Below are 56207 nucleotides of genomic sequence, written 5' to 3'. Positions count from 1 at the left end.
AAACATCGCGATTGCCGCGATTGTGGCGGCCGTATTTGCCGCTGGCGGCGGATACCTGGCCGGCAAGCGTAAAGTGGACGGCGGGGTCACCGCAAGCGCTCCTGCAAACGGACACACTGAGGCCGTCGTGAAGAAAGAGCGCAAGCTGCTGTACTACCGCAACCCAATGGGCCTGCCCGACACGTCCCCCGTGCCGAAGAAGGACCCGATGGGCATGGACTACATCCCTGTTTATGAAGGCGAGGAAGATGCCGACTCTTCTTCCGGCAACCAGATCAAGATCAGTACCGAAAAGGTGCAAAAGCTTGGAGTGCGGACCGAGAAGGCGGCGCAGCGCACCATCGACAAGGTCGTGCGCGCAGCCGGACGCATCGAACCGGATGAACGCCGCGTGTTCGTCATTTCGCCGAAATTCGAAGGCTACGTCGAACGCCTGCACGTGAATGCGACCGGACAGCTGGTCGGCAAAGGCCAGCCGCTTTTCGAGGTCTACAGCCCCGAGCTGGTCTCGGCGCAACGGGAATACGTGATTGCCGCGCAAGGTTTGCGGTCGCTCAAGGGCGCCGATAGCGATGCGCAGTCCGGAATGAGGCAGTTGGCCGACTCCAGTCTGCTGCGGCTGCGTAACTGGGACATTTCCGAAGAGCAGATCAAGGCACTGACGCAGTCCGGCGACGCAAAACGAACGATGACCTTCCGCTCGCCGGTTTCCGGCATCGTGACGGAAAAGAAGGCCGTGCAAGGCATGCGCTTCATGCCGGGAGAAATGCTGTACCAGATCTCTGATCTTTCCACCGTCTGGGTGTTCGCGGACGTGTTCGAGCAGGACATCAGCCTGGTCAAGCCTGGCACCAAAGCCAAGGTACGGATCAATGCGTACGCGGACAAGGAGTTCGACGGCAACGTTACCTACGTGTATCCGACCCTGAATGCCGCGACACGTACCGCCCAGGTTCGTGTCGAACTGGCCAATCCGGGCCAGTTGCTGAAGCCCGGCATGTTCGCGAACGTCGAACTGGCGGCCGCGCCGCGCAGCACCGCAGTGACCGTGCCGGTGTCGGCAGTGATCGACAGCGGTACGCGCCGTATCGTGCTGGTGCAGCGCAAGGAAGGCCGCTTCGAGCCGCGTGACGTCAAGCTGGGTGCGCGCAGCGACAACTACGTCGAGGTGCTGGAAGGCGTGCAGGACGGCGAGGATGTTGTCGTTGCGGCCAACTTCCTGATCGACGCCGAAAGCAACCTCAAGGCCGCTGTGGGCAGCTTTGGCGGCCAGGCTGCACAGGAAACCGGCGCCATGAAACCGGCCGGCGCGGGCCACAAGGCGGAAGGTACGATCGATGAGATCGATGTGAAATCGGGCACGGTCAGCGTCAACCATGGGCCGGTGGCCAGCCTGAAATGGCCGGCAATGACCATGGAATTCAAGGTCGCCAACAACGCGTTGCTCAAGAACATGAAACCGGGCGATCCGGTCACCTTCGAATTCGTTGAACGCCAGCCGGGCGAATGGGTGATTACCGGATTCCAGTCTGCCGCGGCGACGATCCGGAAGCCACCCGCGCCCGCCGCCGACCCGCACGCCGGCCATCGTTAACAGGACGCCATCATGCTGAACAAGATCATTGAATGGGCAGGCAGGAACGTCTTCCTGGTCCTGCTGGCCACACTGTTCGTGACGGCCGCCGGCGTCTATGCGGTGATCAAGACGCCGATCGACGCCCTGCCCGACCTGTCGGACGTGCAAGTTATCGTCTACACCGAGTATCCGGGCCAAGCCCCGCAGGTGGTCGAAGACCAGGTGACCTATCCGCTGACATCGGCGATGCTGTCGGTACCGAAATCGAAGGTCGTGCGCGGATTTTCGTTCTTCGGCGCCTCGTTTGTGTACGTCATCTTCGAAGATGGTACCGATATCTACTGGGCGCGTTCCCGGGTGCTGGAATACCTGAATTTTGCCGCGGGCCGCATGCCCAAGGGCGTGACGCCCCAGATCGGTCCCGATGCCACCGGTGTGGGCTGGGTCTACCAATACGCTGTCCTCGCCAAGGACAAGACCCTGGCGGAACTGCGCACGCTGCAGGACTGGTACCTGCGTTACCAGCTCGCCAAAGCGCCCGGAGTGGCCGAGGTCGCCTCGGTGGGTGGCTTCGTGCAGACCTACCAGGTCACCGTCGATCCGGTAAAACTGCGCGCGTACGGCATCCCCCTGATGAAAGTCACCCAGGTGATCCGCGAGTCCAACCGCGACGTCGGCGGACGCGTCGTCGAAATGGCCGAGACCGAGTACATGGTGCGCGGCAAGGGTTACTTGCGCGGCAGGGCCGACCTCGAGAGCCTGGTCGTGAAATCCGAGCGCGGCACCCCCGTGCTGGTACGCGACATCGCCCGCGTCGAACTGGCGCCGGACGAGCGGCGCGGGCTGACAGAGCTTAACGGCGAAGGCGAAGTCGTCTCTGGCATCGCGATGTCCCGCTATGGCCAAAATGCGCTCGAAGTCATCCATAACGTCAAAACGAAGATCACCGAAATCAGTGCCGGCCTGCCGGAAGGCGTCAGCATCGAAGCGGTGTACGACCGCTCGGAACTGATCCATCGCGCCATTGACACGCTGAAGCACACGCTGATCGAGGAAAGCATGATCGTCGCGCTGGTGTGCATCGTGTTCCTGCTGCATGTGCGCAGCGCGCTGGTCGCCATCCTGATGCTGCCGGTCGGCGTGCTGATGGCCTTTATCGCGATGCGCGCGCTGGGCATGAACTCGAACCTGATGAGTCTGGGTGGTATTGCGATCGCTATCGGTGCAATGGTCGACGCGGCGATTGTGATGATCGAGAATGCACACAAGCACCTGGAACGGCTGAAGGAAGGCGAATCACGCGTCGACGCGATGCTCGCTGCCTGCAAGGAAGTCGGCCCATCACTGTTCTTCTCGCTGCTGATCATTACCGTGTCCTTCCTTCCTGTGTTCACGCTCGAATCGCAGGAAGGCCGTCTGTTCTCGCCGCTGGCGTACACGAAGACCTTCGCGATGGCGGGCGCGGCACTGCTGTCGATCACGCTGGTGCCCGTGCTCATGATGCTGTTCATCCGCGGAAGGATCATGCCGGAAGCGAAGAACCCGGTGAATCGTTTCCTGATCTGGATTTACCGGCCGATCATCAAGGGCGTGATGCGCTGGAAGAAAACAACGGTCTTTCTTTCGCTCGTCGTCCTGTCCGTCACCTTCTATCCTGCATCCCGGATCGGTAGCGAGTTCATGCCCACATTGAACGAAGGCACCCTGCTCTACATGCCGTCCAGTCTGCCAGGGATGACGATGACCAAGGCGGCCGAACTGGTGCAGACGCAGAACAAGATCATCAAATCGTTTCCGGAGGTTGCGTCGGTCTATGGCAAGGCCGGGCGTGCCAACACGGCCACTGACCCGGCGCCGACCGAGATGTTCGAAACCGTCATCAACCTCAAGCCGCAATCCGACTGGCGTCCCGGCCTGACGATGGACGCGCTGATTGCCGAAATGGACAAGGCACTGCAGTTCCCAGGCGTATCCAACGCCTGGACCATGCCGATCAAGGCGCGCATCGACATGCTGTCCACCGGTATCCGTACACCGATCGGCATCAAGGTGTTCGGGAAGGACCTGGATGAAATGGAAAAGCTGGCGAAGCAGATTGAGGCTGTGGTCAAGACTGTTCCGGGTACAACGTCGGCCTTTGCGGAGCGGATCACCGGCGGCTTCTATCTCAACATCGAACCGGACCGGACGCAACTCGCGCGCTACGGCCTCACGATCGGTGAGGTTCAAGACATCATTGCTTCCGCACTTGGCGCTGAAATGGCAACGACAACGGTCGAGGGCCGGGAACGCTTCGCCGTCACTGTGCGCTATCCGCGCGAGATGCGCAGCGATCCGCAGCTGATCGCACGCGAAGTGCTGGTTCCGACGATGGACGGTCCGATGATCCCGCTCGGCCAGCTGGCGAAGATCGAGATCGCCAAGGGCACGCCTGGGATCCGCACCGAGAACGCACTGCTGTCCGCGTATATCTACGTCGACATCCGTGACCGCGATATCGGTGGTTATGTTGCCGATGCGCGCCAGGCAGTCAATGAGCAGGTCAAATTCCCTCCAGGTTATTACGCGACCTGGAGCGGGCAGTTCGAGGCGATGGAACGTGCGATCGAAAAGATGAAGATTGTCGTCCCCGTCACGCTTCTGATCATCTTCCTGCTGCTGTACCTCAATTTCAAGCGGCTGACCGAGACGATGATCGTGATGCTGTCCGTGCCGTTTTCTCTGGTCGGGGGCGTGTGGCTGATGTGGTGGTTGGGCTACAACATGTCGGTGGCGGTGGCCGTGGGCTTTATCGCACTCGCCGGCGTCGCCGCGGAAACCGGCGTCGTGATGCTGATCTACCTCGACCATGCATGGGAAGCGATCAAGAAACAGCGTCGTGCCGAAGGGGCAATGCCAACCGCGGGCGATCTGTACGAGGCCGTGATGGAGGGTGCGGTCGAACGGGTCCGTCCCAAAATGATGACCGTGGTTGCGATCATGGCCGGCCTGCTGCCGATCATGTGGAGCACGGGCACCGGGTCCGAGGTAATGAGCCGCATTGCCGCACCAATGGTGGGGGGCATGATCTCGTCAACGGTTCTGACACTCGGCGTTATTCCGGCACTCTACGCGCTGGTCAAACAATGGCGTTTGAAGCGGGGGCGAGAGTGATGTAAGCGGAAGACTTGGGCACCAGTACTGACATTGACAAAACTTCTGAGGAAACTTGCATGAAACAAATACGTCACCGAGCCGTCGCCGCAGTTGCGGCATTTCTCCTGCTGTCCATGGGTGCTGCGGCACAAGCGCAATCCATGAAAATCCCAAAACCGAGCGATGGCTTGATGCCCAATCCCGGGCGAGGAAAAGGTCTGTTCGCCACGCACTGTGCGTCCTGTCATGGTGCAGATTTGAAAGGCAGCGACAAGGGCCCGGCGATGTTGCACAAGGTCTACGAGCCATCCCATCACGGTGATGCTGCCTTCCAGATCGCAGCAGCGCGCGGCGTGCGCGCGCATCATTGGCAATTCGGCGACATGGCGCCTGTACCGGCGGTTACTCCTGACGATGTTGCACATATCACCGCATTCATCCGGGCGGAGCAGCGCAAGATCGGCATCCACTAGACCATCGGCGTCAAGTTTTTTCAGCGAACGCGGAAGCGTGGAGTTTCCGGCAGGGGGACGGCACAGACATGAGGACCAAGTGGCGTTGCAGCCAGTTCAGCCCGCAGTGTGAACAGTGGTTCTTATCGCGGCTGTCCCCCAGAGTTCACGAAATCGTCAATCCGCAAGCGCAGGATAATCAATATAGCCATGCGGTCCGACGCCACCGTACAACGGCGCATCCTCGAACAGATGATTGAGCGGCGCACCTTCTCGGAAGCGTCGCACGAGGTCCGGATTGCTGATGAATGGCCGGCCGAAGGAAACGATATCCGCGCGGCCGCTTGTAATCGCATCGATCGCCATTTCCTTGGTATAGCCGTTGTTCAGCATCCAGGTTCCCGAATACAGGCGATGCAAGGCTTCGTAATCGAACGGAGCATTGTCACGCGGGCCGCCGGTGTGACCTTCGACCACATGGATGTATATCGGGTGCAGCTTGTCCAGTTCACGCACCACATACTCGAACAACGGCTGCGGCGCGCTCTCCGACGAATCGTTGACCGGAGAAACTGGCGAGATGCGAATACCCGCCCGGTCGGCGCCCACTTCGTTAATGGCCGCTGTCATGACTTCGAGCAGGAAGCGGGCGCGGTTTTCGATACTCCCTCCGTAACGGTCGTTACGCTTGTTCGAGCCATCACGCAGAAACGCGTCAATCAGGTAGCCGTGCGCACCATGGATTTCGACGCCGTCAAATCCCGCCTTGATCGCATTGGCTGATGCGATACGGAAATCGTCGACAATCCCCGCGATTTCTTCGGTCCCGAGCTCGCGGGGCAAGGAAGTGTCTACGTAACCGGCACCCGGCACGTAGGTTTTCGCTTTTGCTGCGATCGCCGACGGTGCGACCGGAGATTGGGCATTGGGCTGGAATGCAGTGTGCGACATGCGGCCGGTGTGCCATAGCTGCACGAAAATGCGGCCGCCGCGATTGTGCACTTCGTCGGTAACTTTTTTCCAGCCGGCGATCTGCTCCGCCGTATGCAGGCCCGGCGTGCTCGCGTATCCCTGGGCGGTGTCGGAGACTTGCGTGGCCTCGGCGATGATGAGGCCGGCGGTGGCGCGCTGAGCATAGTATTCGACTGTCATCGCTCCCGGCACGTTACCGGCTTCTGCGCGGTTGCGTGTCAGTGGAGCCATTGCAATCCGGTTCTTGAGCTGCAGCTTGCCCAGGGCGACCGGTTGGAATAGTACATCTGCGAGGAATTGCTCAGTTTGCTTGCTCATATGCTCCCTACCTGTTGTCAGTTGAGGTGTTGGATCCGACCGCTCAAAGCGGCCGCAATAGGTGATTCAGTACCAGGTTCGTACTCTCGTGCAGCGGGAGAGTCGTCCGCTCGACTTTCATGCGCAAAATCGCGCCTTCCCACACGTCCCATACCAATGCCGCCGTTGCCGCCGCATCCATGTCGTTGCGCACCTCGCCAGCCGCCTGTGCCTCCCGGATCAACTTTGCCAAGGAGATGCGCCAGCCTTCCATGGCCGCTGCCAGCCGTTGCCGGCACAGTTCGCTGGACTCGGCCATCTCTGCGGCAAAATTACCGATGAGGCAGCCCTTCGAGCACATGTTGGATTCGTGGCGCGCGATCAACCGCGCAAATGCATACCGGATTGCCGCCAAGGGCTCGTTCGGCGCGGCACTCATCAATTCTTTCCAGTGCTCGCGAAGCTCCTCTGCGTACTGGTCGATAATCGTTGCCGCGAATACTTCCTTGCTGTTGAAGTGGTTGTAGAACGAGCCTTTAGGCACCCCGGCGAGATCGGTAATTTGCTGGATGCCGGTGGCGTTATACCCATGCGTCAGGAACAGCTCGCGACCGGCGTCGAGAAGCTGGTTGGGTGTATTGGTTTTGCCCGCGATACGTGCCATGCTGAATTATATGACCAGTCGTCTTACGAAGTAAACCTGTTGGCGACCATGTCGGACTTGCAACACTCATCATACTGTTGCCACTACGATAAACACTTGTGTGTATAGCGGGCTAATTCAAGTCTCCTTCATGCACCGTTCCGGCAACGATTCGCCATGCATCGCCGTTTCGGCGGAGTACGTAGTTCAACTCAAAGCGATGCAGTTCCTGCCCCTGGCGGCTGTACCGGATTTCTGTTCCGTTGATCAGGGCCATCCCGTCGTTCGATAGCCTGGCCTCGATCTGCCCGCCACTATAGCTATATCCAAGGATTCGAAGTCTCTCCGCTATTTGTCCGAAGACCCGGACAGCATCTTTTGCGGACGGCACTAGCACGAAACCCGATGCACCGAACAAGATGAACGGCAATTCGCAGCAAACCGCCATTGCCTCAGAGTCAAATGCGGATAGCGATTCGCGATAACGCGAGAATGCTTCCAGCACCCGTTCATTATTGTCGACCATCCGTCCGATCCCCTGCCGTTTTACGTACCGGAGGCTCGCGTGGATCGCGCAAGGACCTGGCCCGGCGGAATAATCCAGATGTCAGCAATCATCCGCCCTCCCTTGCGTTTCGGATCCTGCTTGACGGCGCTAGGTCCTGTTACCAATCTGATTGCCAGGCAACTGCTTGCGCTCGGCTCGGACGCCAAAGCCTTTCCATGACACGACAATAGAGAACACAGCGCCGGCGATAAGGCCCAAGAGCGCCGCGCCCAGCCCGAGGAACGACATCCCAGATACGGTCACGATGAAAGTAATCAAGGCAGGCTCGCGTTTCGTCTCGTCGGACAGAGGGCCGGCAAGGCTCGTCACCAACGTGCTCAGCAGTGCCAGCCCGGTAAGCGTCGCGGTCAGGCCATTCGGCAATAACGAAAACATGGCGAGCACGGACGCGCCGAGAAAGCCGACGCACAGGTAGCCGATTCCGCATACCACGCCCGCAATGTATCGGCGGTGCAGGTCGGGATGACATTCGGGCCCGGCACATATCGCGCCCACGATTGCGGCAGGATTAATTCCCGACGAGCCAAAGAGGGAAAGCGGAATTGACACAATGCCACTCGTACCGACGATTACCCTTGGCGAGAGATGATAACCGGCATTGTTAAGGATCCCGACACCGGTTGCATATTGCGTCAGCGCGAGCAGGAGCAACGGCAAGCCGAGGCCCACCAATGCATCCATGCTGAGGGTTGGAAGCGTCATTACTGGCTTGACGAATGAAAGCTCGGCGAATGGCGCCGGTACCGTCGAAGACGTAAAGGCAAGCAGCATTCCAACAATTAACGACCATGCGACCGCATAGCGTGGGACATACCGCCGGCTAATCAGATACACCAGAACGACGGGGACGACCACCGACGGGAACGCCTGCAATGAATGAAAGATTTTTGCGCAGTACTGGAACAGGACACCGGCGATCATTGCCGACAGCAGATGCGCAGGCAGATATGCCATGAGCCGCGAAAACAGACCGCTTAGCCCAAGGACGGCAATCACGATGGTCAGCACGACATAACATCCAATCACATCGCTGAACGCATACTGCGTCAATCCGGACATCAGGAGCGCGACGCCCGGCGTTGACCAGGCACCAATGACAGGCACTTTATAACGCAAACTGAGCCACAATCCCAGTACGGCACTCCCGACCGATAGCGCCCAGATCCAGGTCGACAGGAGTTCATAGGACAAATTGCCGGCCTTCGCGGCCTGAACGACAATAAGTACGGGGCCGCTGAAGGTCGCGACAAGCGCGATGATCCCCGCGACTGCGGCAGAAACTGAAAAATCCTGCCCTATCTTGCTGAACATGGCGACGCGCCCCTTATTTGAAAACTTGTTCAAGGCCAGAGAATTCCAGTAACGTCTCCGGCGAGATCGATTGTGAAATCTTCTCTGAAAAATAGTTTGCGGCAGATATCACGTCGTCCGGCGCCTTATCCTGAGAGAGCTTGAATCGCCCTTCGATCTCGTGCACCCGAATTCGTACACCCCTTATCGATCCGATCCAGCGCTGGACACGCTGGTCATCGCGCTCTACCCGGAACTTGCTCGGCGTGCTGCGCAAATGCCGCGCGGTTTCAGACAGGATTTCCAGATTCCGTGCGGGATCAGTTTCGACATTCAGGGTTGCACGTGCGTGCACCGCCAGGTAATTCCACGTTGGCAACTGCCGGGTTGCATAAGCCTCCGGGGGAATATACATATTCGGCCCTGAGAAAATCAGGTGAACCGGCAGGTCAACCACGTTGGAAAACTGCGCGTTTGCCGCATCCGCATGCCCCAGCAGTTCGCCATTGCTGTTAGGGCTGGCCCAGAACAACGGAATATGCGAACTCAGCCAATCTCCTCCTACGCATGACGTAATGATCGCAAGCGGAAATTGGTCAACGAATCTTCTGATGAGCTGGTCGTCTGTACTACGATACTGGGAGTAATGAAACATCGTCTTGGGAGTCTTCGTTGTTCGATTCAGTGGAGGGATGCATCGCGGATGCATTCGAAAAGTGCGCAAGAATGGCCTTCACGATGGCAGCAGCGCGCAAGGACAGCAGGCTGAATGAACCGGCGTCGCCCATGCCGTGAGACGACTCGCACAGCCCGTTGAGAAACAACGGGGCATGCCGGCACTCGCGTTCATTCTTGAGCTTCACACGATAATCGATATCAACCGTCATCGCCCCATGCTCCATGTGGAGGTGATCCGACAAATGGCCCAGCAGTTGCGGGTAAGGCTCTTGCTGGGGGCCGTCGCCCAAATCCCTGAACCCGGTCGCCAGTACAACAAGATCAAATGAGTGGTGTTCGACTGCCTTCGTGATGGCATGCTTCAACGTCAGGCATATACCTTCCTGCGTATTCGTCACGCTTGTCACCTGGGTCAGATGTTTCAGTTCGATCTGGCTCTGATTCTGGATTTTTTGTCGATACATCGTGACATACAACGCATCCAACACGTCCCTGTCGGACGCTGAATAGTTGGTAAAAGCCAGTTCCTTGCGCAATCGTGTCTTGTCCGCTTTGGACGCGTTGAAATACGTTTCCACAAAAGACGGAAAGTACACTTCATCGGAAAACGGGCTTGTGTCTTTCAAGCGGAATCCAAAATTCCGGTTGATCCCTGTGATCTTGCCGCCACCGATCCGGCCGCTCGCGTAGAGCAGCAATTCAACTGCCGACTGGCTCCCTCCCAGGATGGCGATCCGGGGCGCTGGTACTCTTTTTTGAACTTCATTGAAGGCGCCCAGAAAACGGGTGAGATGGACAACCCGCTGATCGTCGGCATTCTCGAATTCCGGCGGAATGTGGGGTGTTCTCCCCGGAGCCACAACCAACGAGCCGGCAAATATCTTCCTTCCACCGTTATAGACCACCTCGTATCCGGTTACCGATCCGTTATTCATTACCGGTTGAATCGCCTCGACCTCGCTGTCGTATTCAACCAAATGCGAAAAATGGCTCGCTACCCAGACCACGTATTGTCGGTACTCGATCCTGAGCGGGTGCTGGAGGGGAAGATTGAGGTGTTCAAACAGCCTGTTCTGCTCAAACAGGAAATTGACGAAGGTGTATTTGCTTCGTGGGTTCCTGGGAGTGACCAGGTCTCGTAGCGGATGATTCTGAATATCGGAGTCCGGAAGCATCATCTCGTCCTGCCACCCGGCCGCCGGATTCCGCTCCAGGAACTTGATCTTCAGACCCAATCCAAGCTCTTCTGCGGCGATGGCCAGCGCAATGTTTGCAGGACCGAATCCGATACCAACGACGTCGAACGTGTTCTCGTGAAGTGTGTTTGTCATGGGGATCCTTCAGGCGGCTTCCTGCAGTTGTACGGCTGCAGCGATCGCGGATCCAAGCCGTTCAACAATTTGATCGATTTCGGCGTCGGTGATGATGAGCGGCGGGAGGAAGCGCAACACGGCACCATGTCGCCCCCCTGTTTCTACGATCAATCCGTGCTTGAAGCAGTGCTGCTTGATGACCTTTGCCAGGTGGCCGTCGAGCTCACGCGCGCGGCCTGGCTTATCTGGCGCGGATGCGACGACAATCTCGGCCCCCACCATCAGTCCGCGTCCCCTGATCTCGCCAATACATGCAAAGTCTCGCTTCAGCTGTTCCAATCCGTTTTTCAGGCGTTCGCCCTTCTGGACTGCAGCAGCAGAAAGATTGTTTTCTCTGATGTACTGCATCGTTGCAGCGCCGGACACGAGTGCAATCTGGTTTCCGCGGAACGTGCCGGCATGGGCACCAGGCGCCCATTTGTCATACCGCTTGTGATAAGCAATGGCGGCCAACGGGAATCCGCCACCCAGTGCCTTCGACATGACGATCGCGTCCGGGACAATGCCCGATTCTTCATGTGCGAACATATGTCCGGTGCGTCCAAATCCGGTTTGCACCTCGTCGATCACCAGCGGGATATTGTGTGTCTCTGTGATTGCACGCAGCCGTCGCAACCATTCCGGCGACGCGGGGATGCATCCGCCCTCTCCCTGTATCGCCTCAAGGATAACCAGTGCCGGCTTCGTTATTCCGCTTTCCGGATCGCCAAGAACGTTCTCAAGATAGTTGAGGGAAATCTGTTCACCTTCCCGCCCTCCGATTCCGAAGGGGCAACGAGCGCTATGGGGGTACGCGAAGAAGTGTGTCTCGGATGTCAGGCCCGAGATGGACGCTTTGGGACCGAGGTTGCCCATCAGCGACAATGCGCCAAGCGTCATGCCGTGATAGGCGCCATGAAACGCGAACACGCTCCGCCGCCCCGTGACCGTCTTGAACAGCTTGATCACCGCCTCAACGGCATCGGATCCTGTCGGACCACAGAACTGGATGCGGGCGTTTTCGGCCAGGGCGGGCGGGAGCGCGAGCATCAGTTGCTCCATGAAATCATGCTTGGCAACCGTTGGAATGTCGAGCCCTTGCAAAATGTGCCCGGAGCCGAGGAAGGCCGCGACTTTCTCCATGACGAACGGATGATTATGTCCAAGCGGTAGCGCGCCGGCGCAAGCCAACGCATCGATATATTCACGCTGTTCGACATCCCAGATCTTTGAAAACATGCCACGGGCCATGACTTTGTTGAACGTCCTGGCATATGTGCGCGCGTTCGACTCCCTGCTTTCAATAAACCGAAGTGCGTCGGCGTGTGCTTCAGTGGAAAAAGGCCTCATAGGAATATTCTTGTAAGTGGTTATATTTCACGCTGCCGTGGCAACAGCCTGGCCGCCTGATATTTCGGCGCGTTTCTTCTCTCCGAGCGCTTTCACCCAGCGACGATAGGCGACGCCCAGACGGTCGCTGGTGACGTGCATCTCTTCCGAGATATCCAAAGGCATACTGAACGGCCGCTGGGCTTCGACGATCCAGCGATCCTGCTCGCCGAAGACGATCGCCTGTCGTTCATGAATCTTCTTTTCGTCAATGTCTTTGCCGTAGTTGAAGCTGACGACCAGCCAGAAGATGGCCCGATCTTCATCGACCGGCGTCAGTGCACACCAGGTGAACCAGTGATCGTTCGGCCCAGTCTGCTTGTCTGAATACGCTACAGTCGGCGACAGGCAGTAATAGTGGTAGCGGACGGAGAGTGGAATACCGCGCGCATCCGCGTAGGGCTGGACAACAGTGAACTCCGTCGTCTGCAACTCATCTTCTTTTTCGATGACCTTGTAATGGATCGTGGTGTCCGGCTCATCGCCACGGCCGTTGATCCCCGGATGGACATGTGGGAAGTGGGACGCGTCCATGAAGTTGTCGAGACAGCGAAGCGCGTTCGCGTTGTAGAAATAGGGTCCTGCGTGGACCTTTCGATATTCGTCGTCATCCCAGCGAGGGATGCGGGGCACATCGGATTGAGGCGTACCAATGGAGACCCATACGAAGCCATATTTTTCGACCGCCCGGTACTGTTGCACGACGCTTTTTGCTGGCGTTTCCTGGTCCGGGTGCGCGGGAACGTGAACGCATTTTCCGGCGTCGTTGAAGTGCCAACCGTGGTACGGGCATACGATTTTGCAGTTCTGCACCTTGCCGAGGGACAAAGGTGCGCCGCGATGTGCGCAGTAATCCTTCCATGCATTGACCTGTCCGCCTTCCGAACGCCAAAGCACGATTTTTTCGCCGAGCAGCGTGATCGGAACGGGTTTTCCTTCGGGCACCTCCTTTGATTCAATCACTACGTGCCATTGATCGACGAGTGCCAAATAGTCCAACGCATTCCGGTCCCATTTGCCGTCGTAGATTTTTGCAAACATTGGCATGACCATGCCGGGCCCCTTTCTGTAGTTGTATTTTTATCAATGCAAAACCTGCGAGATTGTAGGTGTCGCTTGCATGTTTGACAACGCGACAGTTGTGTTTTCACAAACGCCACAGAAAAGGCGCTGCGCAAGATAAAAATCAGCGCGCGGAGAAGTTGCACAGCGACCGTGACGGCGCGAAACGAAATGGATCGGAAAGCTGAGTCGGGTAGAGCGAAAGCCGTCACAACTGCATGCCGCGCAATGCCGGAGGCGTCGAAAAAGAGGGGAACTTTGGATAGCTGAAGGAGCAACATGATATTGCCGGCCGCAACGCGAACGGCAATATCATGCGATGAAGCAGGTGTACTTCGGTCGGGCTTACTGCGCCGTCTCCGCCCCGCCCGGATGCGCGATCAAATCACGATAGGCATGCCAGGTTGCGTGCCCGACCAGTGGCGCCGTCACCAGTAGAGGGATGAAGGACAACAGCAGGCTCGCGCCGACAAGCGCGACAATCAATGCTGCCCACAGATATAGCGGAATGGCGTTCTTCCACAAGGCGCGTACGCTCGTGAACAGCGCGATCATTGTGTCAGTATTCCTGTCCAGCATGAGGGGCACGGAAACGACTGATATCGCGAATGCGATGGAGGCGAAAATAAAGCCGACACCGAACCAGACGATGACAAACGGAATATTCGTCATCGAGAAGATCTGGAAAATGACGCCTTGCATCGTCGGGAAATCCCGGGTGGAGAACAGGGCGAAAATCACGACCGACACGCGCGCCCATATCACCATCAGGAAAGTCAGGATCGCCGCAAAGAAGCCAATGGAGGCCGGGTTTTCCTTCCAGCAGAACATGGAAGCGGTCAAGCCCGGCTTCTCCCCGAGTTCGCGCTGGCGGGACAGCCAGTAGATGCCGCAGAACAGGAATGGCCCGACAAGGAAGAATCCGGCCGTCAGTCCCATTGTCAGTTGCCAGCGGGTCTCATACATCCCCATGATTGCGAAGCCCATCAGCATGAACATCAGTCCGTAGAAAGAGGCGCGTAACCGCGTCGCCTTCATGTCTCCGAGACCGGCTGCAAGCCAGCGGAACGGAGCGTCCATGCCGATGGACCGGACTTCCGGCATCAACGAGGAGTCGGAAGTTTCCCCTGGAGCGGTTGGAGTGGACGGCGTGGTATGGGCAATGTCTGACATGGCGGCCTCCTTTGTGTCTGTCATTGTTTACAGATTCTCTCCATGGACTCTGAGAGCCAGACCGATAAATGTCAATTCGCAGCGCAAAAAAAGGCGCTGGCGATCACCTCACCGCATAGCGCCGTGGCTTGTACGCGTCAGGTCTGTTCAACGTGAGGAAACCACACGGATACCACGGTCCCCTGCCCGTCCGGAAGCGTGGACACCGACACATGGGCGCCATGCTGATCCGCGATCTCCCTGACGATTGCCAGGCCGAGGCCGGCGCCGAAACCTGATTTGCCCGGCAATCGATAGTAGGGCGCAAAGATGTTCTCGACTTCGCTTTGTGGGATCGGCGCGCCATTATTGGCGACCTCCAGGACCACGTGGCCATCCGAAGCGTAGACGGCGACATCGATCTCTCCCTCGGGGCTGCCGTGGCGGGAAGCATTGTCGATCAGATTTTGCAACAGGCGCTGCGATTTGGCGCGGTCCCCGAGGACCGAACAGTGCCCCTGCACAGACAAGCCGATCGACTGGCCTCGCTCCTCCAGCAGCGGTTCCTGCATGGCGACGACTTCCCGGCACATGTCGTCGAGTGACAAGTTTTCATGCGCCGTGGCGCTTGTTTCCGACGTGATGCGGCTGAAGGACAGCAACTGCTCGGCAAGGTTCGTAGTCCGCCGCAACGCAACCACCGCTTCCGCAAGACAGCCTTCGCGTTCCTGAATCGAGTCGGCCTTCAGTGCGTTCTGCACATGGAGCTGAAGCGCCGCCAACGGTGTTCGGATCTCATGCGCCGCGGCATCGATGAAACGTTGCTCGCGTTCGAAAGCGGCGTTTACCCGCGTCAGCAAGGCGTTGAGTTCGTCGACGATCGGAACCAGTTCCTTGGGCATTGTCGGCAGCTCAATCGGCGCCAGAGATCCCGGTTCGCGGCTCGCAATACGTGCGGCAAGGCTCTTGAGGGGCCGCATGTTATAGAGCAGGACAATGTTGACCGCTGCGACCAGGAGCACGGCCCCGATCAAGAGCGGCATGAGGATGGACATGCCCAGTTCCCGGATCATTTCCTGTCGTACCTCGTCCTTCTCGGCAGCGAGAATCCAAACCCGACCTGACTTCAGCACAAATACCTGCCAGACTTCTTCTCCGAGGCTGTATTTGCCAAATCCCGCCCGCAGCGGACTGACCGCGCGATCGGGCGCGGATGCCGAACGGGCGAGCAATACGCCCTGCTCGTCCCGGACCTGGAACGCGATTTTGTTCTCGTAAGGATGTCCACTGGCTTGCGCCTTCCCGCCGCGCGCATGTTCGAGCTCCGGTGGAAGCGTGATGATGATCGGACTTGGCGTGGTAGCGATGCCAAGTTGCCGCGCCACCAGCGCTTCCAGCACCCGGGCAGAGGTTGCAAGGCGCGCGCTGAAAATTTCGTCGGATTCATGCTTGGCCGCGAGATACGCTGCAATGCCCATTCCACCGAGGATGAGAACAAGGCAGGCAAGCGTCCAGCCTGCCAGTCGGCGCCGCATTGAATAGCGGCGTCGGTTCATGCGCCCGCCCTGCCGAACCGGTATCCGACACCGCGCACGGTCTTGATGACGTCCGGCGTGATCTTGCGACGCAAGTGGTGCACATAGACGTCGATCGCATTGCTTTCGATGCCCTCGCCCCAGCCATAGAGAGACTCTTCCAGCTGGGCGCGCGTGAACACCGTCTTCGGATTTTCAATCAGGCGCCGCAGCAGCATGAACTCGCGCGCGGGCAGATCAAGCTCCCTGCCCTGCCATTGCACGGTGAGCGTCCCGAGATCGAGCATGATCCCTCCCGCCTGCAACTGGTTGACGGTCTGGCCGCTTTGCCGTCGTTCCAGCACGCGTATCCGGGCAAGCAGTTCATCCAGCTCGAACGGCTTGACGACGTAGTCGTCCGCGCCGTGGTCCAGTCCTTCGACGCGGTGCCTGGTGCTGTCGCGCGCGGACAGGATCAGCACTGGCAAGGCGCCGCCGTTGCGTCTCAGTGCCTTGAGAACGTCAATGCCGTCCAGCCCCGGCAAACCGAGGTCGAGAATGACGAGATCGAAAGCGCGGTCGGCGCACGCCCGCGACGCGCCCCTGCCGTCGGCGACATGCTCGACAACGTAGTGCGCCTTTTCCAGCGCACGTTTGAGCCCGGAAGCCAGCGACGCATCATCTTCGACGAGCAGAATTCTCACATTCCTTCCTTCGGAAGATCGATCTGCCCATTATTTGCGCTTCTCCGCGATTTTTTCAAGCAGCTCCGCTGCCTCGCGCCGGCGCCCCTCATCCGCCACCCTTCGCCCGGGCCGTGGCGGCGCCGTCATTGCCTTTTTCAACGCACGTTCCGCGCCGTCAAGGTCACCCTTGCGGTAAAGAAAGTCGCCGTAGAAGTAGTTCGGATCAATGCCGTCCGGATTGATCGACAGACCCTTCCTGAGGTATTCGAAGGCTTTCTTGTCGTCGCCGAATCCCAGCGGCCATCCGGGAACCTGGTAGTACAGCGACCCAAGGCTGGTATAGGCCGAACCCGACAAGGCCTCCGGATTGATCTCAAGCGCCTGTTCAAAGTCCTGTTTCGCCGCCTTGACCAGCGACAGCGCGCCCAAGCCGCCCTTTGCTCCCGCGTGACTCGCAGCGACGATGCCGTGCCAGATCAGCACTTCCGCGCGGCGCGGATTCTGCACCACGAGCGATTCCGCCTCGGCCGACAGGCGAGCGAACTCGCGTTCCTGTTCCGGGGGCGGCGTCTGATATTTCACCCGTTCCCATTCCTGCTGCAGGCGGCTTACGTCGTCCATGACACCGGAAAACGCCATCGGTAAAGCGGAAAGCGCTGTGGCGAGAATGGCAATCGTTCCAAAGTGAGTACGCATGGTGACCTCGTTGAATGGGAATTATTTGGGCATATGCTTGCGAATGACCGGCAACTGGGCGCGAATGGCTCTGTCCGGCATCGCCGGTAGCAGGCTGTTGACGAATGCGAAGAATGTTTCCTTGGCGCCGATCTTGGTTTCCCAATGGCGTCCTGCGAGAAAGTGCTGGAATTGGGACGCAACCATTTCGGGCGAGTCTTCGACTGTCCGGAGGTCGCGATTGAGCGCAACCACGCGTTCACTGTTGATGCCGGTGCGGGTGGCGCGGGGAACGAAATGGCGGGCGTCCACACCGGTATCCGCGAGCTCGCGGCGCAGCGCCTGGGTGAACGCGCGCAGACCGGCCTTGCTCGCGCCGTAGGCGCTGAAGCCGGGATACCCGATGAACCCGAACAGGGATCCCACATTGATGATCTGAGATGGCGCGGCTGCTTGCAGGAGCGGAAGGACCGCCCTGCTAAGCAGCATTGGCGCCACCAAGTTCGTGTCGACCAGCGACCGGATGGCAACAGGATCCTGTGTCTCGAATGCATGAAAATCACAGACGCCGGCATTGTTGACCAGCAGATTGAGCCCACCAAGCGACCGTGCCAGCTGCACGATCGCATCCAGGGTCGCCGCCTGGGTCAGGTCCCCGGCGACGACATGCGTGTTCGCGCCGAGGGATCGTTGCAGCGCACGGAGCGCGTCTTCGTTGCGCCCGACAAGGATGAGCCACTGCGCATGCGCCGCCAGGCCGCGCGCGATTGCGCTGCCGATACCACCTGCCGATCCCGTAACAATCGCCCGGATGGCTCGTGTAGGGTCCGTACGATTCATGTCACGCCTCGGCACGAAGAAGCGCTGTCCTGTTCGGAAGGCTTCGGAAGATGTCGCCGTACAGCGTGTAGAAGACACGTGCGCACTGCACGACGGCGGCCTTGTCCTCGTCTGTCGAGAGCCGGTTGACCAGTCCTTCAAAGAAACGCACATGCTCCAGGTCAAGCGAGCCATGCGAGTTCAAGTAAGTAAACCCAGCTGCCGGGAGCCCGAGCGCGACCTGGAGGGTGTTTGCGGCGTTTGTCGCCAATGCCGTACTCGTTCCCTCGAGCACATGCACCATGCCGAGAAAGCCGACAGGGTTCCTGCGATCAACCTGGTGGTAGGCATAGGCCACCATCACGTCGGTGCTGATGTGTGGGCTGGACGCCCTTACCTTTTGCGGATCACCGCCACAGGCTTCAATATCGGACAGGATCCATTCCTCGTGCCCGATCTCCTCTTCGATATACTCCGCGATCGCGCGCCGCAGCCACTCATGGCCAGGGCCGAGGCGGCTGCCGCAGGCCATCAGGAGGGGGACGGTGTGCCGCACGTGATGATAGGCCTGCCCGAGGAAGGCGAGATATTGGGCGGTGACGATGTCGCCGCGGAGCGCATCCTGGATCACAGGGACGGAAAACAGGCGTTCCCGTTCGGGCCGCGTGGATTCGAGCAGGACTTCATAAAACCGCATGTCAGACTCCCTCTGGTGGGTAAAGATGTTCGATCTGCTGCGCAAAACGCCGTGCAATCGTGTCCCGCCTCGGCCGGCCGTTCGGCGTCATCAGGCCGTCGTGCGCAGTCAATGGCTCGGTACGGAACCAGCCCCGTACCTGCACGTAGTCCGGCAGAAGGCGGTTGACGCGCTCGACCGCTGCAGCCAGGGCGGAATCGGGAATATCGGGAGTGGCTGGCACGATCGCGGCAACGAGGTACGGCCTGGAGTCGCCGAATACGACCGCCTGTGCGATCGGCCCCGCCCCCGCCAATGCCGCCTCGGGCCATTCCGGACTCACGTTGCGGCCGTATGCGGTAATGAGGACATTCTTCTTGCGTCCGTCGACATGGAGGAAGCCGTCTTCGTCGAGTTTTCCGAGGTCGCCCGTCCGAATCCATTCGTCCGCCACGAAAGACGCGCCGAGGTAGTGCACGCCCCGCTTTGCCCTCACCTCGATTTCGCCATCGTCAGCGATTCGCACCTGCCGGTTGGCGAGCGGCTTGCCCGTGCTTCCGACACGGTCGTCGCGCGGCGTGTTCACCGTGACGACGGAACAGCACTCGGAAAGACCGTAGCCTTCGTACGCGGGAATGCCTTTGCTGCGTGCAGCAAGAATCAAGGCAGGCGGGACCCGGGCGCCGCCGACCGCGACGTATTTCAGGCTGCGTGTGCGGCGATCATTCATTGTGCAGGCGGCAGTCAATGCTGCCAGCATTTGCGGAAGAACGATAATGCTCTCGGCCCGATGGCGGGCAATGGCGTCAAGACAGGCCACCGGATCAAATGCCGACGATCCGGTCAGGCCAACGGCAGCGAGAGGGACGCATATGTTTGTCGCGGCCGATTGCATGGCCGTATAAACCCCAGCGACGTTCTCCAGGAGAACGGGCAACGGCAGCAGGTTGAGATGACGGCGAATCCCGAGCGGCTGCAGGGACTCGCGCAGGGCGCGCGCGACTTCCCACTGCTGTTCCATATCGAGGCAGACGCCTTTCGGGGTGGAGGTCGTTCCCGAGGTGAATGTCAGCTTGTTGACCGCATCCAGCGCGGCCCAGGGTTGCAACGTCGTGCTCTCGAAAAGCCCGAGTTTTCCATTGCACGGCGCCCTGGATGGAAAGCCGAGCGAATGGGCGAGGCCGGGATCCGAACAGAACAGTGCGTGTACAGAGGCGGTCTCCAGGACGTGCGCCAACTGGGCTCCGGAAAAGAATGTCGGGAGCGGCACGAACGGCACCTGCAGGTCGGCCGCGGCCATGTCGAGGGCAATCCAGTCGGGCGAATTGTCCGCCAGCACTGCTACCGGAGTTCCGGGAGCCGTCCGCGACAAGAGTGCGTGCCTGTACTGCGCGATCCGCTCCGCAAGCGCTCCACCGGACAGCGCCTCGCCTGCTCCGTTTGTCAGGCAAAAGGCTTTTGGGATTTCACTTGACCAGTTGATCATGCCCGCTCCGGATATCGCCGAACATCACCTGGGGTTTGGTGACGTAGTACGAGCCCCAGCTCGCTCCCTTGTCCGGCAGCCGCACGGGGTCTGCATCCACCAGGACGACCGGCACCAGACCGAGGCGATTGAAGGAATTCAGGAGACTTCGGGTCGCCGTGAAGGCGACCCAGGAAAGCCCTTGTTCGTGCAGGAAGCGTGTCATGCACGCGATCAGCGTTCTCGCCGCGCCAACATGTGTGGCGGCAAGGTTACCCACCTCCACGACCGAAGTGCGCGCCACCGGGAGGCCGGTTCTGCAGGCAATTTCCCGCTCGATCGGCGCGTCCAGGTAGTGTTCCAGGAAGGCGGACGCATCGTCGAGCAATGAGTAGCCCAATGCTGCCACCCAGCGCCCATGTTGATCCTTGCAGCCGACCAGTACCTGGCAAAAGTGTTTCAACTCCGCGCCGTACTGGCGCCTGAACGCATCGGCAACAAAAGTCTCGACTTCCCTCCGCTCGTGGTGCGAAACGGGAACCTGCAGCATGGTAAACGCCGGCAGCCCGTCCGCGCCGTCGCCAACACACGGCTTTTCTTCCAGGAATGAAAGTGGATGCGTCACGAATTGGCTTCCCGTTCATTTTTGACGAGAAACAGAGTAACGACGGAAGATTAACGCCGGATTAATCGGCGGGATGATTCGCGCAGGACATGCGGACACGGTATTGCGCAAGGCGACGCGATTTCGCCGCGCGTGTTGGAAGTGCCGACGAAAGTGAGATCGGGGGACGAACTTTCCGCCGCGGACTTCGTCAGTTTAATTATCGCAATGGCAGCGACATTTGCTGAGCAATGGACTTGCCGGATGTCATCGGTGTGCTAAAACGGAAGTTCAGGCGAGTGTTTCACGCCTGCCATCGTGTACCCGGCGGAACTTCGCCTCATACAAACCCGATTGATGGCCATGACACTTACCCAATACACACTTCTCGCCTCGTCCGGCGTCGGACTGATCGTCGCGTCCTTCCTGAGCCTGATTGTCGGCGCGCTTGTGCTCGCGGGCACGCTGTTCGCGACAGGGGCCCTCCTTGTCCTGGGTGCGGCCGTGGGGGCACTCTGGTTCAGCGGCCCCTGGCCCAAACCCGTCGGCCAGGACCGGGCGGTGGTCATACGGTTGCGCTAATACCTCTCCTCAGCGGAGCGAATGCGCCGGAGACACGGCACCAGCACCGTGTCTCCGCGTTTCTGACGCCTTATTTCACGACAGCGATCTGATCCCGCTTGCCGCCCTTGAAGGTGTACAGGGTCAAGGTCCCGTTTTTCATGTCGCCGTTGGCATCGAAGGCGATGTTGCCGATGACGCCCTTGTAGTTGATCTTCGCCAGTTCCGGCAAGTACTTTGCCGGCTCGACCGAATTGGCCTTCTTCATGGATTCGGCCAGGATCATCACGGCGTCATAGGTGTACGGCGAATAGATTTGCACATCGGCGTTGAACTTCTTCTTGAAGGCCGCGCGAAAATCCTCCATGCCCTTCTTCTGGGCCTCTTCCACGCCGCCCGCCTCGGCGCATACCACCTGGCCGTCGATCAATGCGTCTCCCGCCAGTTTGGGCAGGGTTTCAGAACAGATGCCGTCGCCGCCGATGAACTTGGCGTTGATGCCCAGCGTCTTCATCTGGCGCAGCATCGGGCCGGCTACCGCGTCGACGCCGCCGAAGAACACGGTGTCCGGCTTTTTGGCCTTGATGGCGGTCAGAATCGCGTTGAAGTCGGTGGCCTTGTCGTTGGTGTACTGCTGAGCAACGATCTCGACGCCCTTCGATTTCACGCTCTTCATGAATTCCTGAGCCAGGCCCTGGCCGTACGCCGTGCGGTCGTCAATGACGGCCACCTTCTTTGCCTTGAGCTGTTCGGCGGCATAACGTCCCAGTGCGCTGCCGAGCTGGCTGTCGTTGGCCACGACGCGGAAAGCGGTCTTGAAGCCTTGCTGCGTGTACTTCGGATTGGTCGCCGAGGGCGAAATCTGCGGGATGCCGGCGTCGTTGTAGATTCGCGAAGCCGGAATGGTGGTGCCGGAGTTCAAGTGGCCGACCACGCCGTTGACCTTGGCGTCGACCAGCTTCTGTGCAGCCGCAGTACCCTGCTTGGGATCGGCCGCGTCGTCTTCCGCCATCAGTTCGAACTTGACCTTCTTGCCGCCGATGGTCAGGCCCTTGGCGTTGAGTTCGTCGATCGCCATGCGGGCGCCGTTTTCATTGTCCTTCCCGAGGTGTGCGATTCCGCCGGAAATCGGGCCGACGTGGCCGATCTTGACCACTTCCTGCGCCGATGCGGAGACTGCAAAGGCAAGCGCGACCGCGCCCGTCAACGGGATCATTTTTGTCTTGAACTGCATGTTTCTAACTCCTGCTACTGAATTAACGTGAATTCCGGCTGTCGCGCCAATCGGGCGACAGCCACGGAATGTTTGAAAGATCGCTTACGCGCTCTGGAATTGCAGTGGAACGCATCCTCGCGTATCGAATGCCCGCTTCACCGTGCCTGCAATCATGTCGGCGGTGACGGCGGACAAGGTCCAGCCAAGATGGCCGTGACCGGTGTTGTAGAACACGTTTGCAGACCGGCCGCGACCGACGCGAGGCATCATGCTCGGCATCATCGGACGCAATCCCGCCCATGGCACCACCTGCCTTGTGTTCACATCCGGGAAGCACTGGTTGACCCAGTCGACAAGCGGGCGGATGCGGTCCGCGCGGATGTCCTTGTTGTAGCCGTTGAATTCGGCTGTACCGGCGACACGGAACCGGTCGATACCAAGCCGGCTCGTAACGAGCTTGGTTTCATCGTCAAGCAGGCTGACCGTGGGTGCGGCTTCCTGACTTTGCTTGTCCAGCAGGTTCACAGTAATGGAATAACCTTTGACGGGGTAGATGTTAACACGATCACCCAACTGTGCTGCAAATGCACGGCTGCTTACCCCCGCACAAACGACCAGTCCGTCGAACCGGTGGGTCTGCGATGTGCCCGATGTGCCGCCGCTGGTGGTGACGCTCGCGGTTTCGTCATCGCTTTGAAGGGCAAGCACATCCTGTCCGTAGAAACAGCGTACGCCGAGGCGCTCAATCGCATTGGCCAGGCCCACCGTAAATTTGTGGATGTCGCCGGTGGAATCGCTCTCTGTGTAGTACCCGCCATAATAGTTGCCTGCCAGCGTCGGTTCGATCGCGCGCATTTCAGCCGGGGTGACTGCACGGCGCGGGAGCCCACCGGCGGCCAGGAGCTTGGAGACTTCCCCGGCATGGTCGAAACCCTTCTTGTCGCGGTAGATGTGCAGGATGCCCTCTTTCTTGAGGTCGAAATCAACGCCTTCCGCGGCCGCCCAGGCAAAGAGATGCTCGCGCGCGGCAACTGCCATGCGTGCGGTTTCCACGGTGTTCTGGCGGTATTGCGGAATATTGGCGATGAACTCCGCGAACCATGACAGCTTGTGCCAGCTCGGCGTCGGATTGACCAGCAGCGGCGCGTCGCTTTTCAGCATCCACTTCAGGCCTTTGAGGATGGTGCTCCAGTGCGTCCAGACCTCCGCATTGGACGCGGAGAGTTGCCCGCCGTTGGCGAACGACGTCTCCATGGCGGCGTAGCGGTGTTTTTCGAACAGGCTGACGGTAAAGCCGCGCTTGGCGAGGGCGTAAGCGGTCGTGACGCCGGTGATGCCGCCGCCGATAACTGCGATGGATTTCATGAGTGCAAGCTCCAAACAGGTCATGGGGTTGAGGCACGTGCGCGGTATGCGCAACGTACGCCCCCTCTGTTTGGTACCTGAGAGATTCACGCCAGCGGAACGTGGCGCTTGCTCCTGCGGTGTGCCGGGTGACGACGTCCGGCAACTCTTCAGAGTGTATTGATTCGATCGGTCCTTTTGCCTGAGAGTTTCCGGGGCGGTTGCTCCTTCGGCGCCGCCGGATTGACTCTCCCGGCGTTCTCTCCCGATCGAAGTTCGGTGGTTAGCCGAATTCGTGTAACTGGATTTCCATAAAGACTACCATGTTTTAATCTCGTGCGAAACCGTCACGCCCCTCTTTGACTGATCTGCTCGGCAAGCCAGCCGCAAAAATCCTGCTGCATCTCATCCGTCAACAGGTGGCCGGCGGAATATTCCCGGTACTGCACACGCAGTCCCAGGCGTGAAACCAGCGATTGCGCGTCGCGGGCGTACTGAATACCGAGCTTGTCGTCATGGATGCCGTGCGAAATGAATGCCCGCACATGACGCAGCGAAGCGGGATTCGCCATCCGGGCAGCGATTTCCGGCAGCACGCGCCCGCTCATCACGGCGAAGCCGGCAACCCGTTCCGGCGCTGTCAGCGCCACGCTGGCGCTCATGATTCCTCCCTGGCTGAAACCGCCAATCCAAATGCGGCGCCGGTCGATACCGTAAGCGGCGGGCAGGCCGTCGATGAATGTGATCAGCGCCTCGCGCGCACGTTCTGCCTGTGCAGCATCGATCACAGGACCTCCCGGCGTGAAACGCACCGGAAACCAGCCGAAGCGCGCAGCGCCCATCTCGAGTGGCCCGCGCGCCACGAGGACGGTCAGGCGAGGATCCAGTTGCCGCGCAAGGTCGGTGAGATGCACTTCATTGGCGCCAACGCCGTGCAGGAGAATCAGGCACGGCGATCCGCTCTCGCTGGCAACGGAAGGCGTACGAACCCGGTGCGCCAGGCCAAGCGAGGATCCCGGCATCAAATCATCAAGTGTGTCCGTCATGAAGCAGCTGTCTCTTCTCAGTCGGCTTTGATGTTGCGCGACCGGATGACCTCGGTCCAACGCGGAATTTCCGATCCGAGATATTTCGCAAGCTCCTCGGGAGTGGAGCCCACAGGTTCTGCGCCGAGTTGTGAAAAGCGCTTGGCGACATCCGGATGCTTGATGGCTTTAACGATTTCCGCATTGAGTTTATCCACCACCGGACGCGGTGTCTTGGCGGGAACGAAGACGGCATACCAGCCGTTGAGCTCGTATCCCTTCAAACCCGCTTCGTTCAGCGTGGGAACATTGGGCAGGACGCTCGAGCGCTTCGTCGTCGTCACGGCGAGCGCCTTGAGTCGGCCGGAATCGATATGCGGCTTGGCCGACGACACGGAGTCGAACATCATATCCACCTGCCGGCCGAGAAGATCAGTCATCGCTGGCGCGCTGCCTTTGTACGGCACGTGCATGATGTCGACACCCGCCATCGCATTGAACAGCTCGGCGCCGAGATGGATTGTCGTGCCGTTCCCGGCCGAGGCATACGTCAGCTTTCCGGGTTGCGCCTTGGCGGTTGCGATAAGCTCGCTGACGTTGTTCGCCTTCACACCGGGTCCGACCACCAGCACATTGGGTACGATGGCCACGAGGCTCACCGGTTCGAAACTCTTGACCGGATCGTAGGACAGCTTGGGATAGAGCGCCGGATTCACCGCATGTCCGATCGAGACGATCATCATCGTATGGCCGTCCGGCTCGGATTTCGCCACCAATGCCGAGCCGATGGTGCCGCCCGCCCCCGGACGGTTCTCGATGACCACCGGCTGCCCGAGGTTCTGCGCAAGACGTTCGCCGATGGCACGCGCCATGCTGTCCATTGCCCCCCCTGGCGTAAATGGCACGACCCATTTGATTGGACGATTCGGGAAGTTGTCGTTGGCTGCGGCGCTGAATGCGGCGCACATCAGCACGCCGGTGGAAAAAATCTTGGCAAACGCTTTCATGCTATCTCCAGTAGGTAGAGGAATCTGCTCAGGCGATCGACGATGGATGTTTTGCCAGCGGCGTCACCTTGATTTTCATAAAGGGGAACAAGGGCAATCCGGACAAGACTGCGTGCAGCTCGTCATTGGACTCGACATCGAACACGCTGTAATTCGCATACTCCCCCACCACCCTGTACAGGTGGACCCACTTCCCGCTGCGCTGCAACTCCTGCGAGTACGCTTTCTCTCGCGCCTTGATATCGTCCACGGCATGCGGCGCGATGTCGCGCGGAATGTCTACATCCATCCGTACCAGAAACAACATGGTTTTCTCCTTAGTGCTTTCTGCTGTAATGCGACAGCTTGTCCTCGTCAAGGTCCAGGCCGAGGCCGGGCGATTCGGGCAAGGCAAGTTCGAAATTCACGATATCCGGGCGTTTGATCACGATGTCGTCCTTCAGCAGCAATGGGCCAAACAGCTCCGTGCCCCACTCCAGCGTTTCGCATGCAGCGAATGCATGAGCCGAGGCGATGCTGCCGATACTTCCTTCCAGGAGCGTGCCGCCGTAGCACCCAATGCCAGCCGAATCCGCGACGGCGGCCGTGCGCAGGACGCCGAGCGGCCCGCCCGATTTCCCGATCTTCAGTGCGACGATGTCGGCGGCCTCATCACGTGCGTAATCGAACATGTCGGAGGCAGAGTGGACCGCTTCGTCCGCCATCATCGGTACGTCGAAGCGCTGCGCAAGACGTGCCAGGCCGCGGCGGTTTGCCCGTGCGATGGGTTGTTCGACGAGCATGACGCCGGCGGCTTCCAGTTCGGGAATGAAACGGTAGGCGGTGGCCTCGCTCCACGCCTGGTTGACGTCGACCGTCAATTCCGCCCGGTCGCCCAGCGCCGCCTTGATGGCCGCAACATGCGCCACGTCGTCCCGGGGATCGCGCTTTCCGATCTTCAGCTTGAACACCTTGTGACGGCGCAGCTCCAGCATCTGCTCCGCTTCCGCGATATCGCGCGCGCTGTCGCCGCTGGCGAGCGTCCACAGCACGGAAACCGACTGGCGCACGGCACCGCCGAGAAGCTGGTGCATGGGTACCCCCAGGCGCTTTCCCTGCGCGTCGAGCAAGGCGGTTTCGAGCGCAGACTTGGCGAGCGCATTGCCCTGAACCGATTTCCCGACGCGCGCCATCACGGCATTGGGACTGCGTGCATCCATGCCAACGACGAGCGGCGCCACATACTGGTCGAGCGTCAGCTTGATCGATTCCGGGCTCTGGTCGCCATAGGCCAGTCCGCCGATGGTCGTCGCCTCGCCAATGCCCTCAATGCCGTCGGCGCACTTCACGCGCAGGATGACCAGCGTCTGCGTGCGCATGGTCGTCATTGCGAGCCGGTGTTCGCGTATGGTCGGAAGGTCGACGATCACGGATGCGAGCGATGTGATGGCAACAGGTTTGGTGTTAGAGTCCATGTGATCAGAATGTGCATTCGGGATGAGTGGATGTTAGGAGCAGCGTCGTGATGCGTCCAATATCATTTCCGTCCTGCGCCATACTCAGGAGGTATCGATGGAACTGCGGCAACTGCGCTACTTCGAAGTGCTCGGGCGTACCCTCAATTTCACGCGTGCGGCCGAGCAGCTGCATATCGCCCAACCGCCGCTGTCGCGCCAGATCCGTCAACTGGAAGAGGAACTCGGCGCGGAACTGATCGACCGCGACGCACGGCCGCTCGCGCTGACCAAGGCCGGCGTGTTCTTTCTGGAGCAATGCACGCAGGTGCTGGCAAGGCTTGATGAGGTCCGCACGGCGACGCGCCGCATCAGTGCCGGCCAACGGCGCTGGTTCGGCATCGGCTTCGTGCCGTCGGCGCTTTACGGCTTTCTTCCTGGCTTGATCCGGGCCTTCCGTGAGGAGAGCGAAGGCGTCGAAGTAGTGCTCTCGGAGATGACCTCCATCCAGCAGGCGGAGGCGCTGAAGGCGGGCCGCATCGATGCCGGTTTCGGCCGTCTCCCGCTGGACGATCCGCAACTGGTATGCGAAGTGATTGCACAGGAGCCGCTGGCCGTTGCACTGCCCTGCAATCATCCGCTGGCCGAAGCGAGCAGTATTACGCTGGCCATGCTCGCCTCCGAGCCGTTCATCCTGTACCCGGCGCGTCCGCGTCCGAGCTATGCAGACCAGGTGCTGCAGCAGTTTCGCCTGCGAGGCCTGAGCCTGAAAAACGTCATGGACGCCAATGAAATGCAGACGGCGATCGGACTCGTCGCGGCGGGGCTGGGCATCACCCTGGTGCCGGGCTCGGTGCAGCGTCTGCAGCGTGACGATATCGTCTACCGTCCCCTGCACGAGAATGACGTGACATCCCCGGTCATCATGAATACGCGGACCGGCGATGCCACTCCGGATCTGCAACGGTTTATCGACGCTGCGCGAATGCACGCGGCGTCATCTTCCGCCATCCCGCGTACGCGCTAGGTCTGCCGCTTCAGGAAAGCCAGCACAGCCGCCGTGAATCGTACGGGCTGTTGCAGGTTGGATATGTGAGCTGCTTCGAGCTCCACGTACTGTGCGCCAGGAATGGTGGCGGCAAGATAGGCGGCATCCGACGGCGGGGTCGGAACGTCGCCGCTGCCGGCGATGACCAGTGTCGGCGCAGTGATGTGCCGGACTTCTTCACGCAGGTCGGCGTCGCGCACCGCGCAGCAGTTGGCGGCATATCCTTCGGCATCAGTCGCAACAAGCATGCGGCGCAGTCCGGTGACGAGATCGGCATGTCCCTCGGCAAAGTCGGGCGTCAGCCAGCGCGTCACGACCGCATCGGCGATGGCGCCCATTCCCTCTGCGCGCACCTTCTCCGCGCGCGCCGTCCAGTTACCAGGCGGGCCGATGAACGCGGCGGTGTTGCACAGCACGAGACGGTCGATACGCTCCGGAAAATCGAGTGCCAGACGCATGCCGGTTATTCCGCCCAGCGAAAGACCGCAAAAATGCGCCTTTGCAATACCCAAGTGATCCAGCAATCCGACGACGTCGGCAGCGAGGATCGACATCGTATAAGGGCCGGGCGGCACGCCGGACTGGCCATGCCCCCGCGTGTCATAGCGCAACACCTGGAAATGTTCGCTCAGCGCTTCGGCTTGCGGCGCCCACATTTCCAGGCTCGTACCCAACGAGTTCGACAGGACGAGCACGGACTTGCCCGGCTCGCCATCGATGCGATAGTAAATTCGGGTATTACCCAATTCGGCAACAGGCATGATTTCCTCGGCTAGACGCGTTCAATGGCAACGGCGATTCCCTGCCCTACCCCAATGCACATCGTGCATAGGGCAAAGCGCCCGCACACGCGTTGCAACTGGTAAGCGGCGGCCGTGATGAGGCGTGCGCCGCTCATGCCGAGCGGATGGCCAAGCGCGATGGCGCCGCCATTGGGATTGACGCGCGGATCGTCATCCGGGATGCCCAATTCGCGCAGCACCGCCAGCGCCTGCGAGGCGAAAGCCTCGTTGAGCTCGATGACGTCGAACTGCCCGATGGTCATTCCAAGGCGGGCCAACAACTTTCGTGTTGCCGGCACCGGTCCGATCCCCATGACGCGTGGCGCGACGCCGGCGGTCGCCATGCCGAGCACACGTGCTTTTGGTGCCAATCCATAGGCAGCGATGCTTTTTTCGTCTGCCAACAGGATGGCTGCTGCACCGTCGTTGACACCGGAAGCGTTGCCGGCCGTGACGGTGCCATCGGAACGCACGACGGGCTTGAGCTTTGCGAGCGCGTCAAGTGAGGTCTCGCGCGGATGCTCGTCGTCCGAGACAACGGTTTCCTGCCCTTTTCGCCCGGCGATCCGCACCGGCACGATCTCCTGCGCCAGCACACCGCTCCGTTGCGCCTGCATCGCCTTTTGCTGGCTTCGCAGGGCAAAGGCATCCTGGTCTTCGCGGCTGATCCGGTAGTCGCTCGCGACGTTCTCGGCCGTTTCCGGCATAGAGTCGGTGCCGTAGCGCTGCGTCATCAGCGTGTTGACGAAGCGCCAGCCGATGGTCGTATCGTACAGTTCCGCCTGGCGAGAGAAGGCACTCGTTGCCTTGGCCTGTACGAACGGTGCACGGCTCATGCTTTCGACGCCGCCGGCAATCAGCATGCCCGCCTCCCCTGTCGCGATCGCGCGCGCGGCAGTGCCGACAGCGTCGAGGCCCGAGCCGCAGAGACGGTTCATCGTGGTCCCTGGCACTTCCAGGGGCAAACCCGCGAGCAGTGCGGACATCCGCGCCACATTGCGATTGTCTTCGCCTGCCTGGTTGGCGCATCCGAAAATAACTTCGTCGATACGCGCCCAGTCCACGCTTTCATTGCGTGCGATGAGTGCCCGCAAGGGGATGGCACCGAGATCGTCGGCGCGCACGGAGGAAAGAGCGCCGCCGTAACGGCCGATCGGTGTACGGATGGCATCGCAGATAAACGCGGCATTCATCGTTGCGCGCCTCCCTGATCCGTACTGTCAATGAGCGGGACGCCACTCAGTTCCTGCAGTTCTTCGAAGCCGATGTCCGCATAGATTTCCAGTACATGCAGACCATCCGCGGCGACCTCCATCATCGCAAGGTCGGTGTAGATGCGACTGACGCAACGCATCCCGGTCAATGGATACGTGCATTGCGACACGATCTTGCTCTCGCCCTGCTTGGTCAAATGCTCCATCATCACGAAGACCTTTTTCGCACCGGTCGCCAGATCCATGGCACCGCCCACCGCTGGAATGGCACCGGGTGCCCCGGTATGCCAGTTGGCCAGGTCTCCGCGCACAGAAACCTGGAATCCGCCAAGTACGCAGTAGTCGAGATGGCCGCCGCGCATCATGGCGAACGAGTCGGCATGGTGGAAAAACGCGCCGCCCGGCAGCAGTGTCACAAATTGCTTGCCGGCATTGATGAGGTCTCCGTCCTCCTCGCCAGGCGCCGGCGCGGGCCCCATCCCGATTACGCCGTTCTCGCTGTGCAGGATGATCTCGCGGTCGCCGATATGGTTTGCGACGAGCGTAGGGACGCCGATGCCAAGATTGACATAGGCGCCCTCCGGGATATCGCGCGCCACTCGCTGCGCCATTTCGTCTCGCGTCAAGCGCTTCATGTTTGCTCCTTGCCGGGTACGCGCACCACGCGCTGCACGAAAATGCCCGGCGTTACGACTGCTTCGGGATCGAGTTCGCCAAGCGGCACGATGCTATCGACCTGGACAATGGTTGTCTTTGCCGCCGTCGCCATGATCGGTCCGAAATTGCGCGCAGTCTTGCGATACACGAGATTGCCCCAGCGGTCCGCCTTGAGTGCCTTGATGAGCGCAAAGTCGGCATGCAGCGGCAACTCGAAGACATAATGCTTGCCGTTGATTTCGCGGCACTCCTTGCCTTCGGCGAGCTGTGTGCCATAACCGGTCGGCGTATAGAATCCGCCGATGCCGGCGCCGGCCGCACGAATGCGTTCCGCCAGGTTGCCCTGCGGGACCAGTTCGAGCTCGATCTCGCCGGCGCGATATAGCGCGTCGAACACATGCGAGTCGCTCTGGCGCGGAAAGGAACAGATGATCTTGCGCACCCGCTTCGCCGCGAGCAGCGCGGCAAGGCCAGTATCACCGTTGCCCGCATTGTTGTTGATGATGGTGAGCTCGCGGGCGCCGTGGTCGATGAGCGCATCGATGAGCTGCGCCGGCATGCCGGCAGTGCCGAAGCCGCCGATCATGACCGTCGCACCGTCGTAGATGTCGGCAACGGCAGCGGACAGGGTTGGAAGGATTTTATCGATCATGGATGACAATGTTGCGCTTCAGGAGACGGCGCGCTCGTAACGCCCCATATGCAGAGTGTCGCGCTCGCCGACGGCGGGTTGCAGCACGAAATCGAAACGGATGCGGGTGAACGGCGTATCGATGCCCAGCGATTCGTACCCGCCCTGCGCCGGAACGTCTTCCATCGTCACGACCAACCCGTCTCGGGTGGCAAACGCAAAGTCATCATCGATGAAGGTATCCCCTGGGATATTGACCTGGGTCGTGAGCGTACGCTTCCCGCCCGCTGAAACCAGGAAATGGATATGCGCAGGCCGGTTGCCATGCCTGCCAAGCAGGTCGAACAATTCCGACGTCGGGCTGGCGGGCGGAATCGCATAGCCGGGCGGGAGTACGCTGCGGAAGCGATAGCGGCCCTGGTCATCGGCAACGATGCGGCGACGCAGGTTAAAGGCTGCCTGCGAGGGGTCGAAATGCGAGTAGGCGCCCTTCTCGTTTGCATGCCACACGTCGATGATGGCGCCGGGCAAGGGTTTGCCGCAAGTGTCGCGGATCGTGCCTTCCATGACATAGACCTTGCCCGGCATGCTGCCGTTATCGAGACGCGCCTCGTATGTTGACTGCGGTGCTCCGGGGACGTACAACGGCCCTTCGATTGCTCGTGGCGTACCCGCCGCGAGTCCGGCGCGCGCGTCGGCTTCGTCTTCCAGGATGTCGAGCAGACGGTCGAAGCCCAGCCCGGCTGTGATCAGGCCGACCTGACCGCTCGCGCCCAATCGGGACAGCCACTGCATCGCCGCCCAGAATTCTTCCGGCTTGACGTCAAAATCCTCGATCGTCCTGAACAGGTCGGTGACAATGCGTTTTGTAATCGCACGCGTCCGCTCGTTGCCTTCCTTGACCCTGGCCTCGGTCACCCGCCGCAGCAATTCACTTCGATTGAATTCATTTTTCATCGCAAGCTCCTTATCCATGTGATGAAGCCATGGTATTGGCCGTCGCGTAGACCGTCCAATATCATTTGGGTGCGCGCCGATATCTTTAAGGTATGGGCGGACAACCGGCGCGCATCACGCTGCGGCTTGCCATACCTTGAGTGCATCGACCGTCTCGGCGACATCGTGCACACGGACGATCGAAGCGCCATGCGCCGTCGCCGCCAGTGCCGCGGCAATACTGGCCGCCGTGCGTTGCCGGACCGGTTTCCCGGTAATCTCTCCCAGCATGGACTTCCGCGACAGGCCTGCCAGCAATGGCACATGCAGATCGAATTTGATGTAGTGGATGCCGGACAAAAGCGCCAGATTCTGCGCGACCGTCTTTCCAAATCCAAAGCCCGGATCGATGCACATGCGGTGCCGTGCGATGCCTTCTTGCTCGAGCGCACGCACGCGCCGATAGAAAAATTCCCGTACCTCGTTGGTGACATTTCCCGCCGGCGACGGGAGGTGGAGGTCGCCCGCCGGACCGTACGCGTGCATGATGCACAGACCGCAGTCGCTCTCGTGTACCGCCTGTACCGATTCAGGATGGCGAAAACCATTCACATCATTAATCATGTCGGCGCCTGCGCCGAGCGCAGCGCGCATGACGTCCGGCTTGAACGTATCGACCGCGATAGGGACGCCGCAGTCGCGCAAGGCGGAAATCACGGGGAGAATGCGCCGTTGCTCTTCGTCACCCGGTACTGGCGTTGCTCCGGGTCGTGTCGACTCGCCGCCGATTTCGATGATATCGGCGCCTTCGGCGATCATGGCATTCGCACGCGCTACGGCCTTCACGACAGTGTCATACCGGCCACCGTCGGAGAACGAATCGGGATTGACGTTCAGGATGCCAACGACCAGCGTACGGGATCCTGGTCCGCCCATTGCAAAGCGAAAACGTCCGACCTGCCAAATGGTTTCCTTGATTTGCATTTGATCATCCATTACGTGGCGCTCGCCTCTTTCGATGGTGGGCGGTTTGCGTTTGCGAGCAGGCGTTCGAGCATTTTCTGCAACTGCTCCGACTCCTCGGCGGAAAAGCCTTGCAGGAAACGCCTGTTGATATCGATAAGGATCGGTTCGATCTGCGGGTACAGGTTACGTCCCATCGGCGCCAACTCAACGATCATCGCCCGCTTGTCGGTGTCGCTACGCGTGCGTCGCACGATCCCTTTTTCTTCGAGCCTGCCGATCAGCCGCGACATGGCGCCCATGTCGATGCCCGCATATGCCCCAAGTTCGCCGATCGTCTGGAGTTGATCCCGGGCGATCGCGACCACGACGACCAGTTGGGCCGCCGTCAGATTCAGCCGCGCGAGATCCTGCTCGAGGGCGCCAAAGAGTGCGTTGCGCACTGAATTGACCAGATAGCCGAGGCCGTTCCTGCTGCTGGAGCAGACGTGGCCGGATGAAAAAGGTGGCTCCATTCGAGACTCCTGTATGCTTCGCTTCAATTTACTTGCCTAGGCAAGTAAAGTCAAGGAAGTACAAAGCAGGCATTGCCGGATTCACAATCAGGTGTCAACAAATTCGAGCGCTGAATGGTAATGCGACTAATTCTCATTTACAATCACAGTGGCAAGTGAAGCAAGCCCCTTGACCCACGCATTTATAGGGACTGGTTATCACCCCTTGTTGAGAGAACTGTCCGCTCACCCGAGCCGCAGCCATCAGGCGTTAAACACTAAAAGAAACAACACCTATCATGATTGCACTACAACGCGTCATCCTTGCACTCCTCGTCAGCCTGCTGTCCGCCGCCCCGGCATTTGCCAGCACGGATCCCACCGCGGACAGGGCCACGCAGATCTGGCAGCTTCTCGATTACATGGCCGTCGATTACGCCGGTGCGGTTTCCGGCGGCCGGGTTACCAATGCCGACGAGTACAGCGAGATGCAGGAATTCTCGCAAACCGCCGAGCGCTTGCTGCATGAACTTCCGGACCGACCGGCAAAGGCCGGCCTGCTGCAGCAGGCGGGACAACTGAAAAACGCTGTCGAGAACAAGGCGGCGGAGGCGGAAGTTGCCAGCGTTGCACGCAACCTTGCGTCCGCCCTCCTCTCCGCCTATCCAGTCCCGATGGCCCCTAAAAAGGTGCCTGACCTGAAGCACGGCCTCACGCTCTACCAGGCGCAATGCGCTTCCTGCCACGGTGCCGAAGGCCGCGGCGATGGCCCGCTGGCAGCGAAGCTCGACCCGGCGCCGATCGCCTTTACCGACCGTGAACGCGCACGCGAGCGCAGCCTCTTCTCCCTGCATCAAAGCATCACGCGCGGCGTGGAAGGCACCTCGATGACTTCGTTCGCAGCGCTTTCCGACGACGACCGCTGGGCACTGGCCTTCTACATCTCCACGCTCGCGTTCCAGAAGGACGAGCTGGACGCCGGCAAGACAGCATGGGGCAGCGACAAGGCATTGCATACCGTTGTTCCTTCCCTCGATGTGCTCACGCAATTGACCGAATCGGGACTGGAGAAGACGCTGCCGAAGAACACCGCAGGCGCCGTGCTTGGCTTCCTCCGCGCGAATCCGGACGAAGTGATCGCAGCGCCGGGCGGCACGCTTGCATTGGCCAAGAGCCGCCTCCGCGAAAGCCTGGCCGCCCTGGCCAAGGGCGATGCCGCGACGGCCACTCGCCTGGCCCTGTCCTCCTATCTGGATGGCTTCGAGCCGGTCGAGCCGGCGCTCGCCATCAAGGATAAGGCGCTGCTGGCGAAGATCGAGCAGTCGATGGGTGCCTATCGTGCGGCCGTCACAAAGAACGATACCGCCTCCGCTCGCGAGATCGAAGCGCAATTGCAGGACGCGCTCGATGCAGCCCAACGCAAGCTGGAGATGACGGACGACGACAAATTCGGCGTCTTTATCGGTGCGTTGACAATCCTGCTTCGCGAAGGCCTCGAAGCGCTTCTGGTTGTCGTCGCGATGATTGCTTTCCTCAAGAAAGCCGAGCGCCGCGAAGTGCTGCCCTATGTCCACGCGGGCTGGATCACGGCTCTTGCCGGCGGCGTACTGACGTGGTTTGCCGCCACCTACCTGATCGAGGTCAGCGGTGCGAGCCGCGAATTGACGGAAGGGTTCTCGGCGATCTTTGCGGCGGTCGTGCTGCTCGCCGTGGGCATCTGGATGCACCAGAAGAGCCTTGCCGGCCGCTGGCAGGCGTATATCCGAGACAAGCTGTCCTCCGCGCTCGGCAAGCGTTCCGCGCTCATGTTGTTCATCCTGGCATTCGTCACGGTGTACAGGGAGGTCTTCGAAACCGTCCTCTTCTACGCTGCACTGTGGAGCGACGGCGCAGGCGGCCATCTTTTGGCTGGACTTGGCCTGGGCATCGTGATCCTCGCGGCCATCGCCTATGTCATGCTGCGTACTTCCGCACGACTCCCGATTGGCCAGTTCTTCGCGGTCAGCTCGGCACTTGTCGCGGTACTCGCCGTCGTATTGATGGGCAAAGGTGTTGCCGCGCTGCAGGAGGCGGGCATGCTGGATGTGACACCACTCGATGTGCCCAGCGTCGACCTGCTTGGCATCTATCCCTCGATGCAGACCATCGTTGCCCAAATCGTAGTGTTGCTAGTCGTCGCCGGCAGCATGTTCCTGAACGCCTACGGCAACAGGAAGGTCCGCTGATCCGCCTGAACGCGCCCCGTCTTGCTTCCCGGGGCGCGTTTATTCATACGGTTAGTACGGCAGATCGAACAACAAGACTTCCGCAGCTTCCGCCCCGGACAGTGTGACACCGGCCTCTTCCGTCACCTTCAGCGCATCGCCGGCCGCCAGGGCGATGCCGTTCACGACCACCCGGCCGCGCGCCACGTGGACGTAGGCAATCCTTCCCTCGTCCAACCCGTAATCCACCGTGTCGTCGCCGTCCAGGATGGAGGCGTAGATCGCGGCATCCTGTCGCAGCGATACCGATCCGTTGCGTCCATCCTCGGAAGCGATCAGGCGCAGTCGGCCCTTCTTTGATTCGACGTCAAAGTGCTTTTCCTCGTAGCCAGGCGCGCCGCCTGCGTTCGGCATGATCCAGATCTGGAGGAAATGGACAGGCGCTTCCCTGGAGTGGTTGTACTCGCTGTGCACCACCCCGGTGCCCGCGCTCATACGCTGCACATCGCCGTACCGCAGCACCGAGCCATTGCCCATGCTGTCCTTGTGTTCGAGCGCGCCATCGAGGACATAGGAAATGATTTCCATGTTCCGGTGGCTGTGCGGATCGAAGCCGCGGCCCGGCTCCACCCGGTCCTCGTTAATGACGCGCAAAGGACCGAACCCCATGTGCTCGGGGTCGTGATAATGCCCGAAAGAAAAGGTGTGCTGCGAATGCAGCCAGCCAAAGTCGGCAACCCCGCGGTCGTTGCTTTTACGAATGTTCAGCATGCATCACTCCTTGTCTTGTTCAATGGATTTCATAATCGATATTCAAACCATTCGAATATTCGCTTGAGACCGAAATCCTTTGTGAGATGTATTATGGGGATCAAAGCCGGGAATCAAAAACGGAAATTTTAGCGCCCTATTTTCAATATTTTCGAATTATGAAACTGAGACTCAGCCTGGAAGCACTTCAGATTGTCGACGCCATCGCCCGGCGGGGCTCCTTCTCTGCCGCGGGGAAAGAGCTGTTCAAAGTGCCCTCGACGATTTCCTATACGGTATCCAAGCTCGAGGATGATCTCGGCGTGCAGTTGTTCGAGCGGTTCGGCCCCAAAGTCGCGCTGACGGCGGCCGGAGAGGAATTACTGAAGGAAGGCCGCTATCTGCTCAAGGCAGCCGGCGACCTGGAGTGCCGCGTCCGGCGCGTGGCGGATGGCTGGGAGACAGAGTTTGCCATCGGCATGGACTCCATGCTTTCCCCGATTGGCCTGAGCAAAGATATCGAGGCGTTTTACACGGCCGCGGACAGGACGCGCCTGCGGATCGTGCAGGAGGCGCTGTCGGGAACATGGGAAGCGCTGCTGGACAGGCACGTGGACCTGCTGATCGGCGCGGCGGGAGAAGGCCCTTCCGGCGGCGGTTACACCGCGGAACCGATCGGCACGATATCGTTTGTCTTTACGGTTTCTCCTGCTCACCCCCTGGCAAAGGCAACGTCCCCGCTTTCCAAGGCCGACCTGCATGACTACCGCGCGGTTTCCGTCTCCGATTCGGCACGACAGCTGGAAGCGCGCACCGTCGGACTCCTGTTTGGGCAAGACACCCTGTCCGTACCCGACATGCTCACGAAATTTGAATTCCAGGTTGCCGGCCTTGGCTTCGGCTTCTTGCCCGAGGATTGCGCGCGCCCCGCAATCGCGAACGGATTGCTCATCGAAAAGAAAGTGCGCGAGCCAAAGCCGGATGAAACCTTCTATCTCGCGTGGCGACCCGGGGAAGAAGGCGCGGCGCTCACATGGTGGATCGACCGCGTGCGTTCCGCGCAGCCGTTTGCCAAGCTACGCAAGCCGACATGGGTCCAGTGATCTTCAGCAGGATTTTTTCGCGGCGATTAACATGTGCGGGTTGACGAGAATCGCGCGTGCTTTTCAAAATGAGAATCACTAACGAAATGAACAGCGCACCTTGACCATGTCACTGCTGCGTGCCACGCTTAACCATTACAATATTTACCAGGAGCAGTCATGAAAGGCGATACGGGGATCATTGATATTCTGAACGGCCTGCTCGCCGGCGAACTGACCGCAGTCGACCAGTATTTGATCCATGGCGAGATGTACGCCAACTTCGGCTTTCCGCAGCTTGCCGAACACAGCCTCCACGAATCCGACCATGAACGTCATCACGCGCGCTTGCTCATCCAGCGCATCCTCTTTCTCGAGGGCGTCCCCGACCTCAGCAAACGCAATGCGTTGAAGGTCGGCAGCACGGTCCCGGACATGCTGCAAGCAGACCTGGATGTCGAATACCACGTTGTCGGCGAACTGAAGAAGGCCATCGCCGCGTGCGAGACTGCCCGCGACTTCGTCACGCGGGACATGCTTGTCCAGCAGCTCGATGATACGGAAATGGACCACGCCTACTGGCTTGAACAGCAGATCCGCCTGATCGGGCTGGTCGGCCTGCAAAACTACCAGCAAAGCCAGATGAGTTCGTCCTCTTCCTCCGCGACCTGAGGGCGTACACGATGAAAGGCGACGCGCAGATCATCACGCTGCTCAACAAGGTGCTGAAGAACGAGCTGACAGCGATCAACCAGTACTTTCTCCATGCCCGCATCTACAAGCACTGGGGCTTCGGCGAGATTGGCCGTGTCGAGTACAAGCAGTCGATCCGCACCATGAAGGAAGCCGACGACGTGATCGAGCGCATCCTCTTCCTGGAGGGCCTGCCCAACCTCCAGGACCTGGGGAAGCTCCTGATCGGGGAAGACGTGGCGGAATGCATCGATTGCGACCTTCGCCACGAGAAAAGCCATCACCAGTTGCTGGTACAGGCGATCGCCAACTGCGAGGCCGCCCACGACTATGTCAGCCGCGAATTGCTCGACGACCTCCTGGAACACTGCGAAAGCGCGATCGACTGGCTGGAGACCCAGCAAACGCTCATCAAGGACGTCGGACTGCAGAACTACCTGCAGTCGCAGATGAAAGGCGCGGACGCGTGAGGCCTGCGCCGGCCGTTCGCCCCGCCCCGCGCGTCTTTCACTTGAAAAACGACAGCCGTGTCAACAGGGTGTAATCCGCCTCCGACGCCATCAGCCAGACCAGCACCAGCAGGCACAGTGGCGGAACCAGGATGGCGTACACCAATGCCATTCGCTCCCAGGCCATGTGCATGAAAATCGCGACGATCAACCCGGCTTTCAGCAGCATGAAGACAATGATCAGGGTCCATCGCAGGTAGCCCTGAAAATGAAAATAGTCCACCAGATAGGACAAGGTGCTGAGCACAAACAGCAATCCCCAGATCTTGAGGTACAGGCTGACCGGATGTTGTTGTCCGCCGGGAGAACCCATGGCGTGCCTCACCAGAGATAGAACAGCGCGAAGATGAATACCCAGACCAGATCGACGAAGTGCCAGTAGAGCCCGGCGATCTCCACGATCTGGTAATTGCCGCTTTTTTCAACGCGTCCGCGCAGCACGCGGAGCGCCACGATCAGCAGATAAATCACGCCCGCCGACACATGCATGCCGTGAAAGCCGGTGATCATGAAGAAGGTGGCGCCGAACTGCGCCGCTCCCATCGGATTGCCCCAGGGGCGGATGCCTTCTTCGACGATGAGTTTGGTCCATTCGAAGGCCTGCATGCCGACAAACAGCGCGCCGAATGCAGCGGTCGCCAGCATTAATGCCGCCGTGCGACGGCGATCGCGGCGGTAAGCAAAATTGACGGCCATTGCCATCGTGCCGCTGCTGGTAATCAGCACGAACGTCATGATGGCAATGAGAATCAGCGGCACCTCGACGCCGCCGATATTCAATGCGAACACTTCGCTGGGATTCGGCCAGGGCGCCGGCGTCGATACACGCACGGTCATGTAGCCGGTCAGGAAGCAACTGAAGACAAAGGTGTCGGAGAGCAGGAAGATCCACATCATCGCCTTGCCCCAAGATACCGAGAAGACTTCCCTGTCGGACGACCAGTCGGCCACCAGTCCGCGCCATCCGCCCGGCGATACCGGCGCCGCATCCTTCGATGGTGACAACTGCGCGCTCATACCTCCTCCGTAGCCTTGTCTTCAGCGCGTGCCGCAAATGAGGCGCACCACTTCCGGCGTCAGCCAGCCAAGTGTGCCAAACAGCACCAGCCACACCGCCAGCAGGAAGTGCCAGTAGCGGGCGCATAGCCTCATGCGCCGCGCGACACGAACCGCGCCAATCTGCCGATGAAAACCGGACAAGGTGGCGCCCCACCCGGCCAATCCGCCGGCCACATGCAAGCCATGCATGGCGGTCAACAAATAAAAGAAGCTTCCGGCCGGGTTCCCCGCCGGGGCCACCCGGCTCTCCAGGAGCGTCTGCCACGCCCAAAGCTGCGCCCCCAGAAACGCGATGGCAAAGACACCGCCTGACACCAGCAGGAGATGCGCCCCGTCCCAGCGTCTGTGCCGTGCGAAGCCGTTGGACAGTTGCAGGCATACGCTGCCGGCAATGAGCATCATCGTACTGAGCCATAGCTGCCATGGCATCGCAATCACGGACCAGTCCGTCCCGTCCATGCGCATGACATACGCGGCGATGAACAGCGAAAACAAGGACGTTGCCACGGCCATGAACGCCCACAATGCCACGGTGGCGGGGTCCGGACGGTTGCCATGCCGATCGCTTACATCGGGAGCGATGCCATGATCGCCACCCTCCATCGAGGCGCGGAACATCAACGGAGTGCTCATGCCAATGCCTCCTTGCCGCCATAAGGTTCAGGTTCTGTGCCCCCTACTTCCGGCGCGGCATTCTGTGCAATGAAATCCTGCGACGCGCCGGGCACGCTATACGCGTATGCCCAGCGATAAGCCACCGGCAATTCCGGCCCCCAGTTGCCGTGACCGGGCGGGGTTTGCGGTGTCTGCCATTCGAGCGACGCTGCCCGCCACGGATTACCGTCGGCGTGCCTGCCGCGAAATGCGCTCCACACGAGGTTGTAAACGAAGACAAGCTGCACGGCGCCAACGATCAACGCCACTATGCTGATGAAGGTGTTCAAGGAATGCGCCGACTGCGGAATGAAATCATAGTGCTCGAATGCGTAGTAGCGCCGCGGCATGCCGAGGATGCCGAGGTAATGCATCGGAAAAAAGATGGTATAGGTACCGAGGAAAGTGATCCAGAAATGGAACTTGCCGAGCCGGTCGTCGAGCATGCGGCCGGTGACCTTCGGGTACCAGTGGTAGATGCCGCCAAAGACCACGAGAATCGGCGCCACGCCCATCACCATGTGAAAGTGCGCCACCACGAAATAGGTGTTGGATAGCGGAATATCCACGCTCACATTGCCCAGGAACAGGCCGGTCAACCCGCCGATGACGAAGGTGCTGACAAAGGCCAGTGCGAACAGCATCGGCACCGACAGATGGATATCCCCGCGCCACAACGTCAGCAGCCAGTTGTACACCTTGATTGCCGTCGGCACGGCGATGATCAGCGTGGTGGTGGCGAAGAAGAAGCCGAAATACGGATTCATGCCGCTGACGAACATGTGATGCGCCCATACCACGACCGACAGCACGCCGATGGCAAGAATCGCCCACACCATGTTGCGGTAGCCGAAGATGCTCTTGCGGGCATGCACGCTGATGAGGTCGGAGACGATGCCGAACGCCGGCAGCGCCACGATGTAGACTTCCGGATGGCCGAAGAACCAGAACAGGTGCTGGAACAGGAGAGGACTGCCGCCCTTGTAATTCGTCACCTGTCCCATCGATACCAGCGATGGCATGAAGAAGCTGGTGCCCAGGGTCTTGTCGAGCAGCATCATCACGCCGCTCACGAACAGGGCCGGAAACGCCAGCAGCGCCAGGATCGTTGCGACGAAAATGCCCCATACCGTCAGCGGCATGCGCATCAGGGTCATGCCTTCGGTGCGCGCCTGCAAGACGGTCGTCACGTAATTCAGGCCGCCCATGGTGGCGGCGACGATGAAGATCACCAGCGACACCAGCATCAGGATGATGCCCCATTCGTAGCCCGGTGTTCCAGGCAAAATGGCTTGCGGAGGATAAAGCGTCCATCCAGCGCCGGTGGGCCCGCCCGGCACGAAGAAGCTCGCCATCAGCACTACGACCGACAGCAAATATACCCAGAAGCTGAGCATGTTGAGAAACGGAAAAACCATGTCGCGCGCACCGACCATCAGCGGGATCAGGTAATTGCCGAAACCACCTAGGAACAAGGCGGTGAGGAGGTAAATCACCATGATCATCCCGTGCATGGTGACGAACTGGTAGTAGCGTTGGGCATCGATGAATTCGAAGCGGCCGGGGAAACCGAGTTGCAGCCGCATCAGATTGGACAGCAGCACGCCGACCAGGCCGACTGCGATGGCGGTACAGGCATACTGGACCGCAATCACCTTGTGGTCCTGGCTCCAGACGTATTTGGTCCAGAAACTTTGCCCGCCGTGACCATCGTGCGCGTAATCCATGGCGTGTTCCTCCTCACTGTGCAGGCGGCTGCCCCGGGTTTCCGAGGGACTGGATATAGGCGGATAGCGCGGCCAGTTCATCATCGGTCAGTTCGATCTTTGGCATGATCGATGCAAAGCCTTTCACCACGCGCGCCTGCGGATTGCGGATCTCATTCTTCAGGAAAGCGTCGTCCACGCGGACCGAGGTACCGTCAGCCATGGTTTCCGTCTTGCCGTACAAGCCTTTCCACGTCGGCCCCACGCCGGGTTTTCCGTCGGCTGAGTGGCAAGCGATGCAGCCCTTTGCCTGGGCCAGCGCCTGCCCCTGTGCCTGCAGCGGATTGCCGCGGCCCGATGCCACCGCCGCGGGGCCGGCACGCGGCTTTTCCAGAGTGGCAGTAAAGGTCGGTTGCGCTTCGAGCCACTTCAAGAAAGTCGCTTCGTCTTCCACGACCACGTAGCCGCGCATGTTGTAATGGCCGACGCCACATAGCTGCGCGCACAGGATTTCATAGCGGCCGGCCCTGGTCGGCGTGAACCAGAAAGACGTCACCATGCCGGGCACCATGTTCATGCGGGCGCGAAATTGCGGCACGTAAAAATCGTGCAGGACGTCTTGCGAGCGCAACAAGACCTTGACCGGCTTGTTGAGAGGCAGGTGCAGATCGCCCGCGACGAGGAGGTTGTTCTGGCCGACTGGATCCTTGGGATCGAGCCCGAAAGGATTGGAGGCGTTGACGAAATTCACGTTCGTCATGCCCAGTTTGCCGCTGGCTCCGGGAAGACGGAAATGCCACTCCCACTGTTTTCCCAGCACTTCAACGACGAGCGCGTCTGCCGGCGCCCGGACATATTCGGCATAGACGAAGAGCCCGGGCGCCAGCAGCGCCATGATGCCGAGCGTCGTGCCGACAAGAAGGCGGCGCTCCACTTTCTTGTTGTCGGGTTCGTACGCAGCGCGCCTGCCTTCACGATGGCGGTACCGCCACAATGCATAGGCGACGAAGAGATTGATGCCAACGAAGAAGATGCCGGTGATCAGCAGCGTGATGGCAAGTGTGTCGTCCATCGTTTGCCAGTTCGAGGCAAGCGGTGTGGTCCACCATGGACTGGCGACATGAAACACCAGCGAGGCGACGACTATCACGATGAGCGCGACAGCCATGGGCATATCATCCTCTCTCCCGGCAGCGTGGCCGGTGAGCGCAAATCAGATCCGGAAAAGAATCGGCACTAGCGAGCAAACGCAGGGCGCTCGAGTTTCGTGTACATCAGTGCCAATGCCATCCCGAAAATCAGATTTGCGAACAAGGCTGCCCAGCCGCGCATGTCGGCAAACCATGGAAAAACGCCGGTCAGGACGTAGAAATTGATCACGTACAGGAGCAAGCCGAACACTGCCCCTGCCGCAAGTGCCATGCCGACGCTCGAATCCAGACGGAACGGCGCGATGATCGCAGCCAGGACGAGTCCGAACACAATGCCGAGCACATAGTGGATGATGAGGGCAACGCCCACGATGCCGACACTGAAATCCGCCGGCCGCAACACGTCATCGCCCAACACGATGGCGGCGATCTTGTGCGATGTGACCCACGGATTGCTGTCCTGGACGATGGCCGACCAGAATAATTCCAATACCATCAGGATTGCGCCGGCCACAAAACCCGAGGCCGCTGCCGCGACCCAGTCCGGGCTGCGATGCTCCAGATGATGCGAGTGCAGATGCAGTTCCATACTCATCTCCCGAGCTTGACCGCCGACATGGCAACCATGTCGTACGGCATGACGTCGCTCCCTGATGACGTATTATGGAAAGGCAGGAATGGTCGGTTCCTCGCCTCGGAAGTTGATTTCCGGGTGACGTTCGGCGAGCACTCTTTCGACATGCTCGATACGGCGCGATGGCACGTCGGCAATCAGCAGCACCCTTCCCTTTTCTATTTCAGGGAAGAACGCCGCCAGTCGCGTATTCGGGATCGCGGCCGCGACCAGGCTTGCGGCCCAGCCGCCGAACAGGACCCCGACCAGGGTGGTCGCCGTCACCGTCAGCGCACCCGACGAAAGCGAAAAATAGTAGACCAGCAGAAAACCCAAGGCCATTCCCAATACGGCGCCGGTGAGCATGCCTGCCTTGGCGCCGTGCACCACATCGGTCTTTTGAAGGAAATTCGCCTCCGGCATGTCCTCCGGAAGGGCGCCCCTGGCGAGAAAGTGGATATGCCTTTGCTCAATCCGATTCAGCAGCAGATCATCCAATGTGCGTCTCGCGCTTTCGATATCCGGAAGCAGATAATAAAGTCGATGTCGCATGACAACCTCCAACAGCACTGAAAGCACAGATTCAGTATAGGGGGTCTTTCCGACATTTGAATGTCGGACCCGGCGGTCGATGCACTTGCCATGCGCACCGCCGCACCGTTTCCGTTGCTGCCGTTATCGTGTTTTCACTGTGCGCGACTTGCCTGCCCATCGATACGGCGAATGAAACCTTCGATGATCGGATTCACCAACGCAGGATGACTGACCGGCGCCATATGCCCGGCACCGATCTCGTGCCTTTCCGCCTTCGCCATCCTGGCGACAAGAACGTTGACGATCGCATGCGTGCAACGGGGGCTGTCGCGGCCGGTAATCAGGCAGCTCGGAACTGCCATCCGGCTGTAATCGGAAGGACGCAAGGGGTCGTCGATCAGGGCCTGAAAATCGAGCGGCACCTTGGGCAGCAAGGAGGTGAACAAGGCTTGCCGCGCTGGCGGCAAAGCGGCGAAAGCACCCTTTCCGCTCCAGTAATCGATGAATATTTCTGTTGCAGCCAGACGTTGATCTTCATCCGCGGCAACGCGCGTAAGATGCGCGACGGCACGAATATCGTCCAGCACCTTGTCCTTCCTGTCGAGCAAATGAAATGCCGTCGGTTCAAAGAGTGCGAGGCTGTGCAGCCGCGCGGGGTTCGCATGGGCCAGTCGCAAAGCCACGCCGCCTCCAAAGGAATGGCCTACCAGGTGAAAGCGCTCGCCGGGAGCGAGGAGTTGGTCGAGTTTCGATTGCACCAACCGGACCTCGTCGTCCAGCGAATGTCGCTCGCCCAATGCGGGCATGGCGCTGTCCCCATACCCGTACAAGTCGATGGCAATCAGTCGGTGCGTCCCGCGCATGCTTTCCATGAGCATGCGCCATTGGCTCTTCGAACCCATCGAACTGTGCAGCAGCACAACGGCGGGCCCGTGTCCTTCAACCTTTAATCCGAGCTGCATTTCCTTGGCGTCCTGATGGGACTTCACTGCATGTTGCTGCATCGGCAGCGGCGCTACTGTCGGGAACTGGTACATGGTCAATCCTGAAAAATTTCTGACGAAGAGGCGGCTCGACGCGGTGTGACTGGGCCGTGGGGGAGCTATCGCAAGCGGTGTGCCGATGCTCGTCGAGCACGACCATGCACCAGAACACACAAATCTTTTCAATGGCTTACGAGCCAGATCGAATGTGTTTGATGAAGTATTGGCGCACGTACGATGGCGGGGCGCGCCCAACAGTCCGCGGAGAACTGCGCGGCGGCTGACGACAGGCGCACCGGCTTGCGGAGCCGATGACATGCGCGGCGACAAGATGCTTCATGTGTCGCGATTCATCGGACGGCGGGCCTCTGGGTGTTGGAACACACCCATCAGCGGGTGAGGGACTACCGGTCGGGGATTCGGCGTCGGCAGCGAAGATTTCCCTGATTTTTCAATCACTTCCGCTGCATCGTCCGCAGTTTGCGAGGGATTGGCACGCCGTCTGCACTAGTGTCCTCGACGCAGCCCCTGGCGCCGCGTCCAATCCATTCCCACTTTCCCCAAGGAGATATACAGATGCAAAACGAGAACCGCCGCTCATTCGTCAAGAGCGCGCTAGCAGGCGCAGTGGTTGCCACCGTTGGCACGTCGCTGGCACGTCCGGCGCTGGCCGCAGACGACATCAAGGATGTGAAGTTTGCCGCGGATCCGGAGAACTTGAAACCGGGGCAGGAAACATCCCATACGCCTTCGATCGCACTCGAAAAAATGGACGACAAGGCGGTCGCATTCGGCAAAACGCCTCCAGGTGATTTCTATCGTGTGACCGTGCAAGCCAAACACGAGGCGATCAACGAGCATTACATTTCGGGGATCGCGTTGTACCTCAACGGCAAGCTCGTCGCTTCCCACACGATGAACAAGGCTCCCGCCGATCCTTCACTGCCGGCCGTCAGCTTCGTTCAGCGCCTCAAGGCGGGTGATAGCCTGCTGGTCGTGACCGACTGCAATGTGCATGGCAAGTGGGGAAACCGCGCAACGGTGTAATACCCCAAAAAAAAATCCCGCACCGGGAAAGGTGCGGGATAAAGAGGTACTGCGGGTTCTAAACACAAGAACCGTCATTCTACTTTTATTGCCGAATTGCAACCTTGATTCAAGGCAATGTTTCTCCGACGGGTGTCTGCGATCCGTCGGCAAGTCACGTCAATTGTCATTCCAGAACGCCCCGACCATCCCGGCAAGTCCCAGGAAACTACCGACAGCAATCGCGAGGCCGCCGGCGAGCACCGTGTCGAAGTAAAGCGCGAGCAGTCCGACCGCGGCCACGACACCGCCCAGCCCCGCCATCATTTTGTACTCCCGCAAATCCATCCCGTCGCCCCGACTCTTTACTTTCGGTAATTACACACTAGGTACCAGGTATGCGCATCCCATGTTTATGGCGAACTCGCGCTCCGCGTCGGTGCCGAATGCATAACGGATTAACGCTTGGTCAACGCATCTCACCGCAGGATGCAGTGCGTGGGCTGGAAGATCAGTGGTCGGAGGAAAGTCATGGGCATCTTGTTGTCGGGCGCAACAGTCAGTGACGAGGCATTGACGAAGGAGTTTGCATTCTGGAAGCGCAGTTTCCTGCGATCGACCTGCCTCGCGTTCTTTTCTGGGGCGGTCACCGGCCTGCTCATCCTGCTCTGGCCCGGCAGCTTCGGAAACCAGGAGCTCTGGTCGTTCGTACGCCAGCTATGGACGGCGTTCGTCGAATGCGGGTTCTGGTTCGGTTTCCTTGTCGGGCTTCTCTGGGCCGTAAGCCGCCGCGTAGGCGCGGCGCTGGCAGGTACGTCACCCTGGACGCCGGCAGAAACGTGCCGACTGCGAGGGCATGCACGGGTTTTCGGACAGGCGGGTTGTGCGGCTGCGTTCGCGGCGGTGCTGCTTTGGCTGGCGGTGTCGTTTATCCACCAGTTGACTCCGCTAGCTCCGTCGACGGCGAACATGATCGCCCAACTCGTTTACGCCGGTTGGGCGTCCTCGGGACTCTTTATCCTCCTGGCCATCGGGCTCGGACTCGTTGCGCGCGTCCGATCGTAGGAATCCTCCGACCAGGTTAAGAAATTGCCATAAGTCATTGGTGGAAAAGGGTTTTTCCGATCAATTCACATTTCCTGTGGATAAGTTTGTGAACAAGTCCCTTTTGTGTTTCCTCAATGTCGATTTTTCGGGCTTTCCGTTAGTTTGCCTAAGAATTAAGCAAAAGAAATACCTTTTAAAATTCAATGAGTTAGTCGAAACACGAAGTTTGATCGCTGGCCGGACCAATTGTGATTCATATCATGAACTTCGTCCTCGACACATGTGCACAACTCAAGTCGCGCGACGTTTGTCAAGTCCTATTCCGGCTGTACCGTCTGTACGGATTTTCTGAGGCTGGCCGCGCTGCGAATCGTATCGAAGCAGGCATCGACCAGACGTTCTGCCTCGTTGGCGAGCGAAAAGTAGCCGGGTTCCAATAGCCAGTTCTGCAGAATGCCTTCAATGCTTGCCTGCAGCAACACACCGGCGAGCCGGATATCCGTATCGGGGGACAGGTAGCCGGTATCGACCGCGCGTGTCAGTGCCGTACGGATATGCTCCCGCCCGTTCAAGCCCGCCTCATGCTGGCGGATGTACATCGCGTCCGACGGATCCACGAATTCAGTTTTCTTCCACAGGATTTCAATAATCTTGCGGAAGTGCGGATTCTGGTCGCACTCCTTCAGAAAGAACACGGCGACCTTGCGCATGTGGTCCAGCGGGTTGCCTGCGGTCTCCTGGTTGACCGACTCGGCGAGGCGCTCCATGGGCAGGTGCACGCGGTCGCACATGGCGTTGAACAGGTCGCTCTTGTTCTTGAAGTGCCAGTAGATCGCGCCACGCGTCATGCCTGCTGCCTCCGCAACCGCGTCCAGCGTGGTGCGCGCATAGCCTAGCCGGTAGAAGACGTCTTCCGCCGCATCCAGCAAGTGGTTGCGCGTTTCGAGCGCCTCTTCCTTGGTCTTTCTCACCATGTTGTTTCCTTACATAAACAAAATGACACACATCGACACAAACATACATTCACGGACGTATGTATAATACCCCGACCGAAGCGAAAAGGTACCGCGCAGAGCCAGCCAAGGCCAGCAAAAAGGTGCCGCTCAAAAACTTTTCTCCAAGAATTCCATGACTGCACATCAAACGACTGCCTCCATCGCTGCCATTGCCCTCGCCGTCGCGGCCCTTGCCGGGTGCGGAGAGCAGATTCGCAGCGCCAACGCGCAGACCCCGGGCGGGATGCCGCCGCCGGAGGTCTCCGTCGTCACCGTCGCGCCGGAACGTGTCGCATTGACCAACGAACTCCCCGGCCGCCTCGAAGCGACCCGCGTAGCCGAAGTACGAGCCCGTGTCGCCGGCATCGTCACCAAGCGCATTTTCCGCGAAGGTGCCGAGGTCAAGGCGAACGATGTCCTGTTCCGCATCGACCCTGCCCCTTTCCAGGCGACCGCCAACAGCGCGCAGGCGGCGCTGGCAAAGGCCGAAGCGAACCTCGCCCAGACCACCTTGAAGGCCCAGCGCTACAAGCCACTCGTTGAAACCAATGCCATCAGCAAGCAGGAATATGACGACGCGGTGACGGCGCAGAAGCAGGCGGCCGCCGATGTGGCATCGGCGAAGGCGGCGCTGGAAACCGCTCGCCTCAACCTTGGCTATGCAACCGTCAACGCCCCGATTTCAGGACGCATCGGACGTGCACTCGTCACCGAGGGTGCCCTCGTCGGACAGGGAGCCGCGACGCCGCTCGCCACCATCCAGCAGCTCGACCCGCTGTACGTCAACATTACCCAGCCCGCTTCCGAAGCCCTGAAACTCCAGCGTGCCATGCGCGACGGCAAGCTGCAGAAGGCCGGCAAGGATGAGGTCAAGGTCAACATTGTGATGGAAGACGGCGAAATCTATCCGCACGCTGGCAAGCTGCTGTTCTCCGATCAGACGGTCGACCCGAGCACTGGCGCCATCACCCTGCGTGCCGTCGTCCCGAACCCGGAGCGCTTCCTGCTGCCCGGCATGTACGTCCGCGCGCGTGTAGAACAAGCTGTCCAGGAAAACGCGATCACCGTCCCGCAGCAGGCCGTCCAGCGGCAGGCGAATGCCACCACCGTCATGGTCGTCGGGCAGGACAACAAGGTCGCGCCGCGCCCGGTCAAGGCCGACACCGCCATCGGCGACAAATGGATCGTCAGCGAAGGTTTGAAGCCGGGCGAACGCGTCGTGGTCGAGGGCTTCCAGAAAGCCCCGCCCGGCGCCGCCGTCAACGCCGTTCCCTGGAAGCAGGCTGGAAGTCCGCCGGTGGCGCAATCCGGCACGAAGCCCGTCAATCAATAAGAGAGCAAGCGAATGGGAAAATTTTTCATTGAGCGCCCGGTGTTCGCCTGGGTGCTCGCCATCTTTATCCTGATCGCCGGCGCGCTGTCCATTACCGGGCTGCCGGTGGCGCAATATCCCACGATCGCGCCGCCCTCGGTAGTCGTGACCGCGATGTATCCCGGCGCAACCGCGCAGGCGCTCGAAAACAGCGTCACCAGCCTCATCGAACAGGAGCTCAACGGCGCTCCAGGACTGCAATACATGGAGTCCCAGAGCCAGGGCAACGGCCAGGCGCAGATCACCGCGACCTTCAAGCCCGGCACGAACATCGACCTCGCCGCCGTGGAAGTGCAGAACCGGATGCGGCGCGTGGAGTCGCGCCTGCCGCAATCCGTGATGCAGCAAGGCGTGCAGGTCACCAAGGCGCGCAGTAACTTCCTGATGGTGGTCACGCTGTCATCGAAGGACGGCAGCATGGACCCGGTCGCGCTGGGCGATTACCTGTCGCGCAACGTACTCAACGAAATCAAGCGCGTCGACGGCGTCGGCGAAGCCATCCTGTTCGGCACCGAGCGCGCCATGCGCGTCTGGATCGATCCGGAAAAGATGGTCGGCTTCAAGCTCACGCCTGCCGACATCGCCAATGCAATCCGCGCCCAGAACGCGCAGGTGGCCTCCGGTACGCTGGGCGAACTGCCCTCCCCCGGTACGCAGCAGGTCACGGCACCCATCGTGGTCACCGGCCAGCTGTCGAGTCCCGAGCAATTCGGCAACATCGTCCTTCGTGCCAATACGGACGGCTCGGTCATCCGCCTGCGCGATGTAGCCCGTGTCGAACTCGGCGGCCAAGCCTATGCGACTTCCGCCCGCATTGACGGCAAGCCGTCTTCGGCCATCGGGATCCAGCTCTCGCCGACCGCGAACGCACTCGGCACGGCAAGCCTCGTCCGCGCGAAGATGGAAGAACTGCAAAAGTACTTTCCGGCCGGCGTGCAGTATGACATCCCCTACGACACCTCCAAGTTCGTCAAGATCTCGATCGAGGAAGTGGTCAAGACGCTGCTCGAAGCGGTGCTGCTGGTGTTCCTGGTGATGTATTTGTTCCTCCAGAACATCCGCTACACGCTGATCCCGACCATCGTCGTCCCGGTGGCATTGATGGGTACGTTTGCTGCGATGTACGCCTTCGGCTTCTCGATCAACGTGCTGACCATGTTCGGCATGGTGCTGGCCATCGGCATCCTGGTCGACGATGCCATTGTCGTCGTCGAGAACGTGGAACGCATCATGAGCGAGGAAGGCCTCTCGCCTGCGGCGGCAACCCGGAAAGCCATGGGCCAGATCACCGGCGCCATCGTCGGCATCACGCTGGTGCTGATCGCCGTGTTCATCCCGATGGCCTTCTTCGGCGGCGCGGTCGGCGCAATCTATCGCCAGTTCTCGCTGTCGATGGTCGCCTCCATGGCTTTCTCCGCCCTCATGGCACTGACCCTGACCCCGGCCCTGTGCGCCACCCTGCTCAAGCCGGTGGAAGCGGGGCATCACCATGAAAAGAAAGGCTTTTTCGGCTGGTTCAACCGCAAGTTCAACAGCACCACCAATGCCTACCAGCGTGTCGTCGTGGGCATGCTGGGCAAGACCACGCGTTACATGCTCGTCTACGGCGTGATTGTCGCCGTGGTCGGTCTGTTGTTCATGCGCCTGCCGGCCTCCTTCCTGCCGAATGAGGACCAGGGTTACATCCTGACCAATATCCAGCTGCCGCCGGGCGCCAGTGCCAATCGCACGCTCGACGTCGTCAAACAGGTCGAGGGCTATTTCCTGAAGCAACCGGGCGTGGAGCACACCGTGGCCGTCACCGGCTTCAGCTTCTCCGGCAGCGGCCAGAACGCGGGCATTGCCTTCGTTCCGCTGAAGGACTGGGATCAGCGCGACGCGGCCAATACCGCCGATGCGATCTCGGGCAAGGCGATGGGTGTGCTTTTGAGCATCAAGGACGCCATCGTATTCGCGCTCAACCCGCCGCCGATTCCGGAGCTGGGTACGGCGACCGGCTTCAATTTCCGTCTGCAGGACCGTGCCGGACGCGGCCACGATGCACTGCTGGCGGCGCGTAACCAGCTGCTCGGCATGGCGGCGAAAAGCCCTGTGCTTGCCGGCGTGCGTCCGGAAGGACTGGAAGATGCACCGCAGCTGCAGGTCGACATCGACCGCGACAAGGCGAGCGCGCTGGGCGTGGCGTTCGCCGACGTCAACGCGACCCTGACGGCGGCGCTCGGCTCGTCCTACCTGAACGACTTCCCGAACGAAGGCCGCCAGCAGCGCGTCATCATGCAGGCCGAACCGGTCCAGCGCATGCAGCCGGAAGACCTGCGCCAGCTCTACGTGCGCAACGTCGCCGGCGAGATGGTGCCGATGGCGACCTTCACGACGCTGAAGTGGATCACCGGTCCGGTGCAGGTCGTGCGTTACAACGGTTATCCGGCGATGAAGATCGCCGGACAGGCGGCGCCGGGCCACAGCAGCGGCGAAGCCATGGCCGAGATGGAAAAGCTCGTGTCGCAACTTCCCCAAGGCTTCGGCTTTGAATGGACCGGCCAGTCGCGCGAAGAGCAGATTTCCGGCGCGCAGATGCCGATGCTCATGGCCCTGTCGCTGCTTGCCGTGTTCCTGGTGCTTGCCGCGCTGTATGAAAGCACTTCGATCCCGCTGTCGGTGATGCTGGTCGTGCCGCTGGGCATTCTCGGCGCGCTGCTCGGCGTATCGCTGCGCGGCATGCCGAACGACGTCTACTTCAAGGTCGGCCTGATCACGATCATCGGCCTGTCGGCGAAGAACGCAATCCTGATCATCGAGTTCGCGAAGGACTTGCAGGCCGAAGGCAAGGACGCGGTGACAGCAGCGCTGGAAGCGGCAAAGCTGCGCTTCCGTCCGATCGTCATGACCTCCCTCGCCTTCATCCTCGGCGTCCTGCCGCTGGTGATCGCGACCGGCGCCGGCTCCGCCAGCCAGCGCGCGATCGGCACCGGTGTCATGGGCGGCATGATTACCGCGACGGTGCTGGCTGTATTCCTGGTGCCGGTGTTTTACGTCGTCGTCCGCCGTTTTTTCAAGGGCAGCGAGCGCCAGCAGCGCTTCTGGGCTGCCCACTCGCACCATGTGAGTGTCGAGGGAGAAGGAGCATGAACAAGTTGAACATTCCGCAATTCACCCTGCCCTTGCTGGCCGCCGCCGTGCTGTCGGCCTGCTCGCTCGCGCCGGTATACGACCGGCCTGACGCGCCGATCGCGACCGCCTATCCGGCGGAAGCATCCCCGGCGGGCGGACAGATCGCCTACGTCACCGCTGACAGCGGCTGGCGCGAGTTCTTCCAGGATCCGCGCCTGCAAGCGCTGATCGGGACCGCGCTGGAACATAACCGGGACCTGCGAGTTGCCGCCTTGCGCATCGAGGAAGCGCGCGCGCAGTACAACATCGTTGGCGCGGACGCTCTCCCCAATGTATCGGGCACTGCGTCCGGTGCGCGTTCGCGCAACTCGGCGGCAACGTCGCCCACCGGTGCATCAGTCGTGGGCAGCGCTTATCAGGTCGGCCTGTCGATTCCCGCATTCGAGCTGGACTTCTTCGGCCGCGTGCGCAGCCTCAACGACGCCGCGCTGTCGCAATACCTGGCGACCGAAGAAGCCCGGCGCGCAGCGCATATCAGCATTGTCGCCGAGGTCGCGAAGGCCTACCTTTCCGAGCGCGCGCTCGCGGAACAGGAAGAGCTCGCGCGCAGCACCTTCAAATCGCGCGAGTCTGCCTACAAGCTCGCAAAGCAGCGTTTCGACGTCGGCGCGTCGTCCGCGCTAGACCTGCGCCAGAATGAAATCCTGGTACAAAGCGCCCGTGCATCCCTGGCTACCCTGCAGCGCCAGCGCGCGCAAGCCCTCAACGCGCTGACGCTGCTCGTTGGCCGGCCGTTGAACGACCTGCCGCAGGCGCTTCCGCTGTCGTCACAAGGGATCGTCGCCGAACTTCCGCCGGGACTGCCGTCCGATCTTCTCGCACGCCGTCCGGATATCCGGGCCAGCGAACAACGCCTGAAGGCAAGCAATGCCAACATTGGTGCCGCACGGGCCGCCTTCTTCCCGCGGATCTCGCTGACGGCAGGCATAGGGAGTGCGAGCGGCGAGCTGTCCGGCCTGTTCGACGCCGGCACCCGCACCTGGTCCTTCGTGCCGCAGCTTGTGCTGCCCATCTTCGATGCCGGACGCAATCGCGCCAACCTGAACATTGCCGAAGTACGCAAGGACATCGCGGTGGCCGATTACGAAAAGGCGATCCAGGTTGCCTTCCGTGAAGTTGCGGACGCACTGGTGGCGCGCGGTGCCATCGACGAACAGATCGATGCGCAGGCGCGTGTACTGGACGCACAAAAGGAACGCCTGAAGCTGGCGGAACTACGCTACCAGAACGGCGTGGCAAGCGCGCTTGAAGTGCTCGACGCCCAGCGTGAACTGTTTTCCGCGGAGCAGACGCTGGTGCAGGCGCGGCTGTTGCGATTGACGAATGCGGTGGATCTCTATCGGTCGCTGGGTGGTGGCTTGAAGGAAACGACGCCGGGCTGAGCGTCAAAATCGGCGCCGCGGAACTGCCGCGGGAGCCATTGCCTCTAATCAGGACGCCTGCCTCCGGATCGTGCCGAAATGACGCTTCACTACCTTGTTGCCCCCTTCCTTTCATGGATGGGGGCAGGATTGCTGAAATTTCTCGTCAACAGCTTCAAAGCGAAACGTCTCGCCTTCAATGAAAGCGGCAACGGCGGCTTTCCCAGTTCACATACGGCAATCGTCAGCAGTGTCGCGGCGCTCGTTGCCATGGAGGAAGGAATTGCACATCCGGCCTTCGGCGTGTCTCTGGCGTTGACGCTCATTGTCATTCTCGACGCCAACGGGCTGCGGCAGCAGGTCGGCGCGCATGCCGAGTTGATCAACGACCTCGTGCCAGGTGAAGAGCCGCAGGATCAAGTGCGCGAGCGGATGGGCCATACGCGCTTCGAGATCGCTGGGGGTACGGCCATAGGGATCCTGACGTCCACGGCAATTCATTTCCTGAAGTAACAAGGCAGGCGCCTCTCCAGCGCCTGCCTGTCAGGAGTTACTCCACAAACGCTTCTTCACGTTTTTTGCGCAGCGCCGGCATCATCACGATGACCATGGCGACGACGGCAACAACAAGCATGGTCAGGCTGATCGGACGCTGCAGGAAGACCATAGGATCACTGCGCGACAGGAGCAACGCGCGGCGCAGGTACTCTTCCATCATCGGCCCGATGATGAAACCCAGCAGCATCGGCGCCGGCTCCATTTCCAGCTTGGCGCAGATGTAGCCAAACAAACCGAAGCCCGCCATCATGAACACGTCGAACTCGCTGTTGTTCAGGCTGAACACACCGATCGCGCAGAACACCAGGATGCCCGGGAACAGGAAGTGGTACGGCACCATGATCATGCGCACCCACAAGCCGATCATCGGCAGGTTCAGCACGATCAGGAAGAAGTTGCCGATCCACATCGAGGCGATGATGC

The 56207-nt window shown here is 60.3% G+C and carries 56 protein-coding genes and 1 riboswitch (1 of these 57 running past the window's edge); of the genes, 15 read left to right on the top strand and 41 right to left on the bottom strand.

Features of this window, described 5'->3' with window-relative positions; translation table 11 throughout:
• The 3 genes in view from ACNOHI_RS23670 to ACNOHI_RS23660 are tightly spaced (at most 59 nt apart) and all read left to right on the top strand, a layout consistent with a single transcriptional unit that may run on beyond the window.
• Positions 1-1594, top strand: the 3' portion of a protein-coding gene (locus ACNOHI_RS23670) for an efflux RND transporter periplasmic adaptor subunit (protein ID WP_420477184.1). It extends 14 nt beyond the left edge of the window; 1594 of the gene's 1608 nt are visible here — the last part of the coding sequence; its start codon lies beyond the left edge, outside the window; the stop codon is at positions 1592-1594.
• A gap of 12 nt (positions 1595-1606) precedes the next feature.
• On the top strand, positions 1607-4729 hold the full coding sequence (locus tag ACNOHI_RS23665; protein ID WP_420477183.1) for an efflux RND transporter permease subunit: 3123 nt from the start codon (positions 1607-1609) through the stop codon (positions 4727-4729).
• Positions 4730-4788: 59 nt separating this feature from the next.
• Positions 4789-5184 carry a c-type cytochrome gene (locus ACNOHI_RS23660; RefSeq protein WP_420477182.1) on the top strand — a complete coding sequence of 132 codons (396 nt, stop codon included), beginning with the start codon at positions 4789-4791 and terminating at the stop codon, positions 5182-5184.
• Positions 5185-5340: 156 nt separating this feature from the next.
• Here the strand turns inward: ACNOHI_RS23660 and ACNOHI_RS23655 are convergent, their stop codons facing one another.
• The 16 genes from ACNOHI_RS23655 to ACNOHI_RS23580 form a co-directional block, all read right to left on the bottom strand.
• Complete coding sequence (locus tag ACNOHI_RS23655; protein WP_420477181.1) at positions 5341-6453, bottom strand: alkene reductase; 1113 nt, start codon at positions 6451-6453, stop codon at positions 5341-5343.
• A 43-nt stretch (positions 6454-6496) separates the two neighbouring features.
• A complete protein-coding gene (locus ACNOHI_RS23650) occupies positions 6497-7096 on the bottom strand; it encodes a TetR family transcriptional regulator C-terminal domain-containing protein (protein ID WP_420477180.1) in 600 nt (199 codons plus the stop codon).
• Positions 7097-7208: 112 nt separating this feature from the next.
• Positions 7209-7601 (bottom strand): hypothetical protein, encoded by a 393-nt coding sequence (locus ACNOHI_RS23645; RefSeq protein WP_420477179.1) that lies wholly within the window; start codon positions 7599-7601, stop codon positions 7209-7211.
• Between the two features lie 129 nt (positions 7602-7730).
• Positions 7731-8987 carry a benzoate/H(+) symporter BenE family transporter gene (locus tag ACNOHI_RS23640; RefSeq protein WP_420477178.1) on the bottom strand — a complete coding sequence of 419 codons (1257 nt, stop codon included), beginning with the start codon at positions 8985-8987 and terminating at the stop codon, positions 7731-7733.
• On the bottom strand, positions 8968-9588 hold the full coding sequence (locus ACNOHI_RS23635) for an FMN-binding negative transcriptional regulator (RefSeq protein WP_420477177.1): 621 nt from the start codon (positions 9586-9588) through the stop codon (positions 8968-8970). Before ACNOHI_RS23635 ends, ACNOHI_RS23640 begins: the two co-directional genes overlap by 20 nt.
• Entirely contained in the window at positions 9563-10942 is a 1380-nt protein-coding gene (locus tag ACNOHI_RS23630; RefSeq protein WP_420477176.1) for a SidA/IucD/PvdA family monooxygenase, read from the bottom strand. Before ACNOHI_RS23630 ends, ACNOHI_RS23635 begins: the two co-directional genes overlap by 26 nt.
• A 9-nt stretch (positions 10943-10951) precedes the next feature.
• A complete protein-coding gene (locus ACNOHI_RS23625) occupies positions 10952-12313 on the bottom strand; it encodes a diaminobutyrate--2-oxoglutarate transaminase family protein (RefSeq protein WP_420477175.1) in 1362 nt (453 codons plus the stop codon).
• A gap of 27 nt (positions 12314-12340) precedes the next feature.
• Positions 12341-13405: a Rieske 2Fe-2S domain-containing protein gene (locus tag ACNOHI_RS23620; protein WP_420477174.1), complete on the bottom strand. Its 1065-nt coding sequence runs from the start codon at positions 13403-13405 to the stop codon at positions 12341-12343.
• 354 nt (positions 13406-13759) lie between these two features.
• Positions 13760-14587 carry a DUF2189 domain-containing protein gene (locus tag ACNOHI_RS23615; RefSeq protein WP_420477173.1) on the bottom strand — a complete coding sequence of 276 codons (828 nt, stop codon included), beginning with the start codon at positions 14585-14587 and terminating at the stop codon, positions 13760-13762.
• 137 nt (positions 14588-14724) lie between these two features.
• A complete protein-coding gene (locus ACNOHI_RS23610) occupies positions 14725-16122 on the bottom strand; it encodes a sensor histidine kinase (protein ID WP_420477172.1) in 1398 nt (465 codons plus the stop codon).
• The gene (locus ACNOHI_RS23605; RefSeq protein WP_420477171.1) at positions 16119-16784 is read right to left on the bottom strand and encodes a response regulator transcription factor; all 666 of its coding nucleotides are present in this window, start codon (positions 16782-16784) and stop codon (positions 16119-16121) included. The genes ACNOHI_RS23610 and ACNOHI_RS23605 overlap by 4 nt, the downstream gene beginning before the upstream one ends.
• 30 nt (positions 16785-16814) lie before the next feature.
• Positions 16815-17462: a hypothetical protein gene (locus ACNOHI_RS23600; protein ID WP_420477170.1), complete on the bottom strand. Its 648-nt coding sequence runs from the start codon at positions 17460-17462 to the stop codon at positions 16815-16817.
• 21 nt (positions 17463-17483) lie between these two features.
• Positions 17484-18281, bottom strand: coding sequence for an SDR family oxidoreductase (locus ACNOHI_RS23595; RefSeq protein WP_420477169.1), 798 nt, complete (start codon positions 18279-18281; stop codon positions 17484-17486).
• Position 18282: 1 nt separating this feature from the next.
• Positions 18283-18957 carry a TenA family transcriptional regulator gene (locus tag ACNOHI_RS23590; protein ID WP_420477168.1) on the bottom strand — a complete coding sequence of 225 codons (675 nt, stop codon included), beginning with the start codon at positions 18955-18957 and terminating at the stop codon, positions 18283-18285.
• Position 18958: 1 nt separating this feature from the next.
• Positions 18959-20422 carry an AMP-binding protein gene (locus tag ACNOHI_RS23585; protein WP_420477167.1) on the bottom strand — a complete coding sequence of 488 codons (1464 nt, stop codon included), beginning with the start codon at positions 20420-20422 and terminating at the stop codon, positions 18959-18961.
• On the bottom strand, positions 20403-21026 hold the full coding sequence (locus ACNOHI_RS23580) for a thermostable hemolysin (protein WP_420477166.1): 624 nt from the start codon (positions 21024-21026) through the stop codon (positions 20403-20405). The genes ACNOHI_RS23585 and ACNOHI_RS23580 overlap by 20 nt, the downstream gene beginning before the upstream one ends.
• Before the next feature lie 342 nt (positions 21027-21368).
• Here ACNOHI_RS23580 and ACNOHI_RS23575 point away from each other — a divergent pair, with 342 nt between their 5' ends.
• Positions 21369-21587 carry a hypothetical protein gene (locus tag ACNOHI_RS23575; RefSeq protein ID WP_420477165.1) on the top strand — a complete coding sequence of 73 codons (219 nt, stop codon included), beginning with the start codon at positions 21369-21371 and terminating at the stop codon, positions 21585-21587.
• Between the two features lie 70 nt (positions 21588-21657).
• Here ACNOHI_RS23575 and ACNOHI_RS23570 read toward each other — a convergent pair whose 3' ends face one another.
• From ACNOHI_RS23570 to ACNOHI_RS23545, 6 genes are all read right to left on the bottom strand, one after another.
• Positions 21658-22800 carry a branched-chain amino acid ABC transporter substrate-binding protein gene (locus tag ACNOHI_RS23570; RefSeq protein WP_420477164.1) on the bottom strand — a complete coding sequence of 381 codons (1143 nt, stop codon included), beginning with the start codon at positions 22798-22800 and terminating at the stop codon, positions 21658-21660.
• Between the two features lie 84 nt (positions 22801-22884).
• Positions 22885-24147 carry a D-amino acid dehydrogenase gene (locus tag ACNOHI_RS23565; protein ID WP_420477163.1) on the bottom strand — a complete coding sequence of 421 codons (1263 nt, stop codon included), beginning with the start codon at positions 24145-24147 and terminating at the stop codon, positions 22885-22887.
• 159 nt (positions 24148-24306) lie between these two features.
• Positions 24307-24404: riboswitch (glycine riboswitch) on the bottom strand.
• Positions 24405-24473: 69 nt separating this feature from the next.
• The gene (locus ACNOHI_RS23560; protein WP_420477162.1) at positions 24474-25172 is read right to left on the bottom strand and encodes an alpha/beta hydrolase; all 699 of its coding nucleotides are present in this window, start codon (positions 25170-25172) and stop codon (positions 24474-24476) included.
• 17 nt (positions 25173-25189) lie between these two features.
• Positions 25190-26158, bottom strand: a complete 969-nt coding sequence (locus ACNOHI_RS23555; RefSeq protein WP_420477161.1) for a tripartite tricarboxylate transporter substrate binding protein — start codon at positions 26156-26158, stop codon at positions 25190-25192.
• Positions 26159-26186: 28 nt separating this feature from the next.
• On the bottom strand, positions 26187-26465 hold the full coding sequence (catC, locus tag ACNOHI_RS23550; protein WP_420477160.1) for a muconolactone Delta-isomerase: 279 nt from the start codon (positions 26463-26465) through the stop codon (positions 26187-26189).
• A 10-nt stretch (positions 26466-26475) separates the two neighbouring features.
• Entirely contained in the window at positions 26476-27612 is a 1137-nt protein-coding gene (locus ACNOHI_RS23545) for a muconate/chloromuconate family cycloisomerase (protein WP_420477159.1), read from the bottom strand.
• A 97-nt stretch (positions 27613-27709) separates the two neighbouring features.
• Between ACNOHI_RS23545 and ACNOHI_RS23540 the strand changes: the two genes are divergently transcribed.
• Positions 27710-28618, top strand: coding sequence for a LysR family transcriptional regulator (locus ACNOHI_RS23540; RefSeq protein ID WP_420477158.1), 909 nt, complete (start codon positions 27710-27712; stop codon positions 28616-28618).
• Here ACNOHI_RS23540 and pcaD read toward each other — a convergent pair.
• The 7 genes from pcaD to ACNOHI_RS23505 form a co-directional block, all read right to left on the bottom strand.
• Complete coding sequence (gene pcaD / locus ACNOHI_RS23535; RefSeq protein WP_420477157.1) at positions 28615-29400, bottom strand: 3-oxoadipate enol-lactonase; 786 nt, start codon at positions 29398-29400, stop codon at positions 28615-28617. The two genes, ACNOHI_RS23540 and pcaD, sit on opposite strands and share 4 nt — an antisense overlap.
• An 11-nt stretch (positions 29401-29411) precedes the next feature.
• Positions 29412-30614 carry a 3-oxoadipyl-CoA thiolase gene (gene pcaF / locus ACNOHI_RS23530; RefSeq protein ID WP_420477156.1) on the bottom strand — a complete coding sequence of 401 codons (1203 nt, stop codon included), beginning with the start codon at positions 30612-30614 and terminating at the stop codon, positions 29412-29414.
• A complete protein-coding gene (locus ACNOHI_RS23525; RefSeq protein ID WP_420477155.1) occupies positions 30611-31270 on the bottom strand; it encodes a 3-oxoacid CoA-transferase subunit B in 660 nt (219 codons plus the stop codon). Before ACNOHI_RS23525 ends, pcaF begins: the two co-directional genes overlap by 4 nt.
• Positions 31267-31944: a 3-oxoacid CoA-transferase subunit A gene (locus tag ACNOHI_RS23520; RefSeq protein WP_420477154.1), complete on the bottom strand. Its 678-nt coding sequence runs from the start codon at positions 31942-31944 to the stop codon at positions 31267-31269. Before ACNOHI_RS23520 ends, ACNOHI_RS23525 begins: the two co-directional genes overlap by 4 nt.
• An 18-nt stretch (positions 31945-31962) precedes the next feature.
• Complete coding sequence (locus ACNOHI_RS23515; protein ID WP_420477153.1) at positions 31963-32880, bottom strand: dioxygenase; 918 nt, start codon at positions 32878-32880, stop codon at positions 31963-31965.
• Between the two features lie 114 nt (positions 32881-32994).
• Positions 32995-33843, bottom strand: a complete 849-nt coding sequence (gene folP, locus ACNOHI_RS23510) for a dihydropteroate synthase (protein ID WP_420477152.1) — start codon at positions 33841-33843, stop codon at positions 32995-32997.
• Between the two features lie 11 nt (positions 33844-33854).
• The gene (locus ACNOHI_RS23505) at positions 33855-34337 is read right to left on the bottom strand and encodes a MarR family winged helix-turn-helix transcriptional regulator (RefSeq protein WP_420477151.1); all 483 of its coding nucleotides are present in this window, start codon (positions 34335-34337) and stop codon (positions 33855-33857) included.
• A gap of 278 nt (positions 34338-34615) precedes the next feature.
• Between ACNOHI_RS23505 and ACNOHI_RS23500 the strand changes: the two genes are divergently transcribed.
• On the top strand, positions 34616-36541 hold the full coding sequence (locus ACNOHI_RS23500) for an FTR1 family protein (protein WP_420477150.1): 1926 nt from the start codon (positions 34616-34618) through the stop codon (positions 36539-36541).
• Positions 36542-36592: 51 nt separating this feature from the next.
• Here the strand turns inward: ACNOHI_RS23500 and ACNOHI_RS23495 are convergent, their stop codons facing one another.
• Complete coding sequence (locus ACNOHI_RS23495) at positions 36593-37291, bottom strand: pirin family protein (protein WP_420477149.1); 699 nt, start codon at positions 37289-37291, stop codon at positions 36593-36595.
• Positions 37292-37449: 158 nt separating this feature from the next.
• On the opposite strand from ACNOHI_RS23495, the gene ACNOHI_RS23490 reads away from it, so the two are divergent.
• The 3 genes from ACNOHI_RS23490 (at position 37450) to bfr (ACNOHI_RS23480) (ending at position 39515) form a co-directional block, all read left to right on the top strand.
• Positions 37450-38373: a LysR substrate-binding domain-containing protein gene (locus ACNOHI_RS23490; protein WP_420477148.1), complete on the top strand. Its 924-nt coding sequence runs from the start codon at positions 37450-37452 to the stop codon at positions 38371-38373.
• A 159-nt stretch (positions 38374-38532) separates the two neighbouring features.
• Positions 38533-39024 carry a bacterioferritin gene (gene bfr / locus ACNOHI_RS23485; protein WP_420477147.1) on the top strand — a complete coding sequence of 164 codons (492 nt, stop codon included), beginning with the start codon at positions 38533-38535 and terminating at the stop codon, positions 39022-39024.
• Positions 39025-39035: 11 nt separating this feature from the next.
• The gene (gene bfr / locus ACNOHI_RS23480) at positions 39036-39515 is read left to right on the top strand and encodes a bacterioferritin (protein ID WP_420477146.1); all 480 of its coding nucleotides are present in this window, start codon (positions 39036-39038) and stop codon (positions 39513-39515) included.
• A gap of 37 nt (positions 39516-39552) precedes the next feature.
• Here the strand turns inward: bfr (ACNOHI_RS23480) and ACNOHI_RS23475 are convergent, their stop codons facing one another.
• The 8 genes from ACNOHI_RS23475 to ACNOHI_RS23440 all read right to left on the bottom strand — a co-directional run bounded on the left by ACNOHI_RS23475 (position 39553) and on the right by ACNOHI_RS23440 (position 46308).
• Positions 39553-39867, bottom strand: coding sequence for a cytochrome C oxidase subunit IV family protein (locus ACNOHI_RS23475; protein WP_420477145.1), 315 nt, complete (start codon positions 39865-39867; stop codon positions 39553-39555).
• Between the two features lie 8 nt (positions 39868-39875).
• Entirely contained in the window at positions 39876-40571 is a 696-nt protein-coding gene (locus ACNOHI_RS23470) for a heme-copper oxidase subunit III family protein (protein ID WP_420477144.1), read from the bottom strand.
• A 21-nt stretch (positions 40572-40592) separates the two neighbouring features.
• The gene (locus tag ACNOHI_RS23465; protein WP_420477143.1) at positions 40593-41246 is read right to left on the bottom strand and encodes a bb3-type cytochrome oxidase subunit III; all 654 of its coding nucleotides are present in this window, start codon (positions 41244-41246) and stop codon (positions 40593-40595) included.
• Complete coding sequence (gene ctaD, locus ACNOHI_RS23460) at positions 41243-42994, bottom strand: cytochrome c oxidase subunit I (protein WP_420477142.1); 1752 nt, start codon at positions 42992-42994, stop codon at positions 41243-41245. The genes ACNOHI_RS23465 and ctaD overlap by 4 nt, the downstream gene beginning before the upstream one ends.
• Before the next feature lie 13 nt (positions 42995-43007).
• Positions 43008-44147, bottom strand: a complete 1140-nt coding sequence (locus ACNOHI_RS23455) for a cytochrome c oxidase subunit II (RefSeq protein ID WP_420477141.1) — start codon at positions 44145-44147, stop codon at positions 43008-43010.
• Between the two features lie 62 nt (positions 44148-44209).
• A complete protein-coding gene (locus ACNOHI_RS23450) occupies positions 44210-44713 on the bottom strand; it encodes a hypothetical protein (RefSeq protein ID WP_420477140.1) in 504 nt (167 codons plus the stop codon).
• Between the two features lie 72 nt (positions 44714-44785).
• Positions 44786-45301 (bottom strand): DUF1269 domain-containing protein, encoded by a 516-nt coding sequence (locus ACNOHI_RS23445; protein WP_420477139.1) that lies wholly within the window; start codon positions 45299-45301, stop codon positions 44786-44788.
• 122 nt (positions 45302-45423) lie between these two features.
• A complete protein-coding gene (locus ACNOHI_RS23440) occupies positions 45424-46308 on the bottom strand; it encodes an alpha/beta fold hydrolase (RefSeq protein ID WP_420477138.1) in 885 nt (294 codons plus the stop codon).
• Positions 46309-46830: 522 nt separating this feature from the next.
• Between ACNOHI_RS23440 and ACNOHI_RS23435 the strand changes: the two genes are divergently transcribed.
• On the top strand, positions 46831-47301 hold the full coding sequence (locus ACNOHI_RS23435; protein WP_420477137.1) for a desulfoferrodoxin family protein: 471 nt from the start codon (positions 46831-46833) through the stop codon (positions 47299-47301).
• 159 nt (positions 47302-47460) lie between these two features.
• On the opposite strand, the gene ACNOHI_RS23430 is transcribed toward ACNOHI_RS23435, so the two are convergent.
• Positions 47461-47607 (bottom strand): hypothetical protein, encoded by a 147-nt coding sequence (locus tag ACNOHI_RS23430; RefSeq protein ID WP_420477136.1) that lies wholly within the window; start codon positions 47605-47607, stop codon positions 47461-47463.
• 204 nt (positions 47608-47811) lie between these two features.
• On the opposite strand from ACNOHI_RS23430, the gene ACNOHI_RS23425 reads away from it, so the two are divergent.
• Positions 47812-48345: a hypothetical protein gene (locus tag ACNOHI_RS23425; protein ID WP_420477135.1), complete on the top strand. Its 534-nt coding sequence runs from the start codon at positions 47812-47814 to the stop codon at positions 48343-48345.
• Between the two features lie 299 nt (positions 48346-48644).
• Here the strand turns inward: ACNOHI_RS23425 and ACNOHI_RS23420 are convergent, their stop codons facing one another.
• A complete protein-coding gene (locus ACNOHI_RS23420) occupies positions 48645-49301 on the bottom strand; it encodes a TetR family transcriptional regulator (protein WP_420477134.1) in 657 nt (218 codons plus the stop codon).
• Positions 49302-49455: 154 nt separating this feature from the next.
• On the opposite strand from ACNOHI_RS23420, the gene ACNOHI_RS23415 reads away from it, so the two are divergent.
• The 4 genes from ACNOHI_RS23415 to ACNOHI_RS23400 all read left to right on the top strand — a co-directional run bounded on the left by ACNOHI_RS23415 (position 49456) and on the right by ACNOHI_RS23400 (position 55739).
• Positions 49456-50655, top strand: a complete 1200-nt coding sequence (locus ACNOHI_RS23415) for an efflux RND transporter periplasmic adaptor subunit (protein ID WP_420477133.1) — start codon at positions 49456-49458, stop codon at positions 50653-50655.
• 12 nt (positions 50656-50667) lie between these two features.
• Complete coding sequence (locus ACNOHI_RS23410) at positions 50668-53823, top strand: efflux RND transporter permease subunit (protein ID WP_420477132.1); 3156 nt, start codon at positions 50668-50670, stop codon at positions 53821-53823.
• Positions 53820-55247 (top strand): efflux transporter outer membrane subunit, encoded by a 1428-nt coding sequence (locus ACNOHI_RS23405; protein ID WP_420477131.1) that lies wholly within the window; start codon positions 53820-53822, stop codon positions 55245-55247. The genes ACNOHI_RS23410 and ACNOHI_RS23405 overlap by 4 nt, the downstream gene beginning before the upstream one ends.
• 78 nt (positions 55248-55325) lie before the next feature.
• Complete coding sequence (locus ACNOHI_RS23400) at positions 55326-55739, top strand: divergent PAP2 family protein (protein ID WP_420477130.1); 414 nt, start codon at positions 55326-55328, stop codon at positions 55737-55739.
• A gap of 37 nt (positions 55740-55776) precedes the next feature.
• Here ACNOHI_RS23400 and ACNOHI_RS23395 read toward each other — a convergent pair.
• On the bottom strand, positions 55777-56207 hold a 431-nt coding region (locus tag ACNOHI_RS23395), incomplete at its 5' end, for a tripartite tricarboxylate transporter permease (RefSeq protein ID WP_420477129.1).

This window comes from Noviherbaspirillum sp. ST9 (assembly GCF_048799745.1).
In the GTDB taxonomy this organism is placed as follows: Bacteria; Pseudomonadota; Gammaproteobacteria; order Burkholderiales; family Burkholderiaceae_D; genus Noviherbaspirillum.
The sequence above is the reverse complement of the archived record's forward strand: the minus strand, read 5'-3'. Positions and strand labels throughout refer to the sequence as shown.

Bases quoted from the DNA above. Each gene is read 5' to 3' on its own strand.
- ACNOHI_RS23665 (WP_420477183.1), top strand. From the start codon at position 1,607: ATGCTGAACAAGATCATTGAATGGGCAGGCAGGAACGTCTTCCTGGTC.
- ACNOHI_RS23660 (WP_420477182.1), top strand. From the start codon at position 4,789: ATGAAACAAATACGTCACCGAGCCGTCGCCGCAGTTGCGGCATTTCTC.
- ACNOHI_RS23655 (WP_420477181.1), bottom strand. From the start codon at position 6,453: ATGAGCAAGCAAACTGAGCAATTCCTCGCAGATGTACTATTCCAACCG.
- ACNOHI_RS23650 (WP_420477180.1), bottom strand. From the start codon at position 7,096: ATGGCACGTATCGCGGGCAAAACCAATACACCCAACCAGCTTCTCGAC.
- ACNOHI_RS23645 (WP_420477179.1), bottom strand. From the start codon at position 7,601: ATGGTCGACAATAATGAACGGGTGCTGGAAGCATTCTCGCGTTATCGC.
- ACNOHI_RS23635 (WP_420477177.1), bottom strand. From the start codon at position 9,588: ATGTTTCATTACTCCCAGTATCGTAGTACAGACGACCAGCTCATCAGA.
- ACNOHI_RS23630 (WP_420477176.1), bottom strand. From the start codon at position 10,942: ATGACAAACACACTTCACGAGAACACGTTCGACGTCGTTGGTATCGGA.
- ACNOHI_RS23625 (WP_420477175.1), bottom strand. From the start codon at position 12,313: ATGAGGCCTTTTTCCACTGAAGCACACGCCGACGCACTTCGGTTTATT.
- ACNOHI_RS23620 (WP_420477174.1), bottom strand. From the start codon at position 13,405: ATGGTCATGCCAATGTTTGCAAAAATCTACGACGGCAAATGGGACCGG.
- ACNOHI_RS23615 (WP_420477173.1), bottom strand. From the start codon at position 14,587: ATGTCAGACATTGCCCATACCACGCCGTCCACTCCAACCGCTCCAGGG.
- ACNOHI_RS23610 (WP_420477172.1), bottom strand. From the start codon at position 16,122: ATGAACCGACGCCGCTATTCAATGCGGCGCCGACTGGCAGGCTGGACG.
- ACNOHI_RS23600 (WP_420477170.1), bottom strand. From the start codon at position 17,462: ATGCGTACTCACTTTGGAACGATTGCCATTCTCGCCACAGCGCTTTCC.
- ACNOHI_RS23595 (WP_420477169.1), bottom strand. From the start codon at position 18,281: ATGAATCGTACGGACCCTACACGAGCCATCCGGGCGATTGTTACGGGA.
- ACNOHI_RS23590 (WP_420477168.1), bottom strand. From the start codon at position 18,957: ATGCGGTTTTATGAAGTCCTGCTCGAATCCACGCGGCCCGAACGGGAA.
- ACNOHI_RS23585 (WP_420477167.1), bottom strand. From the start codon at position 20,422: ATGATCAACTGGTCAAGTGAAATCCCAAAAGCCTTTTGCCTGACAAAC.
- ACNOHI_RS23575 (WP_420477165.1), top strand. From the start codon at position 21,369: ATGACACTTACCCAATACACACTTCTCGCCTCGTCCGGCGTCGGACTG.
- ACNOHI_RS23570 (WP_420477164.1), bottom strand. From the start codon at position 22,800: ATGCAGTTCAAGACAAAAATGATCCCGTTGACGGGCGCGGTCGCGCTT.
- ACNOHI_RS23565 (WP_420477163.1), bottom strand. From the start codon at position 24,147: ATGAAATCCATCGCAGTTATCGGCGGCGGCATCACCGGCGTCACGACC.
- ACNOHI_RS23560 (WP_420477162.1), bottom strand. From the start codon at position 25,172: ATGACGGACACACTTGATGATTTGATGCCGGGATCCTCGCTTGGCCTG.
- ACNOHI_RS23555 (WP_420477161.1), bottom strand. From the start codon at position 26,158: ATGAAAGCGTTTGCCAAGATTTTTTCCACCGGCGTGCTGATGTGCGCC.
- catC (WP_420477160.1), bottom strand. From the start codon at position 26,465: ATGTTGTTTCTGGTACGGATGGATGTAGACATTCCGCGCGACATCGCG.
- ACNOHI_RS23545 (WP_420477159.1), bottom strand. From the start codon at position 27,612: ATGGACTCTAACACCAAACCTGTTGCCATCACATCGCTCGCATCCGTG.
- ACNOHI_RS23540 (WP_420477158.1), top strand. From the start codon at position 27,710: ATGGAACTGCGGCAACTGCGCTACTTCGAAGTGCTCGGGCGTACCCTC.
- pcaD (WP_420477157.1), bottom strand. From the start codon at position 29,400: ATGCCTGTTGCCGAATTGGGTAATACCCGAATTTACTATCGCATCGAT.
- pcaF (WP_420477156.1), bottom strand. From the start codon at position 30,614: ATGAATGCCGCGTTTATCTGCGATGCCATCCGTACACCGATCGGCCGT.
- ACNOHI_RS23525 (WP_420477155.1), bottom strand. From the start codon at position 31,270: ATGAAGCGCTTGACGCGAGACGAAATGGCGCAGCGAGTGGCGCGCGAT.
- ACNOHI_RS23520 (WP_420477154.1), bottom strand. From the start codon at position 31,944: ATGATCGATAAAATCCTTCCAACCCTGTCCGCTGCCGTTGCCGACATC.
- ACNOHI_RS23515 (WP_420477153.1), bottom strand. From the start codon at position 32,880: ATGAAAAATGAATTCAATCGAAGTGAATTGCTGCGGCGGGTGACCGAG.
- folP (WP_420477152.1), bottom strand. From the start codon at position 33,843: ATGCAAATCAAGGAAACCATTTGGCAGGTCGGACGTTTTCGCTTTGCA.
- ACNOHI_RS23505 (WP_420477151.1), bottom strand. From the start codon at position 34,337: ATGGAGCCACCTTTTTCATCCGGCCACGTCTGCTCCAGCAGCAGGAAC.
- ACNOHI_RS23500 (WP_420477150.1), top strand. From the start codon at position 34,616: ATGATTGCACTACAACGCGTCATCCTTGCACTCCTCGTCAGCCTGCTG.
- ACNOHI_RS23495 (WP_420477149.1), bottom strand. From the start codon at position 37,291: ATGCTGAACATTCGTAAAAGCAACGACCGCGGGGTTGCCGACTTTGGC.
- ACNOHI_RS23490 (WP_420477148.1), top strand. From the start codon at position 37,450: ATGAAACTGAGACTCAGCCTGGAAGCACTTCAGATTGTCGACGCCATC.
- bfr (WP_420477147.1), top strand. From the start codon at position 38,533: ATGAAAGGCGATACGGGGATCATTGATATTCTGAACGGCCTGCTCGCC.
- bfr (WP_420477146.1), top strand. From the start codon at position 39,036: ATGAAAGGCGACGCGCAGATCATCACGCTGCTCAACAAGGTGCTGAAG.
- ACNOHI_RS23475 (WP_420477145.1), bottom strand. From the start codon at position 39,867: ATGGGTTCTCCCGGCGGACAACAACATCCGGTCAGCCTGTACCTCAAG.
- ACNOHI_RS23470 (WP_420477144.1), bottom strand. From the start codon at position 40,571: ATGAGCGCGCAGTTGTCACCATCGAAGGATGCGGCGCCGGTATCGCCG.
- ACNOHI_RS23465 (WP_420477143.1), bottom strand. From the start codon at position 41,246: ATGAGCACTCCGTTGATGTTCCGCGCCTCGATGGAGGGTGGCGATCAT.
- ctaD (WP_420477142.1), bottom strand. From the start codon at position 42,994: ATGGATTACGCGCACGATGGTCACGGCGGGCAAAGTTTCTGGACCAAA.
- ACNOHI_RS23455 (WP_420477141.1), bottom strand. From the start codon at position 44,147: ATGCCCATGGCTGTCGCGCTCATCGTGATAGTCGTCGCCTCGCTGGTG.
- ACNOHI_RS23450 (WP_420477140.1), bottom strand. From the start codon at position 44,713: ATGGAACTGCATCTGCACTCGCATCATCTGGAGCATCGCAGCCCGGAC.
- ACNOHI_RS23440 (WP_420477138.1), bottom strand. From the start codon at position 46,308: ATGTACCAGTTCCCGACAGTAGCGCCGCTGCCGATGCAGCAACATGCA.
- ACNOHI_RS23435 (WP_420477137.1), top strand. From the start codon at position 46,831: ATGCAAAACGAGAACCGCCGCTCATTCGTCAAGAGCGCGCTAGCAGGC.
- ACNOHI_RS23430 (WP_420477136.1), bottom strand. From the start codon at position 47,607: ATGATGGCGGGGCTGGGCGGTGTCGTGGCCGCGGTCGGACTGCTCGCG.
- ACNOHI_RS23425 (WP_420477135.1), top strand. From the start codon at position 47,812: ATGGGCATCTTGTTGTCGGGCGCAACAGTCAGTGACGAGGCATTGACG.
- ACNOHI_RS23420 (WP_420477134.1), bottom strand. From the start codon at position 49,301: ATGGTGAGAAAGACCAAGGAAGAGGCGCTCGAAACGCGCAACCACTTG.
- ACNOHI_RS23415 (WP_420477133.1), top strand. From the start codon at position 49,456: ATGACTGCACATCAAACGACTGCCTCCATCGCTGCCATTGCCCTCGCC.
- ACNOHI_RS23410 (WP_420477132.1), top strand. From the start codon at position 50,668: ATGGGAAAATTTTTCATTGAGCGCCCGGTGTTCGCCTGGGTGCTCGCC.
- ACNOHI_RS23405 (WP_420477131.1), top strand. From the start codon at position 53,820: ATGAACAAGTTGAACATTCCGCAATTCACCCTGCCCTTGCTGGCCGCC.
- ACNOHI_RS23400 (WP_420477130.1), top strand. From the start codon at position 55,326: ATGACGCTTCACTACCTTGTTGCCCCCTTCCTTTCATGGATGGGGGCA.